General features: G+C 59.9%; 58 protein-coding genes (2 of these 58 only partly in view). 28 read left to right on the top strand and 30 right to left on the bottom strand.

The window, feature by feature from the left end; all coding sequences use genetic code 11:
• Positions 1-1,251: the 5' portion of a M3 family oligoendopeptidase gene (locus tag EV281_RS25250; RefSeq protein ID WP_132657006.1), read on the bottom strand. 603 nt of this gene lie to the left of the window's left edge; the window shows 1,251 of its 1,854 coding nt (coding positions 1-1,251); the start codon lies at positions 1,249-1,251; its stop codon lies off the left edge, out of view.
• A gap of 207 nt (positions 1,252-1,458) precedes the next feature.
• On the opposite strand from EV281_RS25250, the gene EV281_RS25245 reads away from it, so the two are divergent.
• Together EV281_RS25245 and EV281_RS25240 are read left to right on the top strand one after the other, a co-directional pair.
• Positions 1,459-3,003, top strand: coding sequence for a sigma-54 dependent transcriptional regulator (locus EV281_RS25245; protein WP_132657005.1), 1,545 nt, complete (start codon positions 1,459-1,461; stop codon positions 3,001-3,003).
• Positions 3,004-3,182: 179 nt separating this feature from the next.
• Positions 3,183-5,057: a DUF882 domain-containing protein gene (locus tag EV281_RS25240; protein ID WP_132657004.1), complete on the top strand. Its 1,875-nt coding sequence runs from the start codon at positions 3,183-3,185 to the stop codon at positions 5,055-5,057.
• Between the two features lie 184 nt (positions 5,058-5,241).
• On the opposite strand, the gene EV281_RS25235 is transcribed toward EV281_RS25240, so the two are convergent.
• The 3 genes from EV281_RS25235 to EV281_RS25225 form a co-directional block, all read right to left on the bottom strand.
• Positions 5,242-5,505: a DUF2312 domain-containing protein gene (locus tag EV281_RS25235; RefSeq protein WP_007822869.1), complete on the bottom strand. Its 264-nt coding sequence runs from the start codon at positions 5,503-5,505 to the stop codon at positions 5,242-5,244.
• 89 nt (positions 5,506-5,594) lie between these two features.
• On the bottom strand, positions 5,595-5,900 hold the full coding sequence (locus tag EV281_RS25230; protein WP_132657003.1) for a DUF1244 domain-containing protein: 306 nt from the start codon (positions 5,898-5,900) through the stop codon (positions 5,595-5,597).
• 17 nt (positions 5,901-5,917) lie between these two features.
• The gene (locus EV281_RS25225; RefSeq protein ID WP_132657002.1) at positions 5,918-6,706 is read right to left on the bottom strand and encodes an N-formylglutamate amidohydrolase; all 789 of its coding nucleotides are present in this window, start codon (positions 6,704-6,706) and stop codon (positions 5,918-5,920) included.
• Between the two features lie 215 nt (positions 6,707-6,921).
• Here EV281_RS25225 and EV281_RS25220 point away from each other — a divergent pair, with 215 nt between their 5' ends.
• Both EV281_RS25220 and pyk read left to right on the top strand, forming a co-directional pair.
• Positions 6,922-7,395 carry a DUF1036 domain-containing protein gene (locus EV281_RS25220; RefSeq protein WP_132657001.1) on the top strand — a complete coding sequence of 158 codons (474 nt, stop codon included), beginning with the start codon at positions 6,922-6,924 and terminating at the stop codon, positions 7,393-7,395.
• A complete protein-coding gene (gene pyk, locus EV281_RS25215) occupies positions 7,395-8,834 on the top strand; it encodes a pyruvate kinase (RefSeq protein WP_132657000.1) in 1,440 nt (479 codons plus the stop codon). Before EV281_RS25220 ends, pyk begins: the two co-directional genes overlap by 1 nt.
• A gap of 75 nt (positions 8,835-8,909) precedes the next feature.
• On the opposite strand, the gene EV281_RS25210 is transcribed toward pyk, so the two are convergent.
• From EV281_RS25210 to EV281_RS25200, 3 genes are read right to left on the bottom strand one after another with little or no spacing between them, the layout of a single operon-like run.
• The gene (locus tag EV281_RS25210) at positions 8,910-9,461 is read right to left on the bottom strand and encodes a DUF4865 family protein (protein WP_132656999.1); all 552 of its coding nucleotides are present in this window, start codon (positions 9,459-9,461) and stop codon (positions 8,910-8,912) included.
• Positions 9,458-9,862, bottom strand: a complete 405-nt coding sequence (locus EV281_RS25205) for a cupin domain-containing protein (RefSeq protein ID WP_132656998.1) — start codon at positions 9,860-9,862, stop codon at positions 9,458-9,460. The genes EV281_RS25210 and EV281_RS25205 overlap by 4 nt, the downstream gene beginning before the upstream one ends.
• Positions 9,859-10,275: a tautomerase family protein gene (locus EV281_RS25200; protein WP_132656997.1), complete on the bottom strand. Its 417-nt coding sequence runs from the start codon at positions 10,273-10,275 to the stop codon at positions 9,859-9,861. The genes EV281_RS25205 and EV281_RS25200 overlap by 4 nt, the downstream gene beginning before the upstream one ends.
• Before the next feature lie 106 nt (positions 10,276-10,381).
• On the opposite strand from EV281_RS25200, the gene EV281_RS25195 reads away from it, so the two are divergent.
• Entirely contained in the window at positions 10,382-11,311 is a 930-nt protein-coding gene (locus EV281_RS25195) for a LysR substrate-binding domain-containing protein (protein WP_132656996.1), read from the top strand.
• Between the two features lie 258 nt (positions 11,312-11,569).
• Positions 11,570-12,376, top strand: a complete 807-nt coding sequence (locus tag EV281_RS25190) for a phytanoyl-CoA dioxygenase family protein (RefSeq protein WP_132656995.1) — start codon at positions 11,570-11,572, stop codon at positions 12,374-12,376.
• Positions 12,377-12,803: 427 nt separating this feature from the next.
• Here EV281_RS25190 and EV281_RS25185 read toward each other — a convergent pair whose 3' ends face one another.
• Complete coding sequence (locus tag EV281_RS25185; protein ID WP_132656994.1) at positions 12,804-13,748, bottom strand: GlxA family transcriptional regulator; 945 nt, start codon at positions 13,746-13,748, stop codon at positions 12,804-12,806.
• A gap of 128 nt (positions 13,749-13,876) precedes the next feature.
• Between EV281_RS25185 and EV281_RS25180 the strand changes: the two genes are divergently transcribed.
• Positions 13,877-14,674, top strand: coding sequence for an SDR family oxidoreductase (locus EV281_RS25180; protein WP_132656993.1), 798 nt, complete (start codon positions 13,877-13,879; stop codon positions 14,672-14,674).
• Between the two features lie 54 nt (positions 14,675-14,728).
• Here EV281_RS25180 and EV281_RS25175 read toward each other — a convergent pair whose 3' ends face one another.
• Both EV281_RS25175 and EV281_RS25170 read right to left on the bottom strand, forming a co-directional pair.
• A complete protein-coding gene (locus EV281_RS25175) occupies positions 14,729-15,703 on the bottom strand; it encodes a threonine/serine dehydratase (RefSeq protein ID WP_132656992.1) in 975 nt (324 codons plus the stop codon).
• 69 nt (positions 15,704-15,772) lie between these two features.
• Positions 15,773-16,834, bottom strand: coding sequence for a helix-turn-helix domain-containing protein (locus tag EV281_RS25170; protein ID WP_132656991.1), 1,062 nt, complete (start codon positions 16,832-16,834; stop codon positions 15,773-15,775).
• A 168-nt stretch (positions 16,835-17,002) separates the two neighbouring features.
• Between EV281_RS25170 and EV281_RS25165 the strand changes: the two genes are divergently transcribed.
• Positions 17,003-17,230, top strand: coding sequence for a hypothetical protein (locus tag EV281_RS25165; protein ID WP_165911953.1), 228 nt, complete (start codon positions 17,003-17,005; stop codon positions 17,228-17,230).
• Here EV281_RS25165 and ggt read toward each other — a convergent pair.
• Together ggt and EV281_RS25155 are read right to left on the bottom strand one after the other, a co-directional pair.
• Positions 17,224-18,966, bottom strand: coding sequence for a gamma-glutamyltransferase (gene ggt, locus EV281_RS25160; protein WP_132656989.1), 1,743 nt, complete (start codon positions 18,964-18,966; stop codon positions 17,224-17,226). The genes EV281_RS25165 and ggt overlap by 7 nt on opposite strands.
• Positions 18,967-19,027: 61 nt before the next feature.
• Positions 19,028-19,882: a helix-turn-helix transcriptional regulator gene (locus EV281_RS25155; RefSeq protein ID WP_132656988.1), complete on the bottom strand. Its 855-nt coding sequence runs from the start codon at positions 19,880-19,882 to the stop codon at positions 19,028-19,030.
• 114 nt (positions 19,883-19,996) lie between these two features.
• On the opposite strand from EV281_RS25155, the gene EV281_RS25150 reads away from it, so the two are divergent.
• Positions 19,997-20,713: an SDR family oxidoreductase gene (locus tag EV281_RS25150; RefSeq protein ID WP_132656987.1), complete on the top strand. Its 717-nt coding sequence runs from the start codon at positions 19,997-19,999 to the stop codon at positions 20,711-20,713.
• 5 nt (positions 20,714-20,718) lie between these two features.
• On the opposite strand, the gene EV281_RS25145 is transcribed toward EV281_RS25150, so the two are convergent.
• Positions 20,719-21,084 carry a helix-turn-helix domain-containing protein gene (locus tag EV281_RS25145; RefSeq protein WP_132656986.1) on the bottom strand — a complete coding sequence of 122 codons (366 nt, stop codon included), beginning with the start codon at positions 21,082-21,084 and terminating at the stop codon, positions 20,719-20,721.
• A gap of 106 nt (positions 21,085-21,190) precedes the next feature.
• Between EV281_RS25145 and EV281_RS25140 the strand changes: the two genes are divergently transcribed.
• Positions 21,191-21,520 (top strand): nuclear transport factor 2 family protein, encoded by a 330-nt coding sequence (locus EV281_RS25140; protein WP_132656985.1) that lies wholly within the window; start codon positions 21,191-21,193, stop codon positions 21,518-21,520.
• On the top strand, positions 21,517-22,320 hold the full coding sequence (locus EV281_RS25135) for an SDR family oxidoreductase (protein ID WP_132656984.1): 804 nt from the start codon (positions 21,517-21,519) through the stop codon (positions 22,318-22,320). The genes EV281_RS25140 and EV281_RS25135 overlap by 4 nt, the downstream gene beginning before the upstream one ends.
• On the opposite strand, the gene EV281_RS25130 is transcribed toward EV281_RS25135, so the two are convergent.
• The 6 genes from EV281_RS25130 to EV281_RS25105 all read right to left on the bottom strand — a co-directional run bounded on the left by EV281_RS25130 (position 22,272) and on the right by EV281_RS25105 (position 26,196).
• On the bottom strand, positions 22,272-23,321 hold the full coding sequence (locus EV281_RS25130) for an alpha/beta hydrolase (protein ID WP_132656983.1): 1,050 nt from the start codon (positions 23,319-23,321) through the stop codon (positions 22,272-22,274). The two genes, EV281_RS25135 and EV281_RS25130, sit on opposite strands and share 49 nt — an antisense overlap.
• Before the next feature lie 79 nt (positions 23,322-23,400).
• A complete protein-coding gene (locus EV281_RS25125; RefSeq protein WP_132656982.1) occupies positions 23,401-24,018 on the bottom strand; it encodes a hypothetical protein in 618 nt (205 codons plus the stop codon).
• 99 nt (positions 24,019-24,117) lie between these two features.
• Positions 24,118-24,243, bottom strand: coding sequence for a type B 50S ribosomal protein L36 (gene ykgO / locus EV281_RS25120; protein ID WP_109457334.1), 126 nt, complete (start codon positions 24,241-24,243; stop codon positions 24,118-24,120).
• A gap of 174 nt (positions 24,244-24,417) precedes the next feature.
• The gene (locus EV281_RS25115; protein WP_132657245.1) at positions 24,418-25,485 is read right to left on the bottom strand and encodes a 5-(carboxyamino)imidazole ribonucleotide synthase; all 1,068 of its coding nucleotides are present in this window, start codon (positions 25,483-25,485) and stop codon (positions 24,418-24,420) included.
• Positions 25,482-25,976 (bottom strand): 5-(carboxyamino)imidazole ribonucleotide mutase, encoded by a 495-nt coding sequence (purE, locus tag EV281_RS25110; protein ID WP_132656981.1) that lies wholly within the window; start codon positions 25,974-25,976, stop codon positions 25,482-25,484. The genes EV281_RS25115 and purE overlap by 4 nt, the downstream gene beginning before the upstream one ends.
• Positions 25,977-25,992: 16 nt before the next feature.
• On the bottom strand, positions 25,993-26,196 hold the full coding sequence (locus EV281_RS25105) for a DUF465 domain-containing protein (RefSeq protein WP_007826473.1): 204 nt from the start codon (positions 26,194-26,196) through the stop codon (positions 25,993-25,995).
• A 230-nt stretch (positions 26,197-26,426) separates the two neighbouring features.
• Here EV281_RS25105 and EV281_RS25100 point away from each other — a divergent pair, with 230 nt between their 5' ends.
• Positions 26,427-26,600 carry a DUF465 domain-containing protein gene (locus EV281_RS25100; RefSeq protein ID WP_132656980.1) on the top strand — a complete coding sequence of 58 codons (174 nt, stop codon included), beginning with the start codon at positions 26,427-26,429 and terminating at the stop codon, positions 26,598-26,600.
• A gap of 154 nt (positions 26,601-26,754) precedes the next feature.
• On the opposite strand, the gene EV281_RS25095 is transcribed toward EV281_RS25100, so the two are convergent.
• Both EV281_RS25095 and EV281_RS25090 read right to left on the bottom strand, forming a co-directional pair.
• The gene (locus EV281_RS25095) at positions 26,755-27,015 is read right to left on the bottom strand and encodes a metalloregulator ArsR/SmtB family transcription factor (protein ID WP_025669780.1); all 261 of its coding nucleotides are present in this window, start codon (positions 27,013-27,015) and stop codon (positions 26,755-26,757) included.
• Positions 27,016-27,081: 66 nt separating this feature from the next.
• Complete coding sequence (locus tag EV281_RS25090) at positions 27,082-27,846, bottom strand: sulfite exporter TauE/SafE family protein (RefSeq protein ID WP_132656979.1); 765 nt, start codon at positions 27,844-27,846, stop codon at positions 27,082-27,084.
• Between the two features lie 108 nt (positions 27,847-27,954).
• Between EV281_RS25090 and EV281_RS25085 the strand changes: the two genes are divergently transcribed.
• Both EV281_RS25085 and EV281_RS25080 read left to right on the top strand, forming a co-directional pair.
• On the top strand, positions 27,955-28,608 hold the full coding sequence (locus EV281_RS25085; protein ID WP_132656978.1) for a thiamine phosphate synthase: 654 nt from the start codon (positions 27,955-27,957) through the stop codon (positions 28,606-28,608).
• Positions 28,609-28,618: 10 nt separating this feature from the next.
• Positions 28,619-29,701: a tetratricopeptide repeat protein gene (locus EV281_RS25080; protein ID WP_132656977.1), complete on the top strand. Its 1,083-nt coding sequence runs from the start codon at positions 28,619-28,621 to the stop codon at positions 29,699-29,701.
• 10 nt (positions 29,702-29,711) lie between these two features.
• Here the strand turns inward: EV281_RS25080 and EV281_RS25075 are convergent, their stop codons facing one another.
• Positions 29,712-31,457, bottom strand: coding sequence for a chemotaxis protein (locus tag EV281_RS25075; protein ID WP_132656976.1), 1,746 nt, complete (start codon positions 31,455-31,457; stop codon positions 29,712-29,714).
• A gap of 343 nt (positions 31,458-31,800) precedes the next feature.
• Between EV281_RS25075 and EV281_RS25070 the strand changes: the two genes are divergently transcribed.
• From EV281_RS25070 to EV281_RS25025, 10 genes are all read left to right on the top strand, one after another.
• A complete protein-coding gene (locus tag EV281_RS25070) occupies positions 31,801-32,130 on the top strand; it encodes an STAS domain-containing protein (protein ID WP_132656975.1) in 330 nt (109 codons plus the stop codon).
• On the top strand, positions 32,127-32,495 hold the full coding sequence (locus EV281_RS25065; RefSeq protein WP_112544064.1) for a response regulator: 369 nt from the start codon (positions 32,127-32,129) through the stop codon (positions 32,493-32,495). Before EV281_RS25070 ends, EV281_RS25065 begins: the two co-directional genes overlap by 4 nt.
• The gene (locus EV281_RS25060) at positions 32,492-34,576 is read left to right on the top strand and encodes a chemotaxis protein CheA (protein WP_132656974.1); all 2,085 of its coding nucleotides are present in this window, start codon (positions 32,492-32,494) and stop codon (positions 34,574-34,576) included. The genes EV281_RS25065 and EV281_RS25060 overlap by 4 nt, the downstream gene beginning before the upstream one ends.
• Positions 34,573-35,082 carry a chemotaxis protein CheW gene (locus EV281_RS25055; protein ID WP_112754646.1) on the top strand — a complete coding sequence of 170 codons (510 nt, stop codon included), beginning with the start codon at positions 34,573-34,575 and terminating at the stop codon, positions 35,080-35,082. Before EV281_RS25060 ends, EV281_RS25055 begins: the two co-directional genes overlap by 4 nt.
• Positions 35,083-35,112: 30 nt before the next feature.
• The gene (locus tag EV281_RS25050) at positions 35,113-36,825 is read left to right on the top strand and encodes a methyl-accepting chemotaxis protein (protein ID WP_132656973.1); all 1,713 of its coding nucleotides are present in this window, start codon (positions 35,113-35,115) and stop codon (positions 36,823-36,825) included.
• Between the two features lie 555 nt (positions 36,826-37,380).
• Entirely contained in the window at positions 37,381-39,438 is a 2,058-nt protein-coding gene (locus EV281_RS25045; protein WP_132656972.1) for a methyl-accepting chemotaxis protein, read from the top strand.
• Positions 39,439-39,600: 162 nt separating this feature from the next.
• Positions 39,601-41,421, top strand: coding sequence for a methyl-accepting chemotaxis protein (locus tag EV281_RS25040; protein WP_132656971.1), 1,821 nt, complete (start codon positions 39,601-39,603; stop codon positions 41,419-41,421).
• A 74-nt stretch (positions 41,422-41,495) separates the two neighbouring features.
• Complete coding sequence (locus tag EV281_RS25035; protein ID WP_132656970.1) at positions 41,496-41,972, top strand: chemotaxis protein CheW; 477 nt, start codon at positions 41,496-41,498, stop codon at positions 41,970-41,972.
• Between the two features lie 33 nt (positions 41,973-42,005).
• Complete coding sequence (locus tag EV281_RS25030) at positions 42,006-42,860, top strand: CheR family methyltransferase (RefSeq protein WP_132656969.1); 855 nt, start codon at positions 42,006-42,008, stop codon at positions 42,858-42,860.
• 9 nt (positions 42,861-42,869) lie between these two features.
• Complete coding sequence (locus EV281_RS25025) at positions 42,870-43,967, top strand: chemotaxis response regulator protein-glutamate methylesterase (protein WP_132656968.1); 1,098 nt, start codon at positions 42,870-42,872, stop codon at positions 43,965-43,967.
• Positions 43,968-44,022: 55 nt separating this feature from the next.
• Here the strand turns inward: EV281_RS25025 and EV281_RS25020 are convergent, their stop codons facing one another.
• Positions 44,023-44,763, bottom strand: coding sequence for a 3-oxoacyl-ACP reductase family protein (locus EV281_RS25020; protein WP_132656967.1), 741 nt, complete (start codon positions 44,761-44,763; stop codon positions 44,023-44,025).
• A 71-nt stretch (positions 44,764-44,834) separates the two neighbouring features.
• Positions 44,835-45,413, bottom strand: coding sequence for a TetR/AcrR family transcriptional regulator (locus tag EV281_RS25015; RefSeq protein WP_132656966.1), 579 nt, complete (start codon positions 45,411-45,413; stop codon positions 44,835-44,837).
• 211 nt (positions 45,414-45,624) lie between these two features.
• Here EV281_RS25015 and EV281_RS25010 point away from each other — a divergent pair, with 211 nt between their 5' ends.
• The 3 genes from EV281_RS25010 to EV281_RS25000 all read left to right on the top strand — a co-directional run bounded on the left by EV281_RS25010 (position 45,625) and on the right by EV281_RS25000 (position 48,671).
• Positions 45,625-46,425 carry an inositol monophosphatase family protein gene (locus EV281_RS25010; protein WP_132656965.1) on the top strand — a complete coding sequence of 267 codons (801 nt, stop codon included), beginning with the start codon at positions 45,625-45,627 and terminating at the stop codon, positions 46,423-46,425.
• 113 nt (positions 46,426-46,538) lie between these two features.
• On the top strand, positions 46,539-47,636 hold the full coding sequence (locus tag EV281_RS25005) for a MotA/TolQ/ExbB proton channel family protein (RefSeq protein WP_132656964.1): 1,098 nt from the start codon (positions 46,539-46,541) through the stop codon (positions 47,634-47,636).
• Between the two features lie 3 nt (positions 47,637-47,639).
• Entirely contained in the window at positions 47,640-48,671 is a 1,032-nt protein-coding gene (locus EV281_RS25000) for a peptidoglycan -binding protein (protein WP_132656963.1), read from the top strand.
• Here EV281_RS25000 and EV281_RS24995 read toward each other — a convergent pair.
• The 5 genes from EV281_RS24995 to EV281_RS24975 all read right to left on the bottom strand — a co-directional run bounded on the left by EV281_RS24995 (position 48,652) and on the right by EV281_RS24975 (position 53,755).
• Positions 48,652-49,902 carry a DUF6596 domain-containing protein gene (locus tag EV281_RS24995; RefSeq protein ID WP_132656962.1) on the bottom strand — a complete coding sequence of 417 codons (1,251 nt, stop codon included), beginning with the start codon at positions 49,900-49,902 and terminating at the stop codon, positions 48,652-48,654. The two genes, EV281_RS25000 and EV281_RS24995, sit on opposite strands and share 20 nt — an antisense overlap.
• Positions 49,903-49,909: 7 nt before the next feature.
• Positions 49,910-50,251, bottom strand: coding sequence for a YciI family protein (locus EV281_RS24990; RefSeq protein WP_132656961.1), 342 nt, complete (start codon positions 50,249-50,251; stop codon positions 49,910-49,912).
• A gap of 221 nt (positions 50,252-50,472) precedes the next feature.
• Positions 50,473-50,661, bottom strand: a complete 189-nt coding sequence (locus EV281_RS24985) for a YegP family protein (protein WP_132656960.1) — start codon at positions 50,659-50,661, stop codon at positions 50,473-50,475.
• Between the two features lie 165 nt (positions 50,662-50,826).
• A complete protein-coding gene (locus tag EV281_RS24980) occupies positions 50,827-51,816 on the bottom strand; it encodes a tripartite tricarboxylate transporter substrate binding protein (protein WP_132656959.1) in 990 nt (329 codons plus the stop codon).
• A 136-nt stretch (positions 51,817-51,952) separates the two neighbouring features.
• A complete protein-coding gene (locus EV281_RS24975) occupies positions 51,953-53,755 on the bottom strand; it encodes an ABC transporter transmembrane domain-containing protein (RefSeq protein ID WP_132656958.1) in 1,803 nt (600 codons plus the stop codon).
• A gap of 193 nt (positions 53,756-53,948) precedes the next feature.
• Between EV281_RS24975 and rpmE the strand changes: the two genes are divergently transcribed.
• Positions 53,949-54,170, top strand: coding sequence for a 50S ribosomal protein L31 (gene rpmE / locus EV281_RS24970; protein WP_007826526.1), 222 nt, complete (start codon positions 53,949-53,951; stop codon positions 54,168-54,170).
• 134 nt (positions 54,171-54,304) lie between these two features.
• Here the strand turns inward: rpmE and EV281_RS24965 are convergent, their stop codons facing one another.
• Positions 54,305-54,784: the 3' portion of a DUF1465 family protein gene (locus EV281_RS24965; protein WP_132656957.1), read on the bottom strand. 36 nt of this gene lie beyond the right edge of the window; the window shows 480 of its 516 coding nt (coding positions 37-516); the start codon falls outside the window, past its right edge; its stop codon occupies positions 54,305-54,307.

The raw sequence follows: 54,784 nt of genomic DNA, 5'->3' as shown, positions 1-54,784 counted from the left end.
AACCTGATGCACACCATGGCCGAGCTCATGGGCAAGCGTCATGACATCGCGCGGCTTGCCCATATAGTTGAGGAGCACATAGGGATGAGCTGACGGGACCGTCGGATGGGCAAACGCGCCAGGCGCCTTTCCTGGGCGGACGGGAGCGTCGATCCACTGCTCGTCGAAGAAACGCCTGGCGATCGAAGCCATTTCCGGCGCGAAATTGCCATAGGCGGACAGTACCGTGTCCTTGGCTTCAGACCAGGAGATGACGGCGCTCGAGGTTTCCGGAAGCGGCGCGTTGCGATCCCAGAAATTCATCTGTTCCATGCCGAGCCACTTCGCCTTCATCTTGTAATAGCGATGCGAGAGGCGCGGGTAGGCTTGCCTGACGGCTGCGGCGAGTGCGTCGACCACTTCGCGCTCGACGCGATTTGCCAGATGGCGGCTGTCGGCAATGTCTTCGAAGCCGCGCCACCGGTCGGCGATCTCCTTGTCCTTGGCAAGGGTATTGGTGATCAGCGTGAAGATGCGGATATTGGTCTTGAAGGTTTCGGCCAGCGCCATTGCCGCCTTGCGGCGCACTTCCGGATCCTTTTCCTGCAGCATGTTCAGCGCGACTTCGAGCGGCAGTTTCTCGCCGTCGACCTCGAAGCGCAGTTCGGCCATCGTCTCGTCGAAGAGGCGATTGAAGGCAGCAGCTGATGTCATCGACTTTTCGAGGAAGAGCTGCTCCAGCTTGTCTTCCAGCTGATAGGGCTTGTCCTTGCGCAGATCGACGAGCCAGGGGCGGTAATGGCCGGCCAGCGGATCGTTGGCCATGCAGGCATCGATGACTGCGTCGTCAATGCGGTTCAGCTCGAGAGCAAAGAACAGCAGGCGCCCGGAATAGTCGGTCAATTTCGCCTGGACGTCGCCATAGAGCTTGCCGTTAGCCGGGTTGGACGTGTCGGTGAAATAGGTAAGGCCGGCGAAGGAGCCGAGGCGGCCCATGATATCGTCCAAGGCCTCATATTCTTTCAGCGCCTGGCCGATGCCCTCCTCGCCCTTCTTTGTGGCGGCTTCGGCCAACTTGCCTTTCCATTTGTTTTCGAAATCAGACGCGGCCTTGCCGGCTTTTTCCATATCGGAAACGAAGGCAGTGGAGGTGGCAGAGGGATAGAGGTCCTGCAGACGCCAACCTGGAAGTTCGCCCAGAGCCGGGTCCGCTGCTGCAGCGGAAGCCGTTGCCGAAAGGTAAAGATCGGCGTGTGCAAACTGATGTCTCATGGGGCTGTTCCTCTTCCTCTTCTATAGCAGTTTGACTGTCTAAGCGCGGCAAGGCCCGGCATCAAGGGGTTTCAGGCATGCCAAAGGCCTTGTGACGGCACGAAAACGGCCGGTCACAATCGTTAAAATGCAATTGTTTCTCAAAACTGGATGTTCAAGCCTTTCTGTCAGAGTGCGCCTTAAGGTTTCGCATGAAGTGAGGCGACAATGACCGGTTACAATGAGCTCAAAGGAGCAGGGCAGATTCTCGTGGTCGAGGACGACCCCGTGCAGCGCCGTCTGCTCAAGAACGCGATCGAGCGAAACGGCCATGTGGTGCATCAGGCCGAAAACGGCCGCATCGGGCTGGAGATGGTGAAGCGCGATCCCGGCCTTTTCAATGTCATCGTGCTCGATTTGATGATGCCGGAAATGACCGGCCTCGAGTTTCTCGAAGCATTGCATGACTTCGGCACGCAGATACCGGTCATTGTCCAGACAGGGCAGGGCGGCATCGAAACGGTCGTACAGGCCATGCGCGCCGGTGCCTTCGATTTCGTTGTCAAGCCGGTCTCTCCGGAGCGCATCAACACGTCCATTTCCAATGCGATGAAGCTCGACCAGCGTGAGGTGAAGGCCCGTGCCGGCCGTCGCTCGCGCTCAGGTTCCGTCGGCTTCGACGACATCGTTTCGGCAAGTCCGGCGATGATCCGTGTCATCGATCTGGCGCAGCGTGCCTCGCAGTCCAACATTCCGGTCGTGCTCGAAGGCGAATCGGGCGTCGGCAAGGAACTGGTTGCGCGCGCCATCCAGTCGGGCGGCGATCGGGCCAGCAAGCCGTTCGTCACGGTCAATTGCGGTGCCATTCCGCACAATCTCGTCGAAAGCATTCTTTTCGGCCATGAAAAGGGCGCGTTCACAGGCGCGACCGAAAAGCACATCGGCAAATTCATGGAAGCCGATGGCGGCACCATCTTCCTCGACGAGATCGGCGATTTGCCGCTTGAAGTGCAGGTCAAGCTCTTGCGCGCCGTTCAGCAGGGTGAGATCGAGACTGTCGGCGCGCGCACGGCGCATAAGGTCAACGTGCGTCTCATCTCGGCGACGAACAAAGATCTGATAGAAGAGGTCAAGAACGGCCACTTCCGCGAAGACCTTTATTATCGCCTAAACGTCTTCCCGATCACCATTCCGGCGCTGCGCAAGCGCAAGGAAGACATTCCGCATCTGGTGCGCGTCTTTACCGACCGCTTCTCCAGTGAACAGAAGAACGGCCGGCGCATGACGGTCAACGCCGGCGCGCTGGCGCTGCTGACCGCCTATGACTGGCCGGGCAATATCCGCCAGCTCGAAAATGCGATCTTCCGCGCCGTCGTGCTTGCCGAAGGTCCGGAGCTGACCGAATCAGATTTCCCGCAGATCGCCGCCCAGCTTCCGAACTACGAGGTGGTGGATCACCTGGCGCTCGTCGCCGACAATTCGCACCTCGATCCGGATGCTGAATTTCCTGAGGATTACCAGGCGGCGTCCGTCGCCGAGACGATACGCCGCGGTCCCGAGGCCTCTGACAACGCTATCCCGAGCGTCAATCAAGCCGGCGATGTGCGCCGTCTTGCAGATGTCGAGGAAGAACTGATTCGTTTCGCGTTAAAGTTTTATCGAGGGCAAATGAGTCAAGTGGCGAGGAAGCTAGGTATTGGCCGATCCACACTTTATCGGAAGCTTAAGGATTATGGTATCGATCCCGATAATCCTCAGAAAGATGCAGCGTAAAGGCGTTTTTATTAAGAATAAGGCAACCACGTTTGGTTACCCGTCATAAACCACTTGTTAGCGGCTCGTTCACTATGTAAAGAAAAGGTTGATCATGTGTGGCATTTTTGCCATCGTGCGACCGCAATTGACAACCATTTGAGACAGCACGGGACATTGACTGTCTGACGGGGATCGAGTTGCCGAATCTGAATGGGAATACCAAGCCTTCGCGCTTGAGCTGGCGCTTGCTGTGCGCCAAGATTGGCGGAAAGGCAATTAGGACGGCGATGGCCGCCCTCCTTGCACTCGCGGTTTCCTCACCGGTATTCGTAAGCACACCATCCCAGGCCGCCGGGGAAACCCGCAGTCTGAAGCTTTATTTCATCCATACCGGCGAAAAGGCCGTCATCACCTACAAGCGAAATGGCAAGTTCGACCCCAAGGGTCTTGAGCAGCTCAACCGCTTCCTGCGCGACTGGCGCAAGAATCAGCCGACGAAGATGGACCCGCGTCTCTTCGACCTCATCTGGGAAGTCTACCGCCAGTCCGGCTCGAGGGATTATATCAACGTCGTCTGCGGTTTCCGTTCGCCGGCCACCAACGAGATGCTGCGCGGTCGCTCGCGCAATTCCGGTGTCGCCGAGAAGAGCCAGCACATGCTCGGCAAGGCGATGGACTTCTTCATTCCCGACGTGAAGCTCGCCACGCTGCGCGGTATCGGCATGAAGATGCAGGTCGGCGGTGTTGGCTTTTATCCGAAGTCCGGTTCGCCTTTCGTGCATATGGATGTCGGTGGCGTTCGCGCCTGGCCGCGCATGAGCCGAGACGAATTGGTCAAGCTTTTCCCTGACGGGAACACCATTCACATTCCCGCCGATGGAAAGCCATTGCCGGGCTACCAGCAGGCGATGGCCGATTACAAGCGCCGCATGGCGAATGGCAGCCAGATCATGATGGCGAGCGCCTCTGATTCCGCTTCCGACGACGAACCCCACAAGCAGAAGACGCTGTTTGCCTACCTCTTCGGCGGCGGCGCCGACGAGGAAGAGGATAATTCGGAGGATACGACACCGGTGGCTGTCGCCAAGGCGACGCCGCCAAAGGCTGAGGCTGCTCCGGCTGCCGCACCGCAGGAGCAGACCGAAGTCGCAAGCGTGAATGCTCCAGTGCCGCAGGTTCGCCCGGCCTTCAGCAACCAGCTTGCCGGCAACGAGGTTGCCAATGCTCTGGTGCCGCCGTCTGCAGGTAACGCAGCCCAGCAGGCTCTTGCTGCCATGCCGGCAGGCCAGCCGCAGGAGCCGGAGCATTTTGCCGATCTCAGTGGTTACAGCATTCCGGTTCCGTCGCTCCTTGGGCCGCGTCGCGCTCCGGGTGATGCAGAACTTGCCTCGGTCGATCCGAATCTGATGTCGACGAACGTTCCGACTCCGGCCGAACGTCCGGCCGTTGCCGAGAACCTGCTCGCTGCACAGAATGCAGATCCCGAGGCGGCAGAAGACGAGGCCGATCAGGATGCGCTTTCGCCCGCCATGGCGGCGGCACTTGCAAAGCAGGATGAGGACGGTGACGCGCAGGTTGCTGTGAACGCGCCGTCGGAGCCGCGGACGGTGGAACAGGCAATCAACGCCGCCGCGCCGAAGAACCCGCCAGAACTGGATAAGCCGCCATTGCAGCTTGCCGCGCTTGCACCGATGACGAAGTCGGCGAGCTTTGTTGCACCTGTCGTCGCGCCGAAGCCTGTCGTCGTCGACAGCCCGGTTGCCCAGGGCCTGCCCACCAAAGGCGGTCGCCCGACGAAGCAAGAAGCGGTAGCGGCCGACGAAAGCCGTCAGACGATGCGCACAGAGCCGAAGCTGACGCAGAAGATGATCTCGCAGTGGGCTCTAACCAATGCACGTCTGGAAATGGCTTCCAAGAAGGTGCAGGCACCGCGCTTCGTCAGCCAGACGCTACGCGCCCAGCCGACCTCGGTCTATGCCGAAGGTTTCCAGAAAACCGCTTCGATCGATCCCGGCCGCTTCAGCGGCACGGCCGTCAACTTCATGGAAGTGCGCAAGTTCAACACGCGTTGATCGGATCATATTCTGAAGAGCAAAAGCCGCCGGCATTATCCGGCGGCTTTTGCTTTTATGGCCGGCTGCAAGATGCTCGCATCCCCTGCAAGGCGTGATCTTCAGCTGGCATGAACGGTTTGTCACCGTGCAAAAGAAAAGCCGCCATGAAGGCGGCTTTCGCAAAACGTGGTTGAGCAGATCCTCAGCCTTCCGGCGGGGATTCGATCATGCCGAGAGCGTGCAGATAGGTGTCGAGGATTGCATCTTCTTCCATGCGCTCCTGCTCGTCCTTCTTGCGGAGCGCGACAACCTTCTTGAGGATCTTGGTGTCGAAGCCCATGCCCTTGGCTTCGCCATAGACGTCCTTGATGTCGTCGGCGATGGTCTTCTTTTCTTCTTCCAGGCGTTCAATGCGCTCGACAAAAGCGCGAAGCTGATCGCGAGCGACGCCATGTGCATCAGACATCGTGTTCTCCTGATTTCGGGAAATGCATCGGGTTGCCAGTGACTGCCGCGAAGTGCAGCCAGCGTCAAGGCGATTTGAGGCCGTGGAGTCTATTTGTGCGGGTTGTTCACCTCAAAAGCTGCCTTTTGCACAGGCGATGCTTCCGTCTGGTGAAGGTTCTTCCAGTCTTCATAGGGCATGCCGTAGACGATCTCGCGCGATTCGTCCTTGCTGATGTCAACACCTTCGGCCTCCGCAGCCTCGCGATACCAGTTGGACAGGCAGTTGCGGCAAAAGCCGGCGAGGTTCATCAGGTCGATGTTCTGCACGTCGGTGCGTTCGCGAAGATGTGCGACGAGGCGACGAAAGGCGGCAGCCTCGAATTCAGTCTGCTGTTCTTTGCTGAGCGTGGTCATGAGCCAAGTCCTTTCACTCAATAAGGGCCGGTGCGTGAAGCATGCACGCTGTATGCATGAAGGCTCGGATCGGCGTTCATCTCCGCAAAGATAGGCGCCAAGCGCTCTGCCCATTCGTCGATGCCGGCCTCGTCGCCGATGAGGTCCTGGCGCACTTCCAGAAGCGCGTGCGGAATGCCTGTGATCATGCAATGGCGGTACATGGTGTCACCTTTCAGCGCACCGTCATAGGGTTCGTTGTCGCCGATGACGAGATCGGAATCGGCCCGCAGTTTTTCGAGCAATGGGCCGACGGCGCGGTGGTCGCTGTCCCAGAGCACCGTTGCATGCCAGGGGCGGGGGACACCCTTCCAGGCGGGCGTAAACGAGTGCAGGGACAGCACCAGCGGCGCCTTGCCCGTCGCGTTCGCCACCCTGTCGATCGTCTCAGACACGGCATTGTGATAGGGTCTATGGAAGGTTGCTATCCTGTGGTTCCACTCTTCCGCCGATATCGGATGGTTGCCGGGGATAATGGCGCCGTCGGAGATTTTCATGATCAGCGTCGGATCGTCCTCACCACGGTTGGGGTCGATCAACAGACGCGAAAAACCGCCGAGTACGCCGGGAACACCGAGCCGCTCACAAAGCTTGCGCGCCAGCCCCTCGATTCCGATGTCGTAGGCTATGTGCCTGATGAAGGCGCTTTCCGGCAGGCCGAGCTGGTCATATCGCTTAGGCAGGCGGTTCATAGCGTGATCGCCGAGGATCACCATGCCTTTGTCATGTTGGCCAGGTAGGATTTCAAAGGGTTGGAAATGTTCCATCAGAAAATTGCCTGCTGTCATTTTGCGTCTTTGGTCAGTGATTGCATGCGCCTTCAACTGGTTCAAGCGTGATGGGTTAGGCCAGCGCGACAAGATGCGCCCGGCGGACGGTTATGAAAGGAAATATAATCGATTAGCATTGCGTTGACTTTCGCCGGATGGCGGCGCAAGAAGACACGGATAACGAATAACCGTGGAGCTATTTGGGAGCCGTGTTGATTCAAGCCTCGCCAAGTTTCCTCACGCGGTCCGGACCCTTGGTCCGTCTCGCATTGTTCGCTCTTGCAGCCGCCTCGCCATTCTTCATTGCAGATGCCGCGCGCGCGGATTTCCGTGTATGCAATGGCACGCAAAATCTGGTTGGCGTTGCGATTGGATACCGGGCGAAGGATGGCTGGGTCACCGAGGGCTGGTGGCAGGTGCCGGCAACGACCTGCGCCACGCTGATCGAGGGGGAATTGCAGTCGCGTTATTATTACCTCTACGCAGAAGACGCCGCCCGGGGAGGCCGATGGACGGGTGACGTGCAGATGTGCGTGGCGGAAAACGAATTCAAGATCACGGGTGTACAGGATTGTTATGCCCGTGGTTACCAAAAGATGGGATTCAAGGAATACGATACGGGCCGCCAGGGAAGCTGGATGGTTCAACTCTCCGACACCCCAGGGACGCAAGAAAGCCAGAATTGATGAAGCGTAACCGCAAAGTTAAAATCCTCGCCACCCTCGGCCCGGCCTCCTCCGAGGAATCGATGATCGAGAAGCTACACCAGGCGGGTGCCGATATTTTCCGCATCAACATGAGCCACGCGAGCCATGACGTGATGCGTACGCTGGTGCAGCGTATCCGCGCCGTCGAAGCCCGCTCTGGTCGGCCGATTGGCATTCTGGCTGACCTCCAGGGCCCGAAGCTGCGTGTCGGCAAGTTTGCCAGTGTGAAGGTGGAGCTGAAGCCGGGACAGACCTTCACGCTCGACAACATCGATACCCCCGGCGACAATACGCGCGTTTTCCTGCCGCATCCTGAAATTCTCGAAGCCGTTCAGCCGGGCCATCGCCTGCTGATCGATGACGGCAAGCTGGCGCTTCGCGCCGAAAAGTGCGACGGCAAGAGCATCGTTACGACCGTCATCGCCGGTACCAGCATTTCCGACCGCAAGGGCGTCAGTCTGCCGGACACGCTCCTTGGCGTTGGTGCGCTGACCGACAAGGATCGCTCCGACCTTGATGCGGTTCTGGCGACCGACGATGTTGATTGGGTAGCGCTCTCCTTCGTCCAGCGCCCCGATGACCTTGCCGAAGTGCGCAAGATCGCTCGCGGTCGCGTTGGCCTGATGTCGAAGATCGAAAAGCCGCAGGCTCTGGAGCGTATCGAGGAAATCATCGAGCTTTCCGATGCGCTGATGGTCGCGCGTGGCGATCTCGGCGTCGAAATGCCGCTCGAAGCTGTTCCGGGCATCCAGAAGCAGCTCATCCGTGCCTGCCGTCGTTCGGGCAAGCCTGTCATCGTCGCCACGCAGATGCTGGAATCGATGATCTCCTCGCCGGTTCCGACGCGCGCCGAAGTTTCGGACGTTTCGATCGCCGTCTTCGAAGGCGCCGATGCGATCATGCTGTCGGCCGAATCGGCTTCCGGCGCCTACCCGGTCGAATCCGTTTCGATGATGGCCTCGATCGCGAGCACGGTTGAAAAGGATCCGCACTATCCGGGCATCATCTATGCCCAGCGTGCCCAGCCGGAAGCGACGGGCGCGGATGCGATTTCGCTCGCTGCCCGTCAGATCGCAGAGACGCTGAAGCTGTCGGCCATTGTCTGTTATACCTCTTCCGGCACGACCGGCCTTCGCGCTTCTCGTGAGCGCCCGCAAGTGCCGATCATCGCCCTGTCGCCGATCATCAAGACGGCTCGCCGTCTCTCTGTTGTCTGGGGCATGCATTGCGTCGTCACCCATGATGCGACCGACCTCGACGACATGGTCAACCGCGCGTGCCGCATCGTTGCTGCGGAAGGTTTCGGCAAGCCCGGCGATCGCATCATCATCTCCGCCGGCGTACCGCTCGGCACACCGGGTGCGACCAACATGCTGCGCATCGCTTATATCGGCTCTGACGGCCAGAGCGGAATCTGATCTTTTTCAGACCTGAGAATGCAAAGCGCTCCTCGAGAGAGGGGCGCTTCTATTTTCGATCTCGCTTCGGCTGCCTCAATCGCGAGAGAGGTGGCCGATGCGATAGATCTGATTAGTGCCCGAGATAGTCGGTGCCTCTGCATAGAGGCCGAAACGCACCATCGTCCAATCATGCGGATCGAAGGCAGCGATGCGGGCGAGCACATGTTTGCTGCCGGCTTTCCGTTTCGCCAAATCAATCTCCTGTTGCCTTAAGCCGGGCAGAGAGACATGAGGCTCGATCGCGAGGTATTCGCTGTCGGCGAAACGGGCGCTGCCAAGGTCCGGCAGGACATGGGCATGCCAGACGATCCAGTGACGAATGCGCGGCCGGCCAAAGGCATCCGTGAGTGCGGCAAAGCCGGGACCGCAGATGAAATCGCTGGCGCCTTCCGGTTGGTTCCAGAGATAAAAGGGCGCATAGAGGTTCTCCCGGCTGCCGAACTCACCGCGACGGGCGCTCAGAAAGGCCTTGAAGCCGAGATGCGGGAAGCCGTCCATCGCCGGCCCCTTGTCGCGGATACGGCGATCGATGATCTCCATGTCGTAATCGGCAGGGAGGGTGAAGGAATATTGCATGGCCATCATGGCTGAGGCTCCTCGCTATCAAACCAATCGACGAAATGTCCGTTCTCTGAGCCCTGAACGCTCAGATAGCTGAAGGGACTGTCGGGTGCTGCCCCATGCCGGTGAAGTTCGTCGGGCGCAAACCATATGGCATCGCCAGTTCTCACTTCTTCGGCCGGCTCGTCCTTGCGCTGCACAAGGCCGATGCCCGAGAGCACATAGAGCAACTGGCCGCGTGGATGCGTATGCCAATGCGTGACCGTGCCAGGATCCAGGGTTGCGCGCATTGCGGTGTTTTCGCCATCGACCTGATTGTCGAGCAGCATTTCGACCCAGAAGGGCGCATTCGAGATGCCTTCGGGCGAACGAACAGCATTACCCGGGCGGCGGATGGTCATCGTCTTCGGGTTAGTTTCGCTCATGATGGAGCTCCCGCGCGCGCTTCCCAACCGGGCTCGGTCATCTGCGCCAGACCATCGCCGAAGGACCATTCGCCTGGTTCGCTGGTCGAGATGACAATCATCACGTCTTCCGGACGCAGGCCGGGCGACTGTTGCAGCAGTTCGACGATTCGGCGGAAAAGGGCATTGCGCGTTTCCTGGGTACGCGGCTTGCCGGTCGTGATCGCAATCAACACGAAATCATCCGAGCGCGGGCCGGCAAGATAATTTCGGTCGAAGATCAGTTCGCCCGGTTCGTGCTGGTGGATGACTTGGAAGCGGTCGGCTGGCGGCACGTTGAAAGTCTCCACCATGGCCTTGTGAATATTGTCCGAAAGGCTACGCAGATAGTCCGGCGACTTGCCCTTCAAAAGGGAAATGCGAGCGAATGGCATTGGATGCCTCCTATTCTTTGTCTTGACAGAATAAGCATGCCACGACACCATAATGCGAAAAATCAGAATTTTATGGATTGATCATCCTGAAAATCGGGATCGTGGAATGCGACGGATTACCTTCGATCTGGATGTGCTGAGAACCTTTGCGACCGGTATGGACCTTGGCAATTTCGCCAAGGCGGCCGACCGGCTGGGACGCTCGACATCGGCTGTCAGCGCGCAGCTCAAGAAACTGGAGGAGCAGGCCGGCACGGCGATCTTCCGCAAATCCGGGCGTGGACTCGCCCTGACGGAAGCCGGAGAGACGATGCTCGCCTACGCAAGGCGACTGCTCGATCTGAACGACGAGGCGGTCGCAGCGGTGCAAAGCGTCGAGCTGGAAGGCTGGGTACGGCTCGGCCTGCAGGAGGATTTCGGCGAGAACCTGTTGCCCGACGTGCTTGGCCGTTTTGCACGCGCGCATCCGAAGGTGCGGATCGAGGCACGGGTGGTGCGCAATGCTGAACTTCTCGAACGCGTGACGACGGGCAAGCTTGATCTTGCTCTCGCCTGGAGCGCGGGCACCATGACCGCACATTGCGAGCATATCGCCGATGTGCCGATGCGCTGGATCGGCCCGGCGAATGGTCTGTCGGGATGGACAGCGGGCGGCGAGCCGATGCCGCTTGCTTCACTCGAAGCTCCCTGCCTGCTGCGGAATGCCGCGACCAAGGTGCTGGACGAGGCCGGGATTTCCTGGCGGCTCTCCTTCGTCAGCCCCAGTCTCGGCGGCCTCTGGGCGGCGACAGCTGCCGGGCTCGGCATTACTGTACGCACGCCGATTGGCTTACCGGGCAAAGTGCGGATGCTGGCGCCCGGCGAGGCCGGTCTGCCGGAGCTGCCGAAGCTTGGCCTGGTGTTGCATCGAGCCGAGGCGGAGCCGGATGGTGCAACCGCCAGATTGGCGGAACTGGTGTTGCAGTCGGTACATGAAGCGGTGAGGGAGGTTTCGATCGCATCTGATGAGCCAAAGCCGCTTCGGCGGGTTGGATGAGAGGGGCGCTTTGGGATCTCGATGTTCTGCTCAGCCGGTTGACGCTACCAGCGAACCCCGATAGCCTTGATCCGCTATGAAAATGATCGCTCTCAACATCGCTACGGTCTTCTTCTTGAGCCTTTAAGGCCCCGCCCTTGGGCAAAGAAGATGCGGCCGCCTGACCAGCCCGTTGGCTGGCGTGTTTGCCGTGGACTGCAACCACCTGCGTCAGGCCAATGGACAATGCCGGCAGGGTTGGCGATAGAGAGATATTTCATGACACCTGTTGGTTACCCGCCGGCGCTTAGCGCCGTGCAGATCGAACAATTCATCGAGGACGGCTTTGTGCGAATCGATGATGCTTTTCCCCGAGATATAGCCGAGGAAGCCCGCGCCATCATGTGGCGGGACATTCCTTTCGCCGCCGATGATCCGAAGAGCTGGGTGCGGCCGGTCGTACGGCTTGCCGGCTATGGCGGCGGACCGTTCAATGCTGCGGTCAACATGCCCGTGCTGCATTCGGCTTTCGATCAGCTTGTCGGTAAGGGACGCTGGGAGCCGCGTGACGGTCTTGGCAGCTTCCCCGTTCGCTTTCCACATCCTGATGATCCCGGCGATGCCGGCTGGCATGTGGATCTGAGCTTTCCGGGCGAGGATGGAAACCCTGGCGAACAGCGGGATTTCTCCGCCTGGCGGGTGAACGTCACCTCGCGCGGACGGGCGCTCCTGATGCTCTTCCTGTTCTCGGATGTCGGCGAAGAAGACGCGCCGACGCGTATCCGGGTTGGATCGCACAAGGATATCGCGAAGATGCTGGAACCGGCCGGTAAAGCCGGCATGGCGCATCTGCGGCTGGAGCACGTGGGCGAGGACCGGCCGCTTGCTCTGGCGACCGGGCAGGCGGGCACGGTCTATCTGTGCCATCCTTTCCTTATCCATGCCGCGCAGATGCATCGGGGCAAGGAGCCGCGCTTCATGGCGCAGCCGGGCCTCGCGCCTTCCGAGCCGCTAAAGCTTGCGCGTGAGGACGGCGCCTACTCGCCTGTCGAAATCGCCATCCGTAGGGCGCTTCAGCAAGGTTGAGGCGTATCGCAAGACGGCTGCACAGGTTTGTGCGGCATGGCAGATGTGGAGGAGGTTGCGTGGTATCGGAACCTCCTCCACTTCAGGTAACCTCCCCCAAGAGATGCTCTGATACAAGAAGGGGCGCCATTTTGCGCCCGAAAGGGGCTTGGTGGCGGAGGTTCACCTTCAATGGAGGAGGTTCGGCGGAGGTTATCTCCGCCGGTTCAAGCCATTGATATATAGGTATTTAAATCAAGTGGAGGAGGTGGAGGAGGTTCTTTGCTGAAACCTGCCGGATGCCACCTACGCCAGCGGTCTGGCAAGGTCCCCGGCTAGTCTTAGGAGAAAACCTCCGCCACCCTCTCCACCTCCTCCACCTGCGATTCTTGACGGTGGCGGACGATGCTTTTGATCGGGGCGGAGGCCTCCAGCTTTGCCGGTTACATCACGCCTGCAGTTCCTGCTGTGCCGCCCGGCGGATTGTCTGCGGCGGCTGGCCGAAAGCGCGCAGGAAGGCGCGGCGCATGCGCTCGCGATCGGCAAAGCCGGTCTCGCGGGCGACGACATCGATCGGATGGCGGCCCTGCTCCATCATCAGGCGAGCCGCTTCCAGCCGCAGGTTCTCTACCGCCTTTGCCGGCGACTGGCCGGTTTCGGCCCGGAAGGTGCGGCTGAACTGGCGAGGGCTCAGATGCGCGGCCTCGGCCAACTCTTCGACCGAAAGCGTGGATTTCAGGTTGCTGCGCGCGTAGGCGAGTGCCTTCTGGATTCGGTCCGATTTCGGCTCCAGCTCCAGAAGGGCCGAAAATTGCGACTGGCCGCCGGCGCGGCGATGGTAGACAACGAGCATGCGAGCGACGGCGCGGGCGATCTCCAGCCCGTGATCCTTCTCGACCATCGCGAGTGCCAGATCGACGCCGGCCGTCATGCCGGCAGAGGTCCAGACGGAGCCGTCGATGATGTAGATGCGGTCCTCTTCCATCCGGATTGCTGGGTAGCGGCTCTGCAGTTCACGGGCGAGATACCAATGGGTCGTGGCGCGACGGCCGTCGAGAATGCCGGCGTCGGCCAGGAGGAATGCGCCGGTGCAGATCGAGGCGAGGCGGCGCGTGGCAGGAAGTGCGGCGCGGATGAACCTCGCCTCCGCCTCGTTCGGCAGCTTGATGTCCGGTGCTCCGGCGACGATCAGCGTGTCGAAAGCGGGATCGCCAAAGGCTTCCGTCTCGATGATCATGCCAAGCGAGTTGGCGATCGGGCCGCCAGTCTCCGAGACATAGTGGATCTCATAGACCTTCTCGCCGATCTCGAGATTGGCGAATTCAAAGGCCGAGACGGCAGCGAGGCTCATGATCTGGAAGCCGGGAAAGAGCAGGAAACCGATTTGCTGCATGGTGTCATGTCCTGAAAAGAGGATGTCCTAAAAGGTGGTATATATGACATTCAGGACATCGGCAATCGGGCGTAAAACTCTCCTCAAGCGCAAGGCATCGGGCCGGCGTACGAAAAGGAGAAACGATCATGGCACAAGAACATAAGGGTACGGCGCTGGTCACGGGCGCCTCTTCGGGCATTGGCGCGATCTATGCCCACCGGCTGGCAAAGCAGGGCTATAATCTCATCCTCGTCGCCCGCAATGGCGAGCGGCTGAAGGCGCTGGCAAGCCGGCTGACCGATGAAACGGGCCGCAGCGTCGAGACACTATCCGCGGATCTGGGCAAGAAGGACGATCTCACCAAAGTCGAAAAGGTGCTGAAGGAGGACCAGAGCATCACCATGCTGGTGAACAATGCCGGCTTCGGAGGCACTGCGCCGCTGCTCGCCTCCGACGTCGACAAAATGCAGGAGATGGTCGACATCAACGTGACGGCGGTGATGCGGCTGGCCTATGCAGCAGTACCCGGTCTCGTTGCCCGCGGCGGCGGCACCATCATCAATATCGCTTCGATCGTAGCCATCGCGCCCGAGATACTCAACGGTGTCTATGGCGGAACGAAAGCTTTCGTGCTCGCCTTCAGCCAGTCACTGAAGCACGAGCTTGCCGACAAGAATGTCCGCGTCCAGGTCGTGCTGCCGGGCGCTACAGCTACCGAATTCTGGGGCATTGCCGGTACGCCAGTCGAGCACCTGCCTGGCGAGATCGTCATGTCGGCAGAAAACATGGTCGATGCTTCACTGGCCGGCCTTGCCGAGGGGGAATTCGCGACGATCCCGGCGCTCGAAGATGCCGGCTTGCTGGGCGCTTACGAGCAGGCGCGCCAGGCGCTGATGCCGAACCTGTCGCGTTCGGTGCCGGCACCGCGCTACAAGATCGCCTGACGACCGCCAGCCAGGAACGGAATCGTCCGCGGCAGGCCACCGCGGACGTTTTTGTCAGCCGAAACGCTCCAGCGCTTTGGTGAACACATCGGCGTCGATATTGCCGCCTGAGGTGACAACAACAGCCGTGTCGCTGTCCAATTGGTCGCCGTGAAAGAGTGCCGCGGCAAGGGCAACGGCCCCGCCCGGTTCAACGACGATTTTGAGGCGCGTGAAGGCAAGGGCAACGGCGCGCAGTGCCTCATCGTCGGTCACCACGACACCCGGCCCCGCCAGACGCTTCAGGATCGGGAAGGTGATATTGCCCGGCTGCGGCGTGACGATCGCGTCGCAGATCGAACCTGTGAGGGCGGCGTTGCGCTCGATCTTGCCTGAGGCAAGCGACCGCGTCGTGTCGTCGAAGTTTTCCGGCTCGCAAGGGCGGACACGAAAGCTTGGCGCGCTCGCTTCCAGGGCCAGCGCAATGCCGGAGGTCAGGCCGCCGCCGCCGCAGGGAACGAGGACTTCGGCATTCCGAACTCCTTCCTCTTCCGTCTGTTCGGCGATTTCCAGCCCGGTCGTGCCCTGGCCGGCGATAACAAGCGGCTCGTCGAAGGGCTTGATGAGCGTCAGGCCGCGTTCGGCTGACAGTTTTGCGCCGATCTCGTCGCGGTCTTCATTGGCGCGGTCGTAGAGTACGACTTCTGCGCCGAAGGCGCGTGTGTTGGCGATCTTCAGCTTCGGAGCGTCACTCGGCATGATGATGACGCAGGGGACGCCGTGCATGCGTGCAGCAAGTGCCACACCCTGTGCATGGTTGCCGGAGGAGAAAGCGATGACGCCCTTCTTGCGCAGTTCCGGATCAATGCCGGAGACGGCAGACCAGCCGCCGCGGAACTTGAAGGAGCCGGAATGCTGAAGGCATTCGGCCTTCACGAACAGCCGCCGGCCGGCGATTTCATCGAGGAAGGGGGAGGAGAGAAGCGGCGTGCGCCGCGCATGTCTACGCAGGCGGGCCCTGGCGGCAACGATCATTTCAATGGAAGCCATGGGAATCTCTTCTGCTTTAATGCCGCACATGCATAGATCGCGCATCTATGATTGTGAACGGCGACTTTGTCACGGTGACATGAATATGACATTGGACGCAGCGCCACCCGATTCCCGCGGAACACGTCGTTTCCTGAATTGCGTCGGACTTTCACCGTTCAAGCGTGCGAATTCGCGGTTGAAGTTGGACTTGCTGATGAAGCCGGAGTCAAACATCACCTGCGTTACGGGATGATCAGTCGTAACCAGCTGCTCGCAAGCGGAGCGGATGCGGAGGTCGTTCACATATTGCGAGACGCTCATGCCGTGGATGCGGTTGACCGCCATGGAGACGCGCCGCGCCGGCAGGTTCATCTTCCGGGCGATGCGGCTGAGATTGAGATCGGGATCGCGATAGAGCTGACGAGCATGCATCAGGGCGTCGAGGGCTGCCGCGACCGCTCCGTCTTCCTCCGTCGCCGGCGGTGGTGGAGGCGGCTCCGAGGATGCCGCGTCCATCGTGCTGCCGTTGCCCGCCACCGAAGCGGCAGTGCCAAGGATCAACAGCGCGATGACATTGCCGAGCGCAACGATGGCTCCTGCATGGATACCGCCGGCCTGGGTGAAATCGAAACTGATCACGATGTCGGTGACGGCGGAGGCGATAAGTGCAAAACCGGTGATCTGCAGCGAACGATAGGAAAGCACCGCGCCGTCGAGACGGGAGGCAACGAGCGCATCCGGGCCGCGCCGGGCGAGCCAGAGCAGGGCGATACCGTAGGCAATAAAGATCAGGATGATGGCGAGGCTGATCGGCTCCGGGTACAAGGCGATGAAAATGACGATTGCCGCTGCCGGCAGAAGATGCGGCCAGAAACGGGAGAGGGTGGGTTGCTCTTCCATGGCAAGCCCCTTGAAGCAAACCCAGGCGAGGGCCGCGATCATCGTCGCCATCAGGGACTGCAGCGGCATGATATCGATGATGTCGTAACCCCAGCGGATGCCGATCACCACGGATTGGATGATGTAGAACCCGATCAGCAGCAGGAAAGGCCGCTTTTCGGCGAACGACCCATCACCCTGCCGCAGCATGCGGATCAGAAGGATCGCAAGCAGCAGCGCCACGACGAAGGGTAGGGGAACGAAGATCATCGGCGATTTCCGGATAGCAACAATGGCCGCAGAATGAACCCGATTGCGTTCGCGGTCGACCCGGATCACGATCGAGGTCTCGAAACCCGTCCCGAAAATCCATCCTGAAACTGTCCTCAACGGGAGGGCTTCATTCATGGACGGATTTCGACGACCGTTCTTCTCGTGATGCCGGTGTTTTTCGCGGCCTCCGTTTCCGCTCTGCCGGACAGGATATCGACGACTGCAATTCCCGATCTTTCCGGTTTCGGAGTCAATGTGCCGGTGGATTACCGAGTGGCAGCGAAGGCCTCGTGGGTTGATGCCCGGCAGCCGAGCGTGCCGGGCATCATGCCGCGTGTCGAGATCGACGGCGAATTCGTGCGGGTTAGAACCGCTGAAGCCTGCGATCAATAACCGTTGGCCGAGCCTTCGGTCGCGCGGTTGTCCATCGCGCCATTGTAGCGGGCTCCCCCACCCTTCTCGATGGCCGCAAGGCTCTTGCCGCCGACGAGGATGCCGGCTGCCTGTCCCCATACTGGCGCATCATTGCCGCCATCAAGCTTATAGCCCATGGCGGCGAGCGCCTTTTCCGTATCGGGGGACAGGGCATAGGGCTCCAGATAGACAGTGTCTGGCTGCCACTGGTGGTGGGTGCGCGGGGCATTGACGGCCTGGCTGATGTCCATGCCGAAATCGACGACGTTGAGGATCGCTTCCAGCGTGATGGTGATGATGCGCGAGCCGCCGGGGCTGCCGATCACCATGAACGGCTTGCCGTCCTTGGTGACGATGGTCGGGCTCATGGACGAGAGCGGCGTCTTTTTTGGGGCGATGGCATTGGCTTCGCCCTGCACAAGGCCGTAGAGGTTCGGCACGCCGGGCTTGGAGGTGAAGTCGTCCATCTCGTTGTTGAGCAAGACGCCGGTGCCGGGCGCAACCACACCGGCGCCAAAGGAGCCGTTCAACGTATAGGTTACGGCAACGGCATTGCCCTCGTCGTCGATAATGGAGTAGTGCGTCGTCTCGGTGCTTTCCTTGCCGCCGAGCGGCTTCAGATTGGCTGATGTGCCGGCCTTGTAGGGATTGATCTTGCCGCGGATTTCGGCGGCATATTTCTTGTCCAGCAGCTTGCTAACCGGGTTGTCGACAAAATCGGGATCGCCGAGAGCTGCGTTGCGGTCGACATAGGCATAACGCATGGCCTCGGCCATAATGTGTACGGCATCAGCCGATCCGTAGCCGAGATAGGAGAGTGGATAACCTTCGAGAACGTTCAGGATCTCGCAGATGATGACGCCGCCGGAGGAGGGGGGCGGCGAGGAAATGATGTCGTAGCCGCGGTAATTGCACTCGATCGGCTTCAATTCCCGCACCTGGTATTGCTCGAAATCCTCCTTGGCGAGAATGCCGCCTTTGGCCTGGCTCGCCCTGACGATAGCATCGGCTGGCGCACCCTTGTAGAAGGCATCGGTACCTTTATCCGAGATCGATTGCAGGACGGCGGCAAGGTCCGGTTGCACCAGCTTTTCGCCGGGCGAATATGGGCTGCCGCCGGCTTTCAGGAAGATTTTTGCGGCCTCCTCATCCTTGGCAAGCCGCTTGGCGCTGCCGGCAAAACTGGCGGCGTCGCCCTGCTCCAGCATGAAGCCATCCTTCGCGTATTTCAGAGCCGGAGCAATCAGTTCCTCGCGTTTTTTGGTGCCGTATTTTTCTCGGGCGGTTTCGAAGCCCATGACCGAGCCGGGTGTGCCAATGGCGAGGTAACCATCGAGGCTGGCGCGCGGGACGATGTCGCCCTTGGCGTCGAGATACATGGTCTTGGTGGCGGCAAGCGGTGCACGTTCACGGAAATCGAGGAAAGTTGTTTTCCCATCTTTCATGCGGATCGTCATGAAGCCGCCGCCGCCTAGATTGCCAGCTGTCGGATAGACGACGGCCAGGGCGTATCCGACGGCGACTGCGGCATCGACGGCATTGCCGCCGCTTTTCAACACCTCGACGCCGACATCGGTTGCCAGATGTTGAGCGGTGACGACCATACCATGTTCCGCTTCGACAGGTGCCGGCGAGGCGGCAAAAGCGGGAAGCGGTGCGAAACAAAGTGAGATTGCAGCAAGAATTGAGACGGATTTTCCGTGGATGCGGTCCATTATTTTCCCCTCGGAGACAGCGACGGAAGAGATATGGCGTCAATTCAACGGCAGGCAATGATCAGGCGAGAAGCTCTGCGAGTTTCCTGTTGGTGTCGTGCTCGCCGAGAGGCGTATAGACGATCAGTTTCATGTCGGGCTTGCTCATCAGCGCTAGGCCGGTATGTTCGAAGGACATAAGACCTTTCACCGGATGATTCAGGCGCTTGATGCCCGTCAGCGGCGCCAAGACTTCATGGCGCGGCCACCAGGCTCGGAATTCCGGGCTCTGCCGATCAAGCAGGGCGATCAGCCGCTCGAAATCCGGATCCCCGGCATAACGGGCGCTGTCAGCGCGGAACATGGCGAGCGAAACGCGGGCGACTGCCTCCCAATCGACCAGCAGGCTGCGATGGAAATCATCGGCAAAGAGCCGGTGCATGGTGTTGCGCTCGTCCGGCCCCAGCCGGTCATAACCGCCGAAGAGCAGGTCGGCGGCACGGTTCCAGGCAAGGACATCCCAGCGGCGACCGAGCACATAGGCCGGCTGATGGGTGAGATTGTCAAGCATTCGGCGAAGCGGTTCGTCGACCACTTCTGGCACCGAAGAAAGCGGTTGCGGCGGCTGGCGACTATTCAGGGTGACAAGGTGCTGACGTTCTGCTTCATCGAGGCGTAGCGCATCCGCCAGCGCATTCAGCACCTGCGGGGAAGGATGGATGTCGCGGCCTTGCTCAAGCCAGGTGTACCAGGTCGTGCCGACGCCGGCCAACATCGCGAGTTCTTCCCGCCTGAGCCCGGGTGTGCGGCGGCGAAAACCTTCCGGCAGACCGACATCGGTCGGTCGCAGGCGTTCACGGCGAGATCGCAGGAAGGCTGCGAACTCGCGGCGGCGAGCATCGAATGTATCCAGTTTCTGATCCATAGCAGCTATCATATCAGCATCGATACCAGGATAAGAATAGGCCTGTTTACGATTTTCGAGCTCCGCAAGATGAGAGCGCTCCCGACTGTGAATGTCGGGAGTTTGATCATTCAAGGGAGTATTCTCATGTCATTACAGCATGCCGTCATTATCGGCGGCTCTTCGGGTATCGGCCTCGCCACGGCCAAACTGCTTCTGGAACAGGGATTTCGAGTCACCATCGCTGCACGGGACGAGGCGAGGCTCAAGACGGCGGCTGACAATCTTTCCGGCGAGATCGCCACGATCGCGATCGATGGCCGAGATCCCGTCGCGGTCAGGCAGGCTTTCGAAAGTCTCGGATCGTTCGATCATCTGGTGCTGGCGCTTGGCAGCGGCCATGGTGCCGGCCCGTTCCCGACGCTTGATATGGGCGATCTGCTGGCGGGCTTCCAGACGAAGCTGATCCCTCAGGCGGCAGCAGCGCAGGTGGCTCTGCCTTTCCTGAAGCCGAAGGGCAGCATTACCTTCGTTTCCGCCGTCAGCGCGCAGGCCGCCATGCCAGGGACTGCTGGTCTGGCCGCGGTCAATGCCGGCATCGAGGCGATGGTGCGCGTGCTCGCAGCCGAATTGAAGCCGTTGCGCGTGAATGGCGTTTCGCCTGGTGTCGTCGATACGCCGTGGTGGGATTTCCTGCCCGCAGAGCAGCGTCAGGCCGTCTTCCAGGATTTTGCCGGACGCACGCCGGTCGGCCGCATCGGCCAGCCCGATGACGTCGCCAAGGCCGTGGCCTTTCTGGCCTCCAATACTTTCATGAGCGGTCACGTTCTCACCTGCGACGGCGGCATTCACCTTGCTGCTTGATTGCGTCAGGCCGTCTCGCCGGCGGCCTCCTCGGGAGTGAATATCAAGCCGGTCAGGTCCTTGTCCTTCAGGGCTGCCCATTTCAACAGTGCGTCCAAGGCGGGGCATAGGGCCTGACCCCAATCAGTCAGACGATATTCCACCTTGGGCGGCACCTGATGGTGGACGATGCGCCGCACGATGCCGTCATTTTCCATCTGGCGCAGCTGCTGGATCAGCATCTTTTGCGAGATGGCGGGAATTGCGCGTTCGAGATCAGAGAAGCGCAACACCTTGCCGCCGAAGAGGTGGAAGAGGATGATCAGCTTCCAGCGCCCTTCGAGAATCTTCAGCACGTTCTCGACGCCGGTTGCGGCGGAATAAGGGGTCATCGCATCACCTTACTTTCAGGTAAGTACCTGACTTTTTTGTAGGTTCTTGTCATCTGGTAAGCCTATGCCCATTCTTTTCGCGAGGCAACCGAAGAGGAGTTTGCGAATGAGTATAGAGCTTCCGAAACCACTGGCCGCCTATTACGCTGCCAAGAACCAGAAGGATATCGACGGCATGCTCGCCTGCTTTGCCGCTGATGCCAGCGTGCGCGATGAGGGCGAAGACAGGCGGGGTCATGCCGAAATCCGCGAATGGATGGAGGAGACGACGCGCCAATATGGTGTGACCGTCGATCCCGAGGAAATCTCCGGTGAAGCTGATGCGCCGGTCGTGGCTGCATTGGTCGACGGCAATTTTCCCGGCGGTCCCGTCACCTTGCATTATCATTTCACGCTTGCTGGCGGCGCCATCACGCACCTGGAGATCGATGCATGAGCGCCGCACCGGCTTTTCGGTTCGATCCGAACGAGTTCATCAGCAAACGTGTTCTTGTTACAGGCGGCACCAAGGGTATGGGTGAGGCGATCGTACGGCGATTTTCGGCTGCTGGCGCGAGGGTCGCGACAACGGCGCGCTCGTCACTACCAGAGGGGCAGATGCCGTCGCTGTTCGTTCAGGCCGACATCAGTACGGCGGAGGGCGTCAACAGCGTAGCCTCGGCAGTGCTGGGTGCTTTCGGCGGTCTCGATATTCTCATCAACAACGTCGGAGGGTCATCGGCGCCGAGCGGCGGTTTTGCAGTGCTCAGCGATGAGCACTGGCAGGCAGATATCAATGCCAATCTGATGGCACCCGTGCGGCTCGACAGGGCCTTCCTGCCCGGCATGATCGAGCGCGGCCACGGTGTCATCGTTCATATTTCATCGATCCAAAGGCGGTTGCCGCTGTATGAAGCGACGCTTGCCTATGCGGCGGCAAAGGCCGGATTGTCGAACTATAGCAAGGGATTATCGAAGGAGGTCGGGCAAAAAGGTATTCGTGTGAATGCCGTTGCACCTGGGTTTATCGAGACCACGGCAGCGACGGCCCTGATCCGGCGCATCGCACAGGAAGCAGGCACCGATGAAGAGGGTGGCCGTAAGCTGTTGATGGACTCGCTCGGCGGCATATCAATCGGCCGGCCGGGACGTCCGGAAGAGGTGGCCGAACTCGTGGCTTTCCTGGCTTCGCCGCGTGCCGCCTCCATTCACGGTGCTGAATATACCATCGATGGCGGCACCGTTCCGACGGTTTGATCGATGGAAGAGCCGGCCAGCCGCTCTTCGGCCTTGCGGGCCATCGCTGCAAGATCGCGCGGTCTGCCGGCAATCTTCTCCATGGCGGCGATAGCGACATCGGTTGCAAGATAATCTGGCTTGTGGCCAACGCCCTTAACGGTGACGAGTTCCGATCCCTTGATGTCCCGCGCCAATCCACGCGAATGCAGGTGCTCCCAGACGATCTCATCCTTGTCGCCGGTGATGATGACGGTTGGCGCCGATATCTTGGAATAGTGTGGCGCGTTAGCCGTCAGATATTCATGCAGCCGTTTGAAATCGCTGGCATTGTTGTAAAAGGCGCGCGGCCGCAGCACCAGCGACGGGCCGGTCTTGGCGACGTAATCGAGGGGCCGCGGATTGGGGCGGAAGACGTTCAGCGTGCCACGCTCCAACCGGTGCAGGCCAAGCGGCACGACGACTGCATGATTGAAGAGCCAGCCGACAACAGGCGCCGTTGCGACATGATAATACCAGTCGATACCACCCGGCCATGGATGGGAGGCCGGCGCGAGAAAGAGCAGACCCGCCGTCTTGTCCGGGTGGCGGACACCGAAGGCCGCAGCAATCGCGCCGCCGAAGGAATGGCCGACAATGATCGCCTTTTCGATGCCGCGCTTTTCCATCAGCCTGGCGATGGCGTCAGCCTGGCCCGAAGGCAGGGCATTTTCAGGCCCGCCGCGTTCCGAATAACCATGACCCGGTCGATCGACGAAGAGCATCTCAGCGCGGCCTTGCAGTGCTTCACGGAAGGCACCGGCCTGGTCCAGCAGATTGCCGCTCGCGCCATGAATGAAAACCAGAGCTGGAAGATCGGCGGTTTCCGGCCGAGGCACATGCACGGCATTCATGCGATAGCCGCCGATATCGGTCAGTTCGCCGATATTGGGGTAGGCATATTCGAATTGGCGGGCTTTGTAGGAGGAATAGCCGATGGCGGCGACGACGGGGACGAGAAGGGCAGAGATTTCGGCAAGCATAGTCTCAACCGCACAATGACGACAATCTTCAGTTCAAGATTGTGCGCCTTCTTACGCCGTCAAGTGGACACCGGATCTGTCAGGTGCGGTTGCCGGCAAGCTTTTCCGAGAGCGTATTGACCTGATCCTGCGCGGTGCGGTCAGCAGGATAGATATCGAGAACGCGCTCCCAGGCCTTGAGGGTAATTTCATCATTGCCTGTGGTGGCGAGGATGGCAGCCATGCCCGACAAGGCGCCGAAATGGCGGGGCTCGATCTTCAACACCTGCTCGATATCGGCCATCGACTTGCGATAGTTGCCAAGCACGAAGTTCAGCGTTGCCCGTCGATTCCAGCTTTCAGCATAGGTCGGCTTCAGGGCGATGGCCTCATCGAGAAAGTCGAGGGCTGCCGGATTGCGCTTTTCCTCGATCGCCTTATCGGCCCATTGCATCAGGAGATTGATCGTCGCGCTGTTGGAATCGTTCCATTCCATGCGGATCTGATTGGCGATGCTGCTTGCCTTGTCGGGGTCGCGCTCGCGTTTCAACTGTACATAGAGCTGATCGAGACGCTGCCGGGGGGAGGAATCTGTATTGGCCGGCTGTTCGACAATAACATCCTTCTGCTGCGCCATAGCAGGAAGAGCGGGAGCGAACAGGATGAGAGCAAGCGGCAGCGCCGCTGAGGTCATAGCAAAAAAGCGCATGGCGGACATATTAGCCCGCCACTGCTGAAGATCAAACAAATTTGACGTGATCACCGAAGCAACCAACCGATATGCCCGCCTACGAGCAGGCAAACCGGATACGCGCGATCAGCCCTGGCGAGCCTTGAAGCGCGGGTTCTGCTTGTTGATGATGTAGATGCGGCCCTTACGGCGAACGAGACGGTTGTCACGATGACGCGCCTTGAGCGACTTGAGCGAATTCTTGATCTTCATTTTTCTGATCCGCGATGTTTCTGGGGGAATTCACATTCGCCCGTGTCTTTAACAATCAAAAGCGCGCCGGCTGGGCGCGCTCTTTAGGTGGGGGAGCAGATAACCCGGCCTCTGCCCTGTGTCAACCACGTGAAGGCTTTTTTCCGTGGTTTTCAGGTGCTCCCAGGTCACGGCTCAGGGAGCTTTGCCGGTTAGCGTCGTCACATGGCCCATCTTCCGGCCGGGGCGCGATTCGGTCTTGCCATAGAGATGCACAAGCGTGTCGTCACGCTTCAGCCAGTCCGAGAGGGCAAGGATATCGTCGCCAATCAGGTTCTGCATCACGCAATCGGAATGGCGGCGCGGATTGCCGAGCGGCAAGCTGGCAATGGCGCGGATATGCTGCTCGAACTGGGAGACGATGCAGGCCGCTTCGGTCCAGTGGCCGGAATTGTGAACGCGTGGCGCCATCTCGTTGGCGATCAGGCTGCCATCGGCCAGAACGAAGAACTCGATGCCGATGACGCCGACATAATCGAGCGCGGCCAGGATCTGCTCGGCCGCCTTGCGCGCGGCATCGGCAGTGGCACCGGAAATTGTCGCCGGTATGGTCGATGTGTGGAGAATGCCGTTGCGATGGACGTTTTCGGCCGGATCGAAGCAGAGCACCGTGCCGTCGATCGCGCGGGCGGCGATGATCGAGACCTCGCGTTCGAAGGCGACGAAGCTTTCGAGGATGAGCGGTACCGAGCCGAGCTCTGCATAGACGCCGTCAGCGCTGTCGGCCGATGAGCGGAACACTTTTTGGCCCTTGCCGTCATAACCAAGGCGACGGGTTTTCAGAACACCCTGACCACCGAAATCGCTCAACGCGGATTCGAGATCGGCCTGACTGTCGATCGCATGGAAACGAGCCGTCGAAATGCCGCAGCCATTGATGAAGCGTTTTTCGATCAGGCGGTCCTGTGCGGCTTCCAGCGCCTTCGGCGGCGGATAGACCGGCACGGTCTTTGCCAGCGTTTCGGCAGCAGCAACCGGCACATTTTCGAATTCGTAGGTAACGACATCGCAGAGCCCGGCCAGTTCGGCGAGCGCTGCCGGGTCGTCATAGGCGGCGGTAATCTGGTAATTGGCAAGCTGGGCGGCAGGGCTATCGGTCTGCGGCTCCAATATGACCGTGCGGAAATTCAACCGCGCTGCGGCCATGGCAAGCATGCGCCCGAGCTGGCCGCCGCCGATAATGCCTATCGTCCTGACCATCAGAGATCGTCCATTGGGTATTCGGCGACGGAGGCGCTCTGGCGTTCGCGCCATTCGTCGAGGCGCTCGGCGATCTCGTCATCGGAGAGGGCAAGCACGGCAGCGGCAAGAAGCGCCGCGTTGATCGCTCCTGCCTTGCCGATGGCGAGCGTGCCGACGGGAATGCCGCCTGGCATCTGAACGATGGAGAGCAGGCTGTCCTGACCGGACATGGTCTTCGACTGGACCGGCACGCCAAAAACCGGCAGCGGCGTCATGGCCGCCGTCATGCCCGGAAGGTGGGCCGCGCCGCCGGCGCCTGCAATGATGACCTTGAAGCCTTCGGCACGTGCGCCCTTGGCGAAATTCACGAGCCGGTCGGGTGTGCGATGGGCCGAGATGATCCGCGCGTCATACTCGATTTCGAGCGCCTCCAGTGTATCGGCCGCATTCTTCATGGTTTCCCAGTCCGATTGGCTGCCCATAATGATGGCGACGGGCGGTCTGTCTGTCATCGTCACAATTGTTCCTTCAGGCGATGATGTCGGGGATGATCTGGTCTTCCAGCTTAGAGAGCTTATCCTTGATAACCAGCTTTTTCTTCTTCATACGCTGGATGCGCAGAGCATCGCACCCCGTCTCGATCATGGCGTTGATCGCGGCATCGTAATCCTCGTGCTCCTGACGCAGACGCGCCACCATGAGCCTGATTTCCGCCTGTTCCTGATCGGCCATCTGCATTCCCCGTAATCGTCTTCGGACCTTGTCCGGTCTGCCGATAATTTCCGCAAGCTCCTATCACCAAATAGAGGTAACGGGAAGTTAGTGTTGATCATGAATTTGCCGCTTAGTCTCCATCTTTTGGCCTTCGACAAGCCTTCAAAAATGTGTCACAGTCCGCTGGTTGACACCTTGGATCTCCAGCGGTGGATAGCTGGGGAGGGGTAAGAGGAAGGAAGGGTCAAATGACTGTTCAAGCTCATCTTGAATCGCTCCAGAAAAAGCATGTTGCTCTCGAGGAGGAGTTGCATGCCCTGAGAACATCTCCCTCTATTTCCGATACTGAAATTGCCGAATGCAAGCGCCGTAAGCTGCGCATCAAGGACGAGATCGAGCGTCTCAAGTCATCCGTCCATTGATCTTTCCCAAGACTATCGCAGACATCAGTCTTGCAGAGAAAAGGTGAAACCAACCAATTTCTAGCAATTGAAGCAAGAACCGGTGATTTGCCGTGATCAAGCGCCAGTCCATGCATGCGGCATCGGGCTGGCGTCTTTGCGAGAAGAGGGCGCTTCAGGCCCAGAACTGATCCAGCCACAGATTGAGTTTGTCGAAGCCGCGGTTGTTGACCGTGTAAATTCGCTTCGTGCCTTCCGAGGTCACGGAAACGAGGTTGCTTTCAAGCAGCGCCTTCAGGTGTTGCGACACGGCCGGGCGACTGATCGGCAGGCCCTCGGCAAGCTCATTGACCGTTTTCGGCGCGCGCCGCAATTCCTCCAGCAGAAACCGCCGGTTCGGATCGGCAATCGCGGCAAAAGGGTCCGTGTTCGACATGGTTAAAACGCTACGTCAAACAAGCTTTTCCGGCAAGGAAATTGTGCATCGCAACGGGACGTGAACCTATTCGAGTATGCCTTCGCGCAAGATCAGGAAAGCAGCGATCAGCGCCATGGCATACATGAAGGGATAGAATATCTCCGGCTTCATGCGCCGCACGCACCATGCGCCGGTAATTGTCGCCAGCGGGGCAAAGGGCAGCAGCGTGGCGGAGGCCAGGAGATTGCGGGTGTCGAGCTGGCCGAGCGCGAAATAGGGAACGAGTTTTACCGCGTTCAGAATGGCGAAGAAGCGTACGCTGGTGCCGGTGAATTCGCGCGGGGGCAATTTGAGAGGCAGGGCGTAAATCTGGAAGGGCGCACCGCCGGCATGGGCGACGAAGCTGCCATAGCCGGAAAACGTGCCCCAGAGAATTGCCAGCGCCGGGCGCTGGGGGCGTGGCGGGATCATTATCCCCTTACCGGGGCCGAAATTGTTCCAGAAGTAACGCAGGCAGAAGGCCACCGTGACGGCACCGATGAGAATGCGCAACACGCTGCCCGGCACGAGAGCGGAGGTGGCCCAGCCGAAGGCAATGCCGAGAAGGGCGCCCGGCAGCATGATCTTAAGCGTCGTCCAGTCGCCGTGCTGGCGCCAGATGACCAGCGATATCATGTCCATGAAGACAAGGATCGGCAGCAGGATTGCGGCGGCTTCGACGGGGGCGACGACGAGGGCGAGAAAAGGAAGGCCGATCAGCGATAAAGCATCGCCCATTCCGCCTTTGGCCAGCCCGACAAGGATGACAGCCGGGACTGCGGCGTAATAGAATGTCAAATCTAGTGGCATGCTTTTGAAGTTCCTCCCCTTGCAAGCCCCCTCTATCGGAATTACTCACTCAAAACGAGTGCGGATCCGCCATAGAGCGGGAAAAACCGCCGCAGATGGAAAGACTTCATGATCGAACCGGAAAACCGCTGCCGTCTTGTTCTTGTCGTACCCGATATGGCCGACGCCGATGAACGGGTGAAGATCGTTGCCGACGCGTTGAAAGGCGGTGATGTCGCGTCCGTCATTCTGCCGCAATACGATCTCGATGATGGCAGCTTCCAGAAACATGCTGAAAAGCTTGTGCCGATCATTCAGAACGCCGGTGCTGCGGCGCTGATTGCCGGCGACAGCCGCGTCGTCGGCCGTTCGAAAGCCGATGGCCTGCACATTACCGGACCGGCAAGCGAGATTGCCGATGCGATCGATCGTTACGCAGACAAACTGATCGTCGGCGGCGGCAATGCGGCCGACCGGCACACGGCGCTGGAAGTCGGCGAGGAGCGGCCGGACTATATCTTCTTCGGCAAACTCGACGGCGACATCAAGCCGGAGGCGCATCCGAAGAACCTGGCGCTTGCCGAATGGTGGGCGTCGATGATCGAAATCCCGTGCATCGTGATGGGCGGCACCGACCCGGCTTCCGCGCTTGCCGTTGCCGAGACCGGCGCGGAGTTCGTCGCAATGCGCATGGGCGTGTTTGCAGAACCGGCGCAGGCGCCCTCGATCGTGGCTCAGATCAATGCCTTGCTTGACGAAAAAGCGCCACGGTTTGAGGATTGATATCGCGCTCATGCCGATCCCTGCCCGTCCTTTGAGATACACCCTCCTATGCATGACTGCCCTGCTGGCGGTTTCACCGGAGTTTGCGTGGGCGCAGGCGAATGACGCAATTACCGCACCTTCCACAACGCCCAGCCAGACGTTCCGGGCCAATCGGCCGCAGCCGAAGGACGGTACCGTGCCCTCCGACGGTGTCGGTGTCTTCGACCGCATGGGTGCGAAGCTGCCCGACCTGCCGCCTGAAAAGGAATACAAGGGTACGATCGATGAAGCGTTCGGTGCCTATCAGCGCGGTTATTATCTGACCGCCATGGATAAGGCGCTGCCGCGGGCGCAGCTCGGCGATCCAGCGGCGCAGACGCTGATTGCCGAAATCCTGTCGCAGGGGCTTGGCGTCAAGCGGGACATGAAGAATGCCGCCTTCTGGTATGGAAAGGCAGCGGAGGGCGGCGATCCGGCGGCGATGTTCAAATATGCATTGCTCCTCATGGAAGGCAACAATGTCACGCGCGACAAGGCGAAGGCCGACGAATATATGCGCAAGGCGGCCGACGGCGGAAATTCGTCCGCCGAATTCAACTGGGCGCAGACGCTCGTTGCCGACAATCCCGGCGACAAAGGACTGAAGCTCGCCTTGCCTTACTATGAAAAGGCGGCGGAGCAGGGCGTCGCAGACGCGCAATATGCAGTGGCGCAGATCTATCAGCAGGTGCCGGATATTCCAGAGGATAAGAAACGGCTGGCTCGCGAATGGATGGCGCGCGCGGCACGCGCGGGCTTCGATACGGCCCAGCTCGACATGGGTATCTGGTTGGTCAACGGGGTCGGCGGGCCGAAGGATTACGTGCGCGGTTTCGAATGGTTGAAGCTTGCAGCTAACAGGGGCAATGTCGTTGCGCAAAACAAGCTTGCGCATCTTTACATCAATGCGCTCGGCACGGCACCTGATCCGATCGAAGCCGCGAAATGGTACGTCCTGTCTCGGCGGGCAGGACTGAGCGACCCGTCGCTTGAGGACTTCTACCTCGGCATCGAGGACGATCAGCAGAAGGCTGCGATTGATGCGGCGAATAAGTTTCGCCGCATCAACTAAAACCGCAGTCTCAGAAGAGGGCGTCTTCGAACAGATCCTCGTCGCTCTGAGCCTCGGTGGGCTCAGCAGGGACCGCTGCAGCGGTTTCCTCGGTAGCGGGAATGATGTCGCGATGGACATTGCGCTCCTGCACCATAGTGTAGAGCTTGAAGATCTTGCGGTCGAGCGGAGCGATTGCATCGGCCATGTCGGAGATGTCGGCGATCTGGTCGCCGGCCACGGTTTCCAGCACGTCGGCGCAGCGGGCGAGCACATCGCCGAGATCATGCTGGAAATCGAGCTTGCCGATCAGCAGGCTGATCTTGGTTGCGACCTCGCGGCCGTGTTCCGCAAGTACCTTGAGCTCGTCTTCCATCAGATTGGCGGCGGAACGGATCGTGCCGACGGCCGAGGTGAGGCTTTCGGCAAGGCCGCCATTCTTGCCATTGGCGGCGGGGGCAACGCGTCCAGCCGAGGCTTCCAGCGCCGGCAGGCCGTTGACGATAGCGTCGGCTGAATCGTCGAGCTTGGCCGCAAAGATGCGCAGTTCGCCGGTGACGACGTTGATCGACTTGCCTTCTTCGCCGAGACGGCTGCAACGCAGGTTGGTATTCAGAGCCATATAATGAATGTCGGTTTTGACCGCGCGGATCGCCTCGATGGAGTGCAGAAGCGTTGCGGCCGTGCCGAGCGTCGACTGGCTGACCTGATCCGCCTGACGGGTTGCGGCATCGACCTGCTTGACGATCTCATGGGCGGCCGAGACGCTGGATTCGAGCGCCCGCATGAAATTGCCGCCGTTGCCGCCGCTCTGGCCGCTCATCTGGTCGCGCAATCTTAGAATTTCCTGCGTATCCTGGCTGAAGCTCGCAATGGTCTGCACAACATTGCGGGAATCTCGCTGGAAGTCCGTACACATATCCGCCATCTGCGCAGCTGTCAGGTGGTGAATGACGTTGTGCAGACGTTTGCGTGCATCGGAATCGAGTTTAGCGCCGTCCTCGCTTGCGAAGAAATCTTCCAGCAGCGAGAAGGTGCTCTGCACGTGTTCGATGCGCTGGCGGGTGATATCGCCGATCTGCAGCGCCGAAAGCGTGGATGCGACCTTGCTCTGCACGCCACGGGCAATCGCGCCGACGTCGCGGGCGATCGCAGCAAGATTTTGGCGATGATCGGTAATCTTCTTTGCGTCGTCCTTGAGCGCTCTGGCAACGGCAGGGACAGTATCGGCATAGCTTCTGGAGAGGTTATTGCCGAAAGCGAGGGCGACCTTGACCTCCTTTTGCAGGCTGTCGAGATGGGTGGCAAAGCGGTTGACTTCGTCGGTTCCGGAATAGATGCGTTCGAGGATCTCTTGGGCGAATCCTGCGAATTCGGCGAGGCCTGCGCCTGTTATCTTTACCGTGACTGCAAAAGTGCGCAGATAACGCATCGTCTCCTGCATATCCGCAACATGCCGGTGCAGCTCCGAACCGGTCTGAGCAAGTGCGGCAAGCGCCTGCTGACGGTTTTCCTCCGCGCCCGGAAGCTCGATCAGATTCTGGACCGTTGCATTGAGATCGGCGCTGGTATCACTCGCCTCATTGTTGTCCAGTGCCTTGGTGATCTGGTCCAGGGACGTCAATAGACGATTGAGGACATCCATGACGGAAAGCAGGACGGCGCCGCCCTCGAGAAAGCGTTCCTCGACCTGTGTGCGGGCCGATTCCAAAGTTTGGCTGATATCCGAAGCTGATGTGTAGAGTGTGGTATATGCCGATGCCGTCGCGTTTGTCACTTTTGTACCTTTACTTATAAACACAGGCAATTTGACTCTATTTTTACGGGCAGGATGGAAACGGCAGGTAAACGCCGCAGACTCGTAAATGTTGTGATTAACAACCCATAAAAGAGTTCGGCTAAATTTGGGGCATTCTATTCTGGTTCCCCACTATCAATTTGATTTTTATGCATATTTCACAATATGAGCAAGCTTCAGTATAACTTATCCTGGATGATAAATCAGGGAGTCCGGACTCGCGGTAATTGTAGTTTCCTACAACCGCTGTTTACGTGCTGTTAAGCCTGCCATGAGAGTCCTTTTAGGGTCGTTAAGTATTTCTCCGACCTTGGAGGCTGCATTGAATAATCAGGCGCAATATTGCGAATCTATATCCCTTCCAGAAGTTCTGAGCATTCGTAATGCTTCGGAAGTATATTCGAAGATTATCGATCAGTTTCGAGACAATAATAATATTATCCTGAGTCTTCCCGAGAACGCAGAAGCGGATCTGAGTTTTCTTCAGCTCATCGAAGCCGCCCGCCGCCAGGCGAAGGCCGCAGGCAAGACTTTTACCCTTTCGGCTCCAGTCGGCGGTTCGCTGCTCAAGGTTCTTGAGCGCGCCGGATTTACGGCAGCCTTCGATCAAGAAGACCAGAAGTTCTGGTTGCATAAAGAGGTGACATTATGAGCGCAAACATCCTGACCGTCGACGATTCCGCCAGCATCCGGCTGACCACCAAGGTCACGCTAACCAATGCCGGTTACACGGTCACCGAAGCCGTCAATGGCGCCGAGGGTCTGGCAACCGCCAAGAGCGGCAATTTCGACCTGATCGTCACCGACCTCAACATGCCCGTCATGGACGGGCTGACGATGATCGAGGAACTGCGCAAGCTGCCCGCCCAGGCCGGCGTGCCGATTATCTTCCTGACAACGGAATCTGATGCGGATCTCAAGGCCCGTGCCAAGGCCGCCGGTGCCACCGGTTGGCTCACCAAGCCGTTCGATCCGGAAAATCTGGTTAAGATCGTGAAGAAGGTTCTCGGCAGATGAGCTCACTTGATCCCGTCGCAGTCTTCCGAACCGAAGCCGCCGAATGCCTGGAGGCGATCGAAGCCGGCCTTCTCGACCTGACCCACGACCTCGAAAACAAGGACCTCGTCGACGCCGTGTTCCGTGGCCTTCATACGTTGAAGGGCTCCGGTGCGATGTTCGGCTTCGAGGCACTTGCGGCCTTCACGCATCATTGCGAAACGGCCTTCGACCGCGTTCGCAAGGGCGAGGTTCCGGCAACCGCCGAGCTTGTCGCCGCCGTTCTTGCCGCGCAAGATCATATGCGCGCCCTTGTCGAGCAACCGGATGCCGATCACGGCGATATCGGTCAGAAGCTGCTGGCCCAACTCCAGGCTGCCGTCGGCGGCAAGGCAGAGGCCAAGTCTGCCGCACCTCCCGCCATGGCACCCGTCGCCACCGCGGCCGCTCCGGCCAAAAAGACAACGACCTGGCGCATCCGTTTCAGTCTGCCGGCAAATGCCATGGCCAACGGCACCAACCCGCTCGGTCTTCTGGATGAGCTGCGCGATCTCGGCGAATGCACAGTCCGCGCAAATACTGCTGGCATTCCGCCACTCAATGATCTGGTTCCAACCGAACTTTATGTTTCGTGGGAAGTCGTTCTGACGAGCGAGCAGGATCGATCCGCCATCGACGATGTCTTCATCTTCGTCATGGACGACATGGAGCTCGACGTTCAGGAAATCGCCGGTCGGCAGGCTATGCTAGCCGAGGCAAAGAAGGATGAAGCTCCGGTTGCGGCTGCGGCGCCTGTCGCATCAACGTCTGCTGCGCCGACGCCTGTGGCATCCGCGCCAGCCGCGGCCACGGAATTCCGTCCGGTTGAGGCAGTCCCGGTGAAGCGCGAAACGCCCGCCCCCACTCAGGCCGCAGCTCAGGCAAAGGCGCAGGAAAATGTCCGCGTCCCTGCAGAACGTCTCGACGAACTGATGGACCGTGTTGGCGAGCTTGTCATCGCTCAGTCGCGTCTCAGCCAGCTCGCAAGCTCCAGCTCCGATATTGCGCTCCGCTCGGTCTCGGAAGAAATCGAACGCCTTTCGGGTGAGCTGCGCGACACGATGATGGTGCTACGCATGGTGCCGGTCGGAACGCTCTTCTCGCGTTTCCGCCGCCTCGTCCACGATCTGGCGCGGGAAACCGGCAAGGTTATCGAACTGGTCACCGAAGGCGAGACAACCGAAGTCGACAAGACCGTCATCGAGCGTCTGGCTGACCCGCTGGTTCACCTCGTTCGCAACTCGATCGATCACGGCCTCGAGCCGCCGGCCGAACGCCTTGCAGCCGGCAAGATGGAAGCCGGTACCGTGACGCTTGCCGCCCGCCAGTCCGGCGGTGAAGTCATCATTTCCATCAAGGACGACGGTCGCGGCATCAACCGTGAGCGAGTTCGCGCCAAGGCGGAATCCTCGGGCCTGATTGCGCCCGGCCAGCCGCTTTCCGATCAGGAACTGCTCCAGCTCATTTTTGCACCGGGCTTCTCCACTGCCGCGCAGATCACCAATCTCTCCGGGCGCGGCGTCGGCATGGATGTCGTCAAGAAGACGGTAGAGGCGCTGCGTGGTGCAATCGATATCGTCAGCCTGCCGGGGCAGGGCTCGGAAGTTTCGCTGCGCATTCCGCTGACGCTCGCCATCATCGATGGGCTGCTGGTGCGTGTCGGTTCCGGCCGTTACGTGATCCCGCTCTCGGCGGTCGAGGAATGCCTCGAGCTGTCGCTCGAAGAAGATCTCCGCTCGCGCGGGCGCTCCTTCATCTCGCTGCGCGACAGTCTGGTGCCTTTCCTCAGGCTTCGCGATCTCTTCCGCACCGGCACCAAGCCGGACGTACACCAGAAGGTGGTCGTCATCTCGACGGGCACCGAACGTGTCGGCCTCGTGGTCGACCAGATCATCGGCGACCACCAGACCGTCATCAAGTCGATGTCGAAACTGCACAACGACGTGGCGACCTTCTCTGGCGCCACCATACTCGGCGACGGCAGCGTCGCTCTCATTCTTGACGTCGGGCACCTCGTTGCCGCGGGTCAGCAACAGGAGGCGCAATTGCGCGTGGCAGGATGAGCACAGCAGCAACAGCCGAAAAATTCGATAATCACTGGAATTATGCCGAAGAAGTCGAAGTTCTGACCTTCGATCTCAACGGCGAGACATTCGCGCTGGAAGCGGTCATCGTCCAGGAAATCCTGGATCTGCTCCCCGAGACTGCGGTGCCGGGCGCCCAGCCTTTCGTCGCCAGCGTCATCAACTTCCGTGGCAAGGTCATTCCGCTTGCCGATCTTCGTCTCGCTTTCGGGATGGAAGCTTCGGAAGCGACGATCGACAGCCGCATCATTGTCATCGAGGTCGATCTGCAGGGGGAGCAGACGCTCGTCGGTATCCGCACCGATAAGGTGAACGAAGTGACGACGCTGACGAAGAACGCCAGCGAGCCGCCGCCGAGTGTGGGTATGCGCTGGCGCGCGGATTACATCAACTGCCTGGTCAAGCGGGGTGGAGAGTTCATCATCCTCCCGAATTTGCAGGCAATTTTCTCATCGAGGCATGAGACGGCGGGGGCCGTCAACTAGCCGGGGGCCAATCATTGAGGGGTTAAGACGATGCGATTGACGATCAAGACAAAATTGGTGGGTGCATTCACCTTCATCATTCTCATGCTAATAGGCACCGCAGCCTACGGCATTTTCAGCCTCGGCACGATGAATGATATGCTCGGTAATCTTCTTGCCGGTCCTGCCGCGCGCCTCGACCTGGCGCAGCAGATCAACATCGCCCAGCTTGAGGCTATTCGCCAGCAAAAGAATCTTCTGACGGCACGCAATGCCGATGATGCTTCCGGTGCGATCGACAAGGGCGATCAGGCTCGTAAGGACTTCACGGATGCCTTTGCCGCCGTGACGAAGCTTTCGACGGCCGAAGGCAAAGAGCACTGGGATCGCGTGGCCGATCTCTCCAAGACATTCAACCAGGCCGACGATCAAATCCGCGAATTCATAAAGGCCGGTAATCCGGACGCTGCCAACAATGTCTCGGTCACGACGGCCCGCCAGGCGGCCAACGACATCGATGCCGCTCTCGATCAGATCCTCACGCTTGAAAAGCAGCGTATGCAGGATGCTGATGACGGTGCCGAACAGCAGTATGGTACGACGCGCACAATGATGATCTCGGTTGCCGCGGTGGCGCTGCTGATCGCTGTCCTCACCGCCTTCTGGATCGCCAATACGATCAGCAAGGGTCTCACCCGCGCCAACACCGTTGTCCGCGAAGTTGCCGAAGGCGATCTCACGAAGATGGCGGAAATCACCACGCATGACGAAATCGGCGAGCTGCTCGGCAACGTCAACGTCATGATCGAACGCCTGCGCGGTGTGGTCGCGGACGCTCTGTCTGCCGCCGACAATGTCTCCTCAGGCAGCCAGGAACTCTCGGCGAGCTCCGAACAGGTCTCGCAGGGTGCGACCGAACAGGCAGCTTCCGCCGAAGAGGCCTCCGCTTCGATGGAGCAGATGGCTGCGAACATCAAGCAGAACGCCGACAATGCCGCCCAGACCGAGAAGATCGCCCGCCAGTCCGCCAAGGACGCGGAAGCTTCCGGCGACGCCGTCAACCGCGCCGTCGATGCGATGCGCACGATCGCGGAGAAGATCGGCATCGTCCAGGAAATCGCTCGCCAGACCGACCTGCTTGCCCTGAATGCTGCCGTCGAAGCCGCCCGTGCCGGCGAACATGGCAAGGGTTTTGCAGTCGTTGCCTCGGAAGTGCGCAAGCTCGCCGAACGCAGCCAGTCGGCAGCCGCCGAGATCTCCTCCATGTCGAGCGATACGGTCAAGGCCGCCCGTGATGCCGGCGAAATGCTCGGCCGCCTGGTTCCGGATATCCGCAAGACTGCCGAGCTGGTCTCCGAGATCAGCGCCGCCTGCCGCGAACAGGATATCGGCGCCTCGCAGATCAACGAAGCGATCCAGCAGCTCGACAAGGTGACCCAGCAGAATGCCGGTGCCTCGGAAGAAATGTCGGCGACTTCAGAAGAGCTTGCGGCTCAGGCAGAGGAATTGCAGGCTTCGATCGCCTTCTTCAAGGTCGATACCGCAGGTACAACCCGCGCCGGCGGACAGAAGACCGGTGCGAAGACGGCTGCCAAGGTCGTCAAGGCGCCGGCCGCCGCTCCGCGCAAGCCGGCTCCGGCGACGCATAGCTACAATCATAGTCACACGGTTTCCGCTCAGCAGGCACGCGCTAAGGGTTTTGCCCTGGATATGTCGATGGGCGGTCCGGATGCCGGCGACGACGATTTCCGCGAAAGCGCCTGAGCGCTTCGCTGATGGAGTAACCGCCGCGGACCTTTGGCCCGCGGCTTAGGAAATACCCAACGTGTGTATGCGTTGGTATCGATCGGCAGATGTCCGCCTGCCGGCTTCAACAGCAGGCGGCGCATCGGTTTCCCCAAGGCGGGGATCTTCCGCAGTCAGACGCGCTGCGGTTTTGCAAGCCGATTGTGAGCTCCGAAGCGGCCGTGACGACGGGCGTGTGGAGCAAGCGACGATGATCCTCTCCATGTGACTATCCTGAAATGCGTGCCGCCCGGAGCTGCAGAATGACGACCCATGTCCGGACGTCGAGCAGTTTATGTCTATGGACAGCCCGAACGAGGGCGACGCCGGTTTCCGCGAGAGCGCCTGAGTTAATACCGTCGGGGGCCAGGCAACTGGCGCCTGATACAAGCATCCGGCGCCCAGGAACGCCGGGCGCAAGGCCGCGAAGTCTCTGCGCGGCTGTCTTAGCTACCGAAATACGTTGCTGCATGACGCCGCAATGAGAACCACCGATCCACACTTATTACGTCGCTTTCAAATAGGGGTATTGCGATGCGTATCACGATCAAGCTTAAGCTCGCGGCCGCGTTCGGTTTCGTTATATTATTGCTGGTGGGCAGCGCGGTTTATGGAATTATCAGCCTAAGCTCACTGAACGATTCTGTCGGCGATCTGATCGCGGGCCCTGCAAAAAGCCTGGAGCTCGCCTTGGAGGCCAAAGCTTCCGAGCTCGATGCCATCAGGTGGCAGAAGAACGCCCTTTTGGAAATGGATCCTGAAACGGCCCGGAAAAACTACGAAAGCTCCGCAAAGAGCATGGACGAAATGCTCTCCTTTGCGACAGCTGGCGAACAGCTTGCAACGGCAGAGACCAAGCCTACTTGGGATAAGCTCGTAGAACTCAGCAAACGTTTCGCCGATGGTTCCAACAAGGTTGCCTCCATCCAGGAAAGCGGCGACAGGGCAGCGGCCACAGCCTATTCCGGCGGTGAGGTTCGCGCCATCGTCGCGGAGCTGGAAGAGGTCTTTAAAGCGCTCGTCACGCATCAGCAGAAGGCGATGACGCAGGCCGACGACGATACGGAAATCCTCTATGGCAACACCAGAAACCTGCTGATCGGTCTGGCTGTCGGCGCGTCTCTTATCGCTTTCGCTGCCGCGCTGTGGATCGCGCTCGGCATCAATAGCGGTCTGCGCAAGATCATGAATGTCGCCAATGCCGTCGCCATCGGTGATCTGAACCAGAAGGTTGAGATCAAGAGCAACGACGAGATCAAGGATCTGGTCGACACGATCAACATCATGACCGATAATCTCCGCAATACGGCTGGTATCGCAAACGAGATTTCGAACGGCGACCTCAGCGTCACGCCGAAGCCGCTCTCGGACAAGGATACGCTCGGTATCGCCATGCTCGGGATGGTGACCAATTTGCGCGCCACCGCCGACGTTGCCAATTTGATCGCCGAGGGCGACCTTGCGGTGGACGTCAAGCCGCTTTCGGGCAAGGACACGCTCGGCATCGCGATGCAGAGCATGGTCGCCAACCTCCGTGCCACTGCAGAGATTGCCACGCAGATTGCCGCCGGTGATTTGACGGTTTCTCCGAAGCCACTTTCTGCCAGGGACACACTCGGCACTGCACTGGAGCAGATGGTCGAGCGTCTGCGCGATGTCGTCGCGGATGCAATTGCGGCGGCCGAGAATGTATCGGCCGGCAGCCAGGAACTTTCGGCGAGCTCGGAGCAGGTCTCGCAGGGCGCCACCGAACAGGCTTCGGCTGCGGAAGAAGCCTCCTCTTCGATGGAAGAGATGGCGGCCAACATCAAACAGAATGCCGACAATGCGGCCCAGACCGAAAAGATCGCGCGTCAATCCGCAAAGGATGCGGAGATGAGCGGCAATGCTGTCAACCGCGCGGTCGAAGCCATGCAGACGATCGCCGTAAAGATCGGCATCGTGCAGGAAATCGCCCGTCAGACAGATCTCCTCGCCCTGAACGCTGCTGTCGAAGCCGCTCGTGCCGGTGAACATGGCAAGGGCTTTGCGGTCGTTGCTTCTGAAGTTCGCAAGCTCGCCGAGCGCAGCCAGTCGGCTGCCGCGGAGATCTCATCAATGTCCAGCGATACCGTGAAGGCCGCTCAGGAGGCTGGCGACATGCTCGGCCGGTTGGTACCTGACATCAGGAAGACGGCGGAGCTGGTGGCAGAGATCAGCTCGGCATGCCGCGAACAGGATATTGGTGCGTCACAGATCAACGAGGCGATCCAGCAGCTCGATAAGGTAACCCAGCAGAATGCCGGTGCTTCCGAGCAGATGTCTGCAACATCAGAAGAACTGGCTGCCCAGGCTGAAGAGCTGCAGACGTCTATTGCTTTCTTCAAGGTGGAGACGGCAGGCGGCAAGGCGACGGGCGGTCGCCAGGGGCGTGCAGCGGCCGCCAAGGTGACCACGCGCAGCCCGGCTCCGTCGGCAGGTCGTAAACCGGCCGGCAATGCAACTTCCGCAAACAGCGTCGCCGGCCAACAGGCACGCGCCAAGGGCTTTGCCTTGGATATGTCCATGGGCGGGCCGGATACGGCAGACGATGACTTCCGGGAAAGCGCGTAAGGTCTTTCCTCTTCGACAAAGAAGAGGCCGTTGCAATCTGGCCTCTTCACAGCCGGCGATGTTGAGCCGGTCTATGTTGGCTCCGGCCGGTAACGCATGAAGCGTTTTTCATTCAGATTTGAGTTCTGCGGCACTGCCGCAATGTCCTGAAGGGGTCCAGAAATGCGCTTCACCATCAAACTGAAACTGGGACTGGTGTTCGGTTTCATTGTTCTCCTGACCTGCGCTATGGCAGGTCTTTCGATTTACAATCTCTCTTCGCTCAACGATGACATCTCGGTCATGGTTGCGGGGCCTGTCGCAAACCTTCGCGACTCTAGTGATCTTTCCGATGCCGTCATGCGCTCGATCCGAGCGGAGAAGGACGCGATCATCAATACGGATGCGACCAAGATCACCGGTTATGTCGATGAAATCTCCCAGCAGCGCGATCAGATCAAGACGCTGCAGGAACGCCTGGCCGGCTCGTCCGACCCGGATATTCGCAGTGGCATGGCCCAGTTTGCCGATCTCTATGGTAGGTGGACGTCTCTGCAGGACCGGGTCGCCGACCTTGCCAAGCAGAATACCAATGAGTCGAATGTCCAGGCCGGCGCCATATCCATGGGTGAGGGTCAACAGGTCACCATTCAGCTCCTCGCCATTCTTGAGAAGCTGAACGATACAGTAACCGGCAACGTCGCCGAAACCGACACTGCCACCAACGAACAGTATGCCCAGTCACGCAACATGCTGGTCATCATGACGATCGGCTTGATTGTTATATCCTCCGCCGCCGCCATTTGGATCCTGCTCAACATCTCGCGTGGCCTGAAGCGTGCCGTCCAGCTTGCAGATGCCGTCAGCATCGGTGACCTCGAACAGGATATCGAGCACAAGAGCAATGACGAAATCCGCGATCTGGTCAATTCGATGACCAAGATGACCGGCAATCTGCGTAACACGGCACAGATCGCCAACCAGATCTCCAACGGCGATCTGACCGTTTCTCCGAAACCTCTTTCCGAAAAGGATACGTTGGGTATCGCTCTGGAACAGATGGTCGAGCGCCTGCGCGGTGTCGTCGCCGATGCGATCGCTGCCGCAGAAAATGTCTCCGCAGGTAGTCAGGAACTGTCGGCAAGCGCTGAACAAGTCTCGCAGGGTGCGACCGAACAGGCGGCTTCGGCTGAAGAGGCTTCTGCCTCGATGGAAGAGATGGCTTCCAACATCAAGCAGAATGCCGACAATGCTGCCCAAACCGAAAAGATCGCCCGCCAGTCCGCCAAGGATGCCGAAGTCTCGGGTGAAGCGGTTTCCCGTGCCGTCCAGGCGATGCGAACCATCGCCGAGAAGATCGGCATCGTTCAGGAGATCGCCCGTCAGACCGACTTGCTTGCTCTGAATGCCGCCGTCGAGGCTGCTCGCGCCGGTGAACATGGCAAGGGCTTTGCGGTCGTCGCTTCGGAAGTCCGCAAGCTTGCCGAACGCAGCCAGTCGGCAGCCGCCGAAATCAGCGCTATGTCCGGAGATACGGTGAAGGCCGCACAGGAAGCCGGCGACATGCTCGGACGCCTGGTTCCAGATATTCGCAAGACTGCCGAACTCGTCTCCGAGATCAGTGCCGCCTGCCGCGAGCAGGATATCGGTGCGGCCCAGATCAACGAAGCGATCCAGCAACTCGACAAGGTCACCCAGCAGAATTCGGGTGCTTCGGAAGAGATGTCGGCAACATCAGAAGAACTGGCGACCCAGGCTGAGGAGTTGCAGGCCTCGATCGCCTTCTTCAAAGTCGATACGGCGGGCGATCGCCAGTCCCGGATACCGGCGGCGAAGGTCACAGTTCGCAGCGCGGCTCCGGCTGCCAGTCGAAAGCCGGCTGCCAAGAAGACCGCGGCTGCCAATTCGGTCGCCGGTCAGCAGGCACGCGCCAAGGGCTTTGCCCTCGACCTCTCCATGGGTGGCCCCGACGATGGCGACGCCGATTTCAGGGAAAGCGCCTGAGTATCAGGTCCTTCCAATATGTTAACAGGCGTCCCCGATAATGGGGGCGCCCGATTCCAACGAAAGCGCTTGATATGGCAACAACATCTCTGGAAGCTCAATTCGTGACCTTCAGCCTGGGTGAGGAGATCTTCGCCGTTCCGGTGGAGGTGGTGCGCGAAATCCTCGACTATGCGGAAGCCTTCAAGATTCCGAACGGTCCCGACTATCTGCTCGGCCTGCGCGACGTGCGTGGCCAGGGTGTTCCGACGATCGACCTGCGCCTGAAGCTCGGCATGTCGAAGACGGTGCCAACGCCGCATACACGCGTGCTGGTTCTCGACGTCCCCATGGAAAACCGCGTTCTGACGCTCGGCCTCGTCGCCGATCGCGTCTTCGAAGTGACGCCCTTTCGGCGCGACCAGATCGAAGCCGCGCCCGATATCGGCGTGCGCTGGCGGTCGGATTACATTGCCGGCGTCGTCCGCCGTGAGAACGGCTTCGTCGTCATCGTCGATCTCGCTCGGCTTCTGTCGCGCGAGGACGCCTCTGTCCTGCAATCGGCCGCCTGAGGCCCTCAACACCTTCTCGGAGCGTTGCGCGTTATGAGTATGGCAGCGGTAGAGGCCCAATTGCCGGGCGACAGGATCAGCAAGCGGAATTTCGACAAGCTTGCCCGGTTCATCTACGATTATAGCGGCATCAAGATGCCGCCGACGAAGTTGACGATGCTGGAGGGGCGTCTGCGCCGGCGTCTGCGTGCGACGCGTCACTCAAGTTTCGATGACTATTGCGATTTCCTGTTCAACGAGGGTGGTCTCGATCAGGAGACGGTCTACCTGATCGACGTCGTGACGACCAACAAGACCGATTTCTTCCGGGAGGCCAAGCATTTCGAATATATGCAGATGGTCGCCCTTCCAACGCTCGTCGATAGCGGTGTGCGAATGATCCGCACCTGGAGTTCTGCTTGCTCGACTGGTGCTGAGCCTTACACGATGGCAATGGTGCTCAACGAGTTCGCCGAGGGGCGCAATGACGTCTCCTATAACGTGCTCGCAACCGACCTTTCCACCGATGTGCTGCAAACCGCGCGCAAGGGCATTTATGCTGAGGATCTGGTCGCTCCGGTGCCGCGCGACCTGCAGAAGAAATATGTCATGGTTGCTAAGCAGCCAGGCCGTCGCGAGGTTCGGATCTCACCGAAGTTACGCAGCCGTGTCGGCTTTGCCCGCATGAATCTCATGGATGAGAAATACGCGGTCGGCGACGCGATGCATCTCATCTTTTGCCGAAACGTGCTGATTTACTTCGACAAGCAGACGCAGGCGAGTGTTCTCACCCGTCTTTGCGATTGCCTCGCCAAGGGCGGTTACATGTTTATCGGACACTCGGAATCGATCACTGGCTTCGACCTTCCCTTAAAGCAGGTTTCGAATACGGTGTTCCAGCGCATCTGAGAGGGGCTCATGGCCAAAAAAGTCCGCGTCCTCATCATCGACGATTCCGCCAGTGTGCGGCAGACGTTGACGCGAGTTCTGGAGGAAGACCCGGATATCGAGATCATGGGTGTAGCCTCGGATCCGTTCATGGCGGCACGTAAGATTCAGGAAGAAATACCTGATGTCATCACACTCGATGTCGAGATGCCGCGCATGGATGGCATCACCTTCCTGCGCAAACTCATGTCGCAGAGGCCGATCCCGGTCGTCATGTGCTCGTCGCTGACGGAGGCGGGTTCGGAAACACTGATCCAGGCGCTGGAGGCCGGTGCGGTCGATGTCATCCTGAAATCGAAGATCGGTGCAGCCGACAGTCTTGCCGACGATGCGATGCGTATCCGCGAAGTGGTCAAAAGCGCCTCGCACGCACGGCTTGCGAATGTGCGCCGCGCCGCAGCAACCATCCGTTCGGCTTCGGCGGAAGGGCCGGCCAAGAAGCTGACGGCCGATGCGATGCTGCCGCCACCAACCGGTCGGGCCATGGCGAAGACGACCGAAATGGTCGTCTGCGTCGGAGCTTCGACAGGCGGGACAGAAGCCCTGCGCGAGTTTCTGGAGGCGCTGCCAGCCAATGCGCCAGGCATGGTGATCGTCCAGCACATGCCCGAGAAATTTACCGCTGCTTTCGCCAAGCGCCTCAATGGTCTTTGCGAAGTCGAGGTCAAGGAAGCGAGCGACGGCGATCCGGTGTTGCGCGGGCACGTGCTGATAGCCCCCGGTGACAAACACATGCTGCTGGAGCGTCAGGGTGCGCGTTATTATGTGTCGGTCAAACCCGGGCCGCTGGTTTCCCGCCATCGTCCGTCGGTCGATGTGCTCTTTCGTTCCGCCGCCCGTTCGGCCGGCTCGAATGCGATGGGCATCATCATGACGGGCATGGGGGATGACGGTGCACGCGGCATGCTAGAAATGCATCAGGCCGGCGCCTATACCGTCGCGCAGGACGAAGCGACTTCCGTTGTTTTCGGCATGCCGAAGGAAGCAATCGCCAAGGGCGGCGTCGACCGCATCCTACCGCTCGATCAGATCGCCCGCGAAGTGCTGATCACACAGCAGAAATCCTGAGTTTCAGACATTGAAGAAGCAACGGCGGTGCATTGCATCGCCGGTTCTTTTTGCATCAGGCCAAATAACCGCCGTCGATCGTCAAGCTGGCGCCGGTGATGAAGGAGGCCTCGGGGCTGGCGAGATAGGCGGCGAAACTGGCAATTTCCTTGTCCTCGCCCATGCGGCCGAGCGCCATCAACTGCTTCAGTCGCTCGTGGCCGGTCTCGTCCGAGTTCATGTCCGTTGCCGTTGGGCCGGGTTGGATATTGTTGACGGTGATGCCGCGCGGACCAAGATCGCGGGCAAGGCCGCGCGTCATCGCGGCAACCGCGCCCTTCGTCATGGAATAGACTGATGAGGTCGGAAAGCCGCTTCGGTCGGCGACGATGCTGCCGATGGTGATGATGCGCCCGCCTGCCTTCATATGTCTTGCAGCCGCCTGCGTGCCGGCAAAGACGGCGCGGACATTGACCGCGAACATGCGGTCGAAATCTTCGAGAGGAAAATCCTCCACAGGGTTCAGGAGGAGGATGCCGGCGCTGTTGACGAGGATATCAATGCCGCCGAATGCCGAGACTGTCTGTTCGACCGCATCCTGAACGGCCTTCGGATCGGCGCTATCCGCCCTGATTGCGAGTGCTTTGGCGCCTTTCGCCTCGATGTCCGCGACGATGGTCTTGGCCTTGTCGCTGGAGACCGCATAAGTGAAGACAACAGTCGCACCGTCGCTGCTGAGGCGGCGGACAATCGCCGCGCCGATACCGCGCGAGCCGCCGGTCACAAGGGCAATCTTGCCGGAAAGTGGTTGAGTCATTGTGGTTTCCTTTCTTTTTTGGACTGATTGATCTATAATTGGAAATGCGGATGGTTTAGGAGTGTGTTGTCTTACCGAAGGCTTCGGATGGCGAGGCGGGCTATGCCGCGGAGTGTTTCGGGAGAGGCGCCGTTGCGGGCGCTGACCTTCATGCCCGACAGCGTCGAGCCGAGAAACTGGACTGCATCGGTTGTATCGATGTCCGTTCCAATCTCGCCTCGCCCCTGACCTTCCTCAAGAATCGTCTGTATGGCAGCGGAAAGCCGGCGGGATGCTTTATCCGTCAGCGCTGACACTTCGCTGTCCGTGCGGCCGAATTCGCAGACGGCGCTGACACCCAGGCAACCGCGGCCGGCTTCGGTCTCGGGTCGGGAGGCAAAGGCAATGAGCGTTTCCTCCAGAGCTTTCAACGGTGTTCCATCGCGCTGCAGGTCGGCCAGGAGCGCAGACACGCTATCACTGTTGTAGCGGTCGAGCGCTGCTAGGTAGAGGCTGCGCTTGTCACCGAAGGTGTCGTACATGCTTTGGCGGCTGATCTTCATTGCGGACAGCAGCGCATCCGTGGACGTGCCCTCGTAGCCATGTTCGGTAAACACGGTGATGGCGGCCTTGAGGGCAGTGTCGCGATCGAATTCCTTGTGTCTTGCCATGACCGTTAAATATGCTTTCTGGATCAATCTGTCCAGAATAAATAAGAACTGTATTTCGACGCTGCAACCCGGCCATGCGGCATTCCCCTTGAAATTTTCCCGATTTTGTGGTCTTGAGGCCGCCAATCTATGCAGCGCTGTCACTTCCGGCGTTCAGGGACACATCCCGCCCCTGACAGCGCGTCCCGTATTATCCAAGGAAAATGCCCACATGGCCCGTTCAGCTCTTCTCAATGTCATGGTTCAGGCTGCCATCAAGGCAGGCAAGTCGCTGGGGCGTGATTTTGGAGAAGTGCAGAACCTGCAGGTATCTGTGAAGGGGCCGGGCGATTTCGTCTCCAATGCCGACCGCAAGGCCGAGAAGATCGTCAAGGAAGAGCTTCTCAAGGCGCGTCCGACCTATGGTTTTCTTGGCGAGGAGAGCGAAGAGATCAAGGGTACGGACGGCGCGCATCGCTGGATCGTCGATCCGCTCGACGGCACGACCAACTTCCTGCATGGCATTCCGGCTTTTGCGGTTTCGATCGCGCTCGAGCGCAACAATGAAATTGTCGCGGGCGTGATCTTCAATCCGGCAACGGATGAGCTTTACACTGCCGAACGCGGCGGCGGCGCATTCCTGAACGACCGCCGCCTGCGTGTCGCGTCGCGGCGGGTACTCTCCGACAGCGTCATCGGCTGCGGCGTACCGCATCTCGGTCGTGGCAACCACGGCAAGTTCCTCATCGAGCTGCGTCACGTGATGGGCGAAGTCGCCGGCATCCGCCGCATGGGTGCGGTCTCGCTCGATCTTGCCTATGTCGCTGCCGGCCGTTTCGACGGCTTCTGGGAAGCGGCGCTGTCGCCTTGGGACATGGCAGCCGGGATCCTGCTCATCCGCGAAGCAGGCGGTTTTGCGACCGACTGGGACGGCGGCACCGCGATACTGGAAACGGGTGCGATCATCGCCGGTAACGAGCACATCCAGAAGGCCTTGATGGAAGTCGTCAAGCGGCCGGTTCCTACCCGCTGAGCGGTATCGGAAACAGGCTGTTGTAAAGTCCCGCTTTTCGGCGGCGCATACTTCAATTCGGCACAATGTTGATCTAGTCTCCGGCTGCAATTAGTCCGGAGGCCGAGGAACCTATGGAAAATGTGAATGTGGCCGAGTTCGGCTCGACCGAGAAGACCACGGATGGCTATGCCTACAAACTCTCCAGTCCCATGTCGTTCTTCTGGACAATGTCCTTATTCCTCATCATCGTGGGCTTCATAGCGGCGATCCTGTTCCGGCAGACGCAGACTGCCTTCATGCATAATCCAGGGCTGAACGGTCTCATCCTCGGCGTTCTTGCCGTTGGAATCATTCTCGTTTTCAACCATGTTCTGTCGCTCCGTCCTGAAGTGCGCTGGTTCAATTCTTTCCGCGCCGCTGGCAGCGTCGATAAGGTGAATCGCAATCCGCGGCTGCTCGCACCGATGCGGGCGCTGATCGGCAACCGTAAGTCCGGAGTCGCATTGTCGACCACGGCTCTGCGCTCGATTCTGGATTCCATCGCCAATCGTCTCGACGAATCACGCGACGTTTCCCGCTATCTCATCGGCCTTCTCGTCTTCCTCGGTTTGCTAGGCACTTTCTGGGGTCTTATCGGCACGATCGGCTCAATCAGCTCAGTCATCCAGTCGCTCGATGCCGGCTCGAACGGTACCGGCGATGTGCTCTCGACGCTGAAGGAAGGGCTCGCAACGCCGCTTTCCGGCATGGGCCAGGCTTTCTCGTCATCGCTGCTCGGCCTTTCGGGTTCGCTGATCCTCGGCTTCCTCGATCTGCAGGCCGGCCGCGCGCAGAACCGTTTTTACACGGAACTGGAAAACTGGCTCTCCTCCGTTACCGATGTCGGCTCGGACGTTCCGGTGCCGGCGCTCGATGCCGTCTCCGGCGGCTCGTCGGAAGATATAAAGGTGCTCTCGGAATATCTGCGAAAGGTCGCCGAAGAAGGAGGACCGGCCAGCCAGCGGTCGGTTGCGGCCATGGCGAGCCTTGCCGAAGGCATCCAGGGCCTTGTCAAGAACATGCGTAACGAGCAGCAGATGTTGCGCGACTGGATCGAGGTACAACAGGACGAGGCAAAGGCGATGCGCCGGACGCTCGACCGTCTGGCCGAGCGCATCGGTATGCAGGATCGCGGCAGCGAGAGACCGCGCGAGCGGACCAGTCAGGTTGAAAAGAGCGGAGGCAAGTAAAGGATGCCTCTTGCCCGCAACCGGCGGCACCAACGCGCGGTGGACTATTGGCCAGGCTTCGTCGATGCACTGTCGACGCTGCTCATCGCGATCATGTTCATCCTCACCGTCTTTGTCGTTGGTCAGTTCATCCTCAGCCGCGAAATCAGCGGCCGTGACGAGGTGCTGACACGCCTCAACAGCCAGATCAATGAACTCACGCAGTTGCTAGCCCTGGAAAAGGGTAGCAATCAGGATCTTCAGGATTCCGTTGCCAATCTGCAGGCTTCGCTGGCAAATGCTGAGGGCGAACGTTCACGCCTGCAGGCGCTTCTCAGTGCCGGCGCCGGCGGCCAGGATGCAGCAAAGCAGCAGATCGGAACGCTGACGCAGCAGCTCGACGAGCAGAAACAGGTGAGCGATCGGGCTTTGAGCCAGGTCGAACTTCTCAACCAGCAGATCGCCGCCCTGCGCAGCCAGATTGCTGCGGTCGAGGCAGCACTTCAGGCCTCCGAGGAAAAGGATCAGACCTCGCAGGCCAAGATCGCCGATCTCGGCCGTCGGTTGAACGTAGCGCTGGCCGCGCGCGTGCAGGAACTCAACCGTTACAGGTCGGACTTCTTCGGCCGGCTGCGGGAGATCCTCTCCGATCGCGAGAACATCCGTGTCGTCGGCGACCGTTTCGTCTTCCAGTCGGAAGTGCTGTTCCCATCCGGCGGAGCCGATCTCAATCCAGACGGTCAGGCGGAAATGGCAAAGCTTGCCGCGGCCCTGCTCGATCTCGCCAAGGAAATTCCGCCTGAGATTAACTGGGTGCTGCGCGTCGATGGGCATACGGACAATGTTGCGCTGTCGGGCACGGGCCGCTATCGCGACAACTGGGAGCTTTCATCCGCCCGTGCGATTTCGGTCGTCAAGTTCCTGATCGCCCAGGGCGTCCCGGCCGACCGGCTAGTGGCAGCAGGCTTTGGCGAATTCCAGCCGATTGCACCTGGCGATACGCCGGAAGCTCGAGCTACGAACCGCCGTATCGAACTCAAGCTGACCGAGAAATAACGGTTTCAAGCTTGCCGGTGAGGAAGTTCCTGACGGCCGGACTATCGCTCAGGCCGATCGCAATCCTGCAGGCTTCCGCACCGGCATCGTTTTCGCCGAGTTCCAAGAGCAGATGTGCGCGCACCGCCCAGTAGGGCTGGTAGCTGGCAATGGCCCGCTGCTCCAGGCTGTCCAGCATGGCGAGAGCGGAGGCCGCACCTTCTGACCTGCCGATGACGGCAGCATGGCTGACCTTTGCACCCAGTGTCGGTTTCATCGCGATCAGCGCCTGATAGAGCGTGACGAGGGCTTGCCAATCCGTTGTACCCGTCCGGCGGCGTGTGGCGTGAACAGACTGGATCGCCGCCTGGCATTGGAACGGGCCGAAACGATCGAAAGTGCCAGCCTTGCGTAGCAGCGCATCGGCTTCGGCCATCATGATTTCATTCCATCGGCCGGTTTCCTGCTCCTCAAGCGGTATGTAGGCGCCATCGATGCTTCGCCGCGCGCTGCGTCTCGCCTCGCAGTAAAGCATCAGCGAGAGCAGGCCCATGACTTCGGACTCGTCCGGCAGGATCGCCATGAGCGTACGGCCAAGCCAGATGGCTTCGCCGGTCAGGCCCATGCGGCTGTCTTCGCCGCCATCAAGTCCATCCCAGCCCAAGCCATAGGCGGCATAGATCGCCGAGAGAACGCTCGCCAGTCGCTCCGGCAGCAGGTGCTGTTCAGGAACGGCGAAGGGAATACCGGCATCGCGAATTTTCACCTTGGCCCGCACGAGCCGCTGGCTCATGGCATCCGGTGAAACGACGAAGGCCCGCGCCATGGTTTTTGCGTCGACGCCGAGCACGGTCTGGAGCATCAGCGGGGTGTGGACCGACCTGTCGATTGCCGGGTGCGTACATGCAAAAAGCAGTTTCAGCCGTTCATCGGGGAAGACGGCATTTTCAATGTTGTTCATGCGCTCTTCGGCCTCCTCGAAGGCCAGTGCAACCATTCTGCGAGCATTGTCGCGCACATTTCGATAGCGGGCGGCCTGTATGAGGTTGCGGCGGGCGGCAGTGAGCAACCAGGCCTCGGGATTGTCAGGAATGCCGCGCTCGGGCCAGGTTCGCAGTGCTGCCGTCAGTGCATCGCACAGGGCATCTTCTGCTGCCGGCACGTCGCGCGAGCGCGCAGCAAGAAAGGCGATTAGCTTGCCATAGGACTGGCGCGCCACCTTTTCAGCGGCGCGCCCTGCATCTGATGTCACAACGGCCTCACGCGATCTGCAGCCGGGGCCGTATTTCGACGGAGCCCTGTTCGGAGACGGGGACGCGTGTCGCCCATTCGAGCGCCGTATCGAGATCCGGCACCTCGATCACGTAGAAGCCGCCAAGCGATTCCTTGCCCTCCGGGTATGGACCGTCCTGCACGTCATGATCGTCGCCCTTGCGGCGCACGATCGTACCGGTCTCGGGTGGGGTTAGACCGGCACCGGCGGTCAAGATCCCGGCCTGCATCAAGGCCTTGGTATAGGCAGTCCAGCCATCGCGATATGCTGGGTCGCTGCGGCGGACAAAATCTTCTGCAGATTCACGGATGATAAGCGCGTATTGCATCGGAAACTCCTGATCCTCTGATGGCGTTTGACCGGCCGCAGCATCTAAGGCTGAAATCGCCAAAGCTGCAATGCTCCGGTGGCGCGGCTTCGGGCCGTTCCGAAACAATGAGGTTTCAGCAGTCCTCATTTCGACATCGCGGTCGAGAAAAGTTCAGGGTGCAAATGCGTGAAGGATAATAAGAAGGCGTAGGAGGCGACTGATGCCGCCTCCGCTTCCGGTCAGGCTTCCGCCTTGGTCTCGTCCACCACATCCGCGCCGGGCGAATTCTTCTTGATGGATTCAATGGCGTTCACTGCGGATGCCTTCGCTTTATAGCCCTCGGACAAGAACATGGTCTCGCCGTTCGACGCCTTGAAACGGAAGCGGAATTCACCGGCCTTGTCCTTGTAGATTTCGAATTTGTACATGGATCCCTCCTGGTATGCTGAAATCGTGCATCAGCATCCCGAAGGCTAGCCCAGAATTTTCAGGTTTTCCACTACCTTAATTAGAATTCAAGTCCGATGCGTCCAATTTGCCTCCGGTCGGGCGCATGAGATGCGGCTAATGAATGCCGCCCCCTTCCACCAAGATCACTCCATCTGAATATGGGCGCCATCGACGACCGGCTTCCATTTCGCAAGCTCGGCCTTCACATGGGCGCTGAGTTCTTCCGGCGTAGAGCCGACGATCGTCGCGCTGAATTCCTTCATCCGCTCGGCAACGGCCGGATCGGTCAGCGCTTTGTTGGCCGAGGCGTTGAGGCGGCTGACCACATCGGCCGGCGTGTTGGCCGGCGCAAAGAGCGCGTTCCACGTATAGGTCTCGTATCCTGGTATGCCGGATTCCGCGACGGTCGGAATATCGGGGAAGGATGGCGCGCGTTTGGCAGTCGTCACGGCCAAAGCCCTCAGCGTACCGGCCTTGATGTGGCTCGACGAGGAGGGGAGGTTGTCGAACATGATCGGTACCTGGTTGCCAATGACATCGTTCAGCGCCGGACCAGCACCCTTATAGGGAATGTGCTGCATGTCGACGCCCGCCATGCTCTTGAAGAGCTCGCCGGACAGATGCAATGGCGTACCATTGCCGGATGAGGCGTAGCTGTATTTATCCGGATTGGCTTTCAGCAGAGCGATCAGTTCCTGCACATTCTTTACTGGCAGTTCCGGATTGACGACCAGGACGTTTGGAACGATCACGAGCAACGAGATCGGCGCGAAATCCTTTTCGGCATCATAGGGTGTCGATTTCAGGATCAGCGGGTTTAGGGCATGGGTGGCGACGGTGCCCATCAGGATCGTATAGCCATCCGGTTCGGCGCGCGCGACATTGCCGGCGCCTAGATTGCCACCGGCCCCCGCGACATTCTGCACGATGACCTGCTGGCCGAGGTCTTCAGACATTTTCTGCGCGACGATGCGGGCGACGACATCGGTCGAGCCGCCGGCGGCGAAGGGCACGACCATGGTGATCGACCGGTCCGGAAAGCTCTCGGCCAGTGCGGCCGTGCCGGCAGTGGCGGCAAGCAGGCCAAGGCCGAGCGCCAGACTGGCGCGACGGCTGATATTGGAAAACGCCATTCGAATCTCCTCCCATAGATTTCAACAGCAAGACCCCACCCACGGGCTTAGGGAGGTTAGGGCAGGTTGCAGCAAAGGCAACCGTTAGCGGGAGGTGCGCCAATGAGACTTTAGTCGCGATGTGACGCGCGGCAGCCTACTTGGCGGCGGCCAACGCATCCTCGTTTGCCGCGTCGAACTGCAGGCGGGCAAGCTTCGCATAGATACCGCCCTGGCGGATCAGGCTTTGATGCGTGCCTTCCTCCACCACGCGGCCCTGATCCATGACCAGAATGCGGTCGGCTTTGAGAACGGTGGCGAGGCGATGGGCGATGACCAGTGTGGTGCGGCCTTGCATCAGCCCGTCAAGCGCCCTTTGCACCAACGTTTCGCTCTCGGCATCAAGTGCCGAGGTGGCTTCGTCCAGCAGAAGGATAGGTGCGTTCTTCAGGATCGCACGGGCAATGGCGATACGCTGACGCTGGCCGCCGGACAAAGTGATGCCGCGTTCGCCGACCTCAGTGTCGTAACCCTTTTCCAATCGATTGATGAATTCATCGGCCTGCGCTGCGATCGCCGCTGCGCGAACCTGCTCGCGCGTGGCGCCCTGGACACCGAAGGCGATGTTGTCATGGATCGTGGCCGCGAAGATCGTGACATCCTGCGGCACGATGGCGATGCGCCGGCGCAAGGCATCCGGATCTGCCTGGCGGGCGTCGATGCCGTCGACTTTCACGCTGCCCTGTTGCGGATCATAGAAGCGCAGCAGGAGCGAGAAGACCGTGCTCTTGCCGGCGCCGGATGGGCCGACGATCGCGACCGTTTCTCCCGGCAGGACGGCAAAATCAAGGCCGTGCAGGGCCGATTTTCCGGGACGGGACGGATAGGCGAAGTGGACGCCGCCGAATTCCACGCGGCCCTGGGCAGGCGAGGGAAACGGTTGCGGGTTTGCGGGAGCGGCGATCGGTGAAACCTCGTCCAGAAGCTCGGTCAGCCGGTCGGCTGCGCCCGCCGCCTGCGAAAGCTCACCCCAGACTTCCGACAAAGCGCCGAGTGAGCCCGCAGCGATGACGGCATAGAGCAAGAATTGACCGAGCGTACCGGCTGAAAGCGTACCGGCGAGAACGCTATGGGCGCCAAACCAAAGGATGGCGACGACGCTGCCGAAGATGAGGGTAATGGCAATACCCGTCAGCAACGCGCGCGACGAGACGGCCGAGCGTGCAGCTTGATAGGCGGATTCGACCGCCGAGCCATAGCGGTCGGCTGCGGCAGTCTCGGCGTTGAAGGCCTGGACAGTGCGGGTTGCGCCAATTGTTTCACTGGCGAAAGCAGAAGCCTCCGCCAGCGTATCCTGCGCAGCGCGGGAGCGCTTGCGCACGGAGCGGCCGCCACCAACCAGAGGAAAGACGATGACAGGGATCGCGACGATGACGAGGCTGGAAAGCTTCGGCGAGGTGACGATCATCATGCCGAGCGCACCGATACAGAGGATCAGGTTGCGGAGTGCCACGGAAGCCGTCGCGCCGACGGCGGATTTGATCTGCGTCGTATCGGCCGTCAGCCGAGAAACGATCTCGCCCGACTGGTTGATGTCGAAGAAGGAAGGCGACAGCCGCGTGACGTGTGAAAAGACGTCGCGGCGCAGGTCGGAAACGATCCGCTCGCCGATCGTGATGACGAAGTAGTAGCGCATGGCGCTGGCGACGGCGAGCACGATGGCCATGATCATCAGCATGGCGAAATAGCCGTTGATGAAGCTGCCGTCTGCCTGCGTGAAGCCGTGGTCGATCATCCGGCGCACGGCAAGCGGTATGGCAAGCGAGGTGATGGCGGCAAGAGCCAGCGCAATCAGAGCGCCTGCGACCATGCCGCGATAGCGTGCCACATAGGGGCCTAATCTGCCGAGCGGTCTTAACGAACGCGACTTCTTCTCCCCAAGCTCTGCCTGCTCTGCCAAATCGTCTCCGATCGCCTTCAAAGACCGCGTATTGCGGCTCCTTGGCCCTTGTTATCCCGGCGCCCTTCATGTATAGGCACCGCATCCTAATGGGAAGCCGTAGCCTTCACGACTGCGGCTTCATTTATTCAATCGGTTCTTTCGCCGCAACTGTCTGCGGCAAATTGAACCCCGGCATCGCAGGAAGATTGTCATGAAGGAAGGCATCCATCCCGACTACCACGTCATCAAGGTAGTCATGACCGATGGCACCGAGTACGAAACCCGCTCGACCTGGGGTTCGGAAGGCGCTGTCATGAACCTCGAAATCGACTCCAAGTCGCACCCGGCCTGGACAGGCGGCAACCAGCAGCTCATGGATCGTGGCGGTCGTGTTTCGAAGTTCAACAAGCGTTTCGGCGGCCTCGGCCTCTAATTCGTTTCCGTTCGACGGAATTTGGAAAAGCCCGGCTTCAAGTCGGGCTTTTTGTTTTTCGGGTCCGTACTCTGAGCAAACAAAAAACCGGCCGCGTCGCCGCAGCCGATTTCACCAAAGTCTGTAATGTCAGATCAGTTGTTGCCGAAGGCCGTCTGCAGCAGGGAGAGCTGGGCCTGGACGCTGTTCTGGTTATCCGGAACGATCGTTGCTTCGGCCGGGCGATAGATTTCGCGGTCGAGCAGGGCGACGCGGTTCTGCAGGCGGAGCGAACGTTCGACGAGATCGCGGAAGGATTCCGGAAGATCGCCCCAGCCTGGAGCGTTGCGGTCGACATTGAAGCCGTCGAGGCGAACCTTGTTCTTTTCGGCCAGAACCTGATCGCGGGACATTTCACCATTGTTGACGGCGCGCTGCAGCAGCAGCCAGGAGGCCATCTGCATGAGGCGGGTGGTCAGGCGCATCGATTCAGCCGCGTAGAGAACCGAGGCCATGCGCGGCAGCACCTTTGAGGCTGCGCGGCCCTGGCCGTCGAGGTAGGATGCGGTTTCTTCGACCAGTGACATGCCTTCGGCATACAGCGTCTTGAACTGCGAGGATGCGGCGGCGCGGCC

The sequence above is a fragment of the Rhizobium sp. BK418 genome (genome assembly GCF_004341105.1).
GTDB lineage: Bacteria > Pseudomonadota > Alphaproteobacteria > Rhizobiales > Rhizobiaceae > Rhizobium.
The sequence above is the reverse complement of the archived record's forward strand: the minus strand, read 5'-3'. Positions and strand labels throughout refer to the sequence as shown.

What these genes read in the sequence shown, in the direction of transcription:
- EV281_RS25245 (WP_132657005.1), top strand. Translation starts at nt 1,459, where the DNA reads ATGACCGGTTACAATGAGCTCAAAGGAGCAGGGCAGATTCTCGTGGTC.
- EV281_RS25235 (WP_007822869.1), bottom strand. Translation starts at nt 5,505, where the DNA reads ATGTCTGATGCACATGGCGTCGCTCGCGATCAGCTTCGCGCTTTTGTC.
- EV281_RS25230 (WP_132657003.1), bottom strand. Translation starts at nt 5,900, where the DNA reads ATGACCACGCTCAGCAAAGAACAGCAGACTGAATTCGAGGCTGCCGCC.
- EV281_RS25225 (WP_132657002.1), bottom strand. Translation starts at nt 6,706, where the DNA reads ATGGAACATTTCCAACCCTTTGAAATCCTACCTGGCCAACATGACAAA.
- pyk (WP_132657000.1), top strand. Translation starts at nt 7,395, where the DNA reads ATGAAGCGTAACCGCAAAGTTAAAATCCTCGCCACCCTCGGCCCGGCC.
- EV281_RS25210 (WP_132656999.1), bottom strand. Translation starts at nt 9,461, where the DNA reads ATGATGGCCATGCAATATTCCTTCACCCTCCCTGCCGATTACGACATG.
- EV281_RS25205 (WP_132656998.1), bottom strand. Translation starts at nt 9,862, where the DNA reads ATGAGCGAAACTAACCCGAAGACGATGACCATCCGCCGCCCGGGTAAT.
- EV281_RS25200 (WP_132656997.1), bottom strand. Translation starts at nt 10,275, where the DNA reads ATGCCATTCGCTCGCATTTCCCTTTTGAAGGGCAAGTCGCCGGACTAT.
- EV281_RS25195 (WP_132656996.1), top strand. Translation starts at nt 10,382, where the DNA reads ATGCGACGGATTACCTTCGATCTGGATGTGCTGAGAACCTTTGCGACC.
- EV281_RS25190 (WP_132656995.1), top strand. Translation starts at nt 11,570, where the DNA reads ATGACACCTGTTGGTTACCCGCCGGCGCTTAGCGCCGTGCAGATCGAA.
- EV281_RS25185 (WP_132656994.1), bottom strand. Translation starts at nt 13,748, where the DNA reads ATGCAGCAAATCGGTTTCCTGCTCTTTCCCGGCTTCCAGATCATGAGC.
- EV281_RS25180 (WP_132656993.1), top strand. Translation starts at nt 13,877, where the DNA reads ATGGCACAAGAACATAAGGGTACGGCGCTGGTCACGGGCGCCTCTTCG.
- EV281_RS25175 (WP_132656992.1), bottom strand. Translation starts at nt 15,703, where the DNA reads ATGGCTTCCATTGAAATGATCGTTGCCGCCAGGGCCCGCCTGCGTAGA.
- EV281_RS25170 (WP_132656991.1), bottom strand. Translation starts at nt 16,834, where the DNA reads ATGATCTTCGTTCCCCTACCCTTCGTCGTGGCGCTGCTGCTTGCGATC.
- EV281_RS25165 (WP_165911953.1), top strand. Translation starts at nt 17,003, where the DNA reads ATGCCGGTGTTTTTCGCGGCCTCCGTTTCCGCTCTGCCGGACAGGATA.
- ggt (WP_132656989.1), bottom strand. Translation starts at nt 18,966, where the DNA reads ATGGACCGCATCCACGGAAAATCCGTCTCAATTCTTGCTGCAATCTCA.
- EV281_RS25155 (WP_132656988.1), bottom strand. Translation starts at nt 19,882, where the DNA reads ATGATAGCTGCTATGGATCAGAAACTGGATACATTCGATGCTCGCCGC.
- EV281_RS25150 (WP_132656987.1), top strand. Translation starts at nt 19,997, where the DNA reads ATGTCATTACAGCATGCCGTCATTATCGGCGGCTCTTCGGGTATCGGC.
- EV281_RS25145 (WP_132656986.1), bottom strand. Translation starts at nt 21,084, where the DNA reads ATGACCCCTTATTCCGCCGCAACCGGCGTCGAGAACGTGCTGAAGATT.
- EV281_RS25140 (WP_132656985.1), top strand. Translation starts at nt 21,191, where the DNA reads ATGAGTATAGAGCTTCCGAAACCACTGGCCGCCTATTACGCTGCCAAG.
- EV281_RS25135 (WP_132656984.1), top strand. Translation starts at nt 21,517, where the DNA reads ATGAGCGCCGCACCGGCTTTTCGGTTCGATCCGAACGAGTTCATCAGC.
- EV281_RS25130 (WP_132656983.1), bottom strand. Translation starts at nt 23,321, where the DNA reads ATGCTTGCCGAAATCTCTGCCCTTCTCGTCCCCGTCGTCGCCGCCATC.
- EV281_RS25125 (WP_132656982.1), bottom strand. Translation starts at nt 24,018, where the DNA reads ATGTCCGCCATGCGCTTTTTTGCTATGACCTCAGCGGCGCTGCCGCTT.
- ykgO (WP_109457334.1), bottom strand. Translation starts at nt 24,243, where the DNA reads ATGAAGATCAAGAATTCGCTCAAGTCGCTCAAGGCGCGTCATCGTGAC.
- purE (WP_132656981.1), bottom strand. Translation starts at nt 25,976, where the DNA reads ATGACAGACAGACCGCCCGTCGCCATCATTATGGGCAGCCAATCGGAC.
- EV281_RS25105 (WP_007826473.1), bottom strand. Translation starts at nt 26,196, where the DNA reads ATGGCCGATCAGGAACAGGCGGAAATCAGGCTCATGGTGGCGCGTCTG.
- EV281_RS25100 (WP_132656980.1), top strand. Translation starts at nt 26,427, where the DNA reads ATGACTGTTCAAGCTCATCTTGAATCGCTCCAGAAAAAGCATGTTGCT.
- EV281_RS25095 (WP_025669780.1), bottom strand. Translation starts at nt 27,015, where the DNA reads ATGTCGAACACGGACCCTTTTGCCGCGATTGCCGATCCGAACCGGCGG.
- EV281_RS25090 (WP_132656979.1), bottom strand. Translation starts at nt 27,846, where the DNA reads ATGCCACTAGATTTGACATTCTATTACGCCGCAGTCCCGGCTGTCATC.
- EV281_RS25085 (WP_132656978.1), top strand. Translation starts at nt 27,955, where the DNA reads ATGATCGAACCGGAAAACCGCTGCCGTCTTGTTCTTGTCGTACCCGAT.
- EV281_RS25080 (WP_132656977.1), top strand. Translation starts at nt 28,619, where the DNA reads ATGCCGATCCCTGCCCGTCCTTTGAGATACACCCTCCTATGCATGACT.
- EV281_RS25065 (WP_112544064.1), top strand. Translation starts at nt 32,127, where the DNA reads ATGAGCGCAAACATCCTGACCGTCGACGATTCCGCCAGCATCCGGCTG.
- EV281_RS25060 (WP_132656974.1), top strand. Translation starts at nt 32,492, where the DNA reads ATGAGCTCACTTGATCCCGTCGCAGTCTTCCGAACCGAAGCCGCCGAA.
- EV281_RS25055 (WP_112754646.1), top strand. Translation starts at nt 34,573, where the DNA reads ATGAGCACAGCAGCAACAGCCGAAAAATTCGATAATCACTGGAATTAT.
- EV281_RS25050 (WP_132656973.1), top strand. Translation starts at nt 35,113, where the DNA reads ATGCGATTGACGATCAAGACAAAATTGGTGGGTGCATTCACCTTCATC.
- EV281_RS25045 (WP_132656972.1), top strand. Translation starts at nt 37,381, where the DNA reads ATGCGTATCACGATCAAGCTTAAGCTCGCGGCCGCGTTCGGTTTCGTT.
- EV281_RS25040 (WP_132656971.1), top strand. Translation starts at nt 39,601, where the DNA reads ATGCGCTTCACCATCAAACTGAAACTGGGACTGGTGTTCGGTTTCATT.
- EV281_RS25035 (WP_132656970.1), top strand. Translation starts at nt 41,496, where the DNA reads ATGGCAACAACATCTCTGGAAGCTCAATTCGTGACCTTCAGCCTGGGT.
- EV281_RS25030 (WP_132656969.1), top strand. Translation starts at nt 42,006, where the DNA reads ATGAGTATGGCAGCGGTAGAGGCCCAATTGCCGGGCGACAGGATCAGC.
- EV281_RS25025 (WP_132656968.1), top strand. Translation starts at nt 42,870, where the DNA reads ATGGCCAAAAAAGTCCGCGTCCTCATCATCGACGATTCCGCCAGTGTG.
- EV281_RS25020 (WP_132656967.1), bottom strand. Translation starts at nt 44,763, where the DNA reads ATGACTCAACCACTTTCCGGCAAGATTGCCCTTGTGACCGGCGGCTCG.
- EV281_RS25015 (WP_132656966.1), bottom strand. Translation starts at nt 45,413, where the DNA reads ATGGCAAGACACAAGGAATTCGATCGCGACACTGCCCTCAAGGCCGCC.
- EV281_RS25010 (WP_132656965.1), top strand. Translation starts at nt 45,625, where the DNA reads ATGGCCCGTTCAGCTCTTCTCAATGTCATGGTTCAGGCTGCCATCAAG.
- EV281_RS25005 (WP_132656964.1), top strand. Translation starts at nt 46,539, where the DNA reads ATGGAAAATGTGAATGTGGCCGAGTTCGGCTCGACCGAGAAGACCACG.
- EV281_RS25000 (WP_132656963.1), top strand. Translation starts at nt 47,640, where the DNA reads ATGCCTCTTGCCCGCAACCGGCGGCACCAACGCGCGGTGGACTATTGG.
- EV281_RS24990 (WP_132656961.1), bottom strand. Translation starts at nt 50,251, where the DNA reads ATGCAATACGCGCTTATCATCCGTGAATCTGCAGAAGATTTTGTCCGC.
- EV281_RS24985 (WP_132656960.1), bottom strand. Translation starts at nt 50,661, where the DNA reads ATGTACAAATTCGAAATCTACAAGGACAAGGCCGGTGAATTCCGCTTC.
- EV281_RS24980 (WP_132656959.1), bottom strand. Translation starts at nt 51,816, where the DNA reads ATGGCGTTTTCCAATATCAGCCGTCGCGCCAGTCTGGCGCTCGGCCTT.
- rpmE (WP_007826526.1), top strand. Translation starts at nt 53,949, where the DNA reads ATGAAGGAAGGCATCCATCCCGACTACCACGTCATCAAGGTAGTCATG.